Raw genomic sequence first — 51,615 nt, 5'->3', positions numbered from 1 at the left:
TCGGTTTTGCCTTCATCTTTGCTTTGGGAGAGTTCGGGGTGGGGCCGAGCCTAGCCGCTCACGCGGCTGGGCGCCTAGCCGCGCCTTGTCGAGGGCCCTTGAGTTCACAGGGAAGCCCATGGCGCTGGATCCGCACGACCTGCAAACCGAGACCCCGGCCGGAGTCAGTCGCCCGCTGCTGGTGGGCGGCGTGGCGATCGCTTGCCTGCTGGGCGTAGGGCTCGGACTGTGGGCCCGCCCGTCGCAGAGCGAGCGGCGCTTCTCCCCGCCCGTCGCCGTTCAGCCGAAAGTCGCCGCCCCGCCGCGCAGCCTGGAGATCGTGGTCGACGACGGACCTGCTCCGATCGGCAAGCCGCTGGAGGTGCTGGCCGCCTCGGAAGCGCCCGAGCTTGCTGCGGAAGCCGCCGTCGACCCGCCCGAAGCGCCGCTGATCGCGCCTCGCCGTGAGCCAGAAGGGCTGGTGAAGGTTCAAGCCATCTCGCCGGCGCCGCCCGAGCCCACGGAGATCGCGCCGCCCGTCCTGCCGCCGGTCCGCCAGAAGGTGGAAACGCCCGCAACTCGAACCGCCAAGCCGGCCGCGAAAGCGGAGAAGTCGCCGGTCACCAACGCCAAGGCTGAAGTGAAGGCAAAGCCTGCTGAGGCGAAGCCCAAGGCGCTGGTGAAGACCAAGGCCGAAGCGCCCAAAGCCACTCCGAGCCGAGCGGTGAAGGCCGGAAAAGTAGTGAAGGCGAAGGCCAAGGCGGCCGAAGCCAAGATCGTTCGCAGCGAAGAGGCCGCAAAGCCGAAGATCGCCAAGCTGGTCCGGGTGGTCAGCAAGGCCGTTCCGCACCGCTCGAAGAAGACGGAGGCCCGCGAAGCCCCCGAGCGGCCGGCCAAGGCGACCACGCCCCAGAAGGTCGGCAAGCCCGCGCCCAAGAAGCCGGCGACGGACCCCAAACTGCAGAAGGCCGCCCTGCCGAAAACCGCGCCGGCCAAGGCCGACAAACCGGTGAAGGTGGCGCAGGTGAAAAAGGCCCCTGCCAAGCCCTCGCGCTGCGCCTCCGCCGATCCCGGCGCGGCCCTGGTCTGCTCGACGCCGGCGCTCGGCGCTGCGGACCGGGAGATGGCCCGCGCCTATCGTGAGGCGCAGGCCGCTGGCGTGCCCGCCTGGCGGCTCGAACAACAGCAGCAACGGTGGCTCAACGCCCGGGCCAACGCGGCGCGCGAGGCGCCCTGGGCGGTGCGTGACGTCTACGCCGCGCGCATCGCCGAACTGCGCGACATGAGCCGCTCCCGCCAGCAGGACTTCTGACCGCGGCGGAGCTAAGCCTTTGCAACTGCAGAGTCTCTCGAGGATTTAGGCGCCTGAGGGATGTCGAAGTTGCGAAGAGGCGATTGCCTATGCCTGCGGGCCAGACCCGAGATCCCTGGTCGGGAACCACCTACAACGGATTTTCGGGCGCCGCTCCGCCGCCGGGAGGCTCTGCGAGAGCCGCGACGAGGCGCCGGCGCGCTTCCACCCGCACCCTTCTGCTTGGCGGCGTCGCGGGCGCTCTCGGCCTCGGGTTGGTCTTCGGTCTTCTGGCTCGCCCGGAGCTCGGGTCCCCCGCCACGTCCAGGCCAGCTCCCGTGGCTGCAGCCCCGGCGCCCACGGCGGAGGATCTTCCCCTGATGAGCGACCAGCAGCTCGCTGTGGAAGTGGGGCCGCCGCCCGCCGCCGCACCCGAGCAGCTGCCCGATGCCGGGCCAATCGCGGTCCTGCCGCCCCAGACGCGCGCCGCTCCGCCCACGCCCTCCCGCGCGGCGCCAGCACCGGCGCCTCGAGCTGTGCAGCCGCCGCCAACAATCCGCCCCTTGGAGCCGCAGGCGCCCCTGACCAGCACGCCCGCCCCCGCACCCATTCCCGCGCCGGCGCCGCGCATCGCTGAGCAGGACGTGGTTCGGCCGAGCTTCAACTGCCGCTACGCTCGCAACCGGTCGGAGCGGATGGTCTGTTCGGACGACCAGCTCGCCGCCGCAGACCGCCGCCTGGCGCGAGCTTTCGACCGGGCCGTCGCGGCGGGCGTCCCCCGGCGTGAGCTGCGCGCCGACCAAGACGACTGGCTGGCGATCCGCGAGGACGCGGCGCGCTACGGCCGCGGCGCGGTGTCCAATGTCTACGAACAGCGCATCCAGGAGCTCGAGGACATGGCGGGCGGCTAAGACGCGCGCGCAGAGAAAAGGGCCGGCAGCTCGCGCCGCCGGCCCTCTTTGTCTCGGGATGTGTCCGCCCTTAGGCGAGCATGTCCTTGATGGTGTCGCGCTCACCGACGAGCTCGTCGTTGGTGATCTTGATCTTCGACTTGGCGAAGTCGTCCATCTCGTAGCTGGTGACCACTTCGTAGGAGCCCGGTGTGGTGGTCCGCACCGGCATGCCGGCCCAGACGCCGTCGGCGAAGCCGTAGCGGCCTTCCGAGTTCACGGCCACCGAGTGCACGGCGCCCGGCGTGACCAGGTCTCGCACGTGGTCGATCAGGGCGTTGGCCGCCGAAGCCGCCGAGCTCTGGCCGCGGGCGTCGATGATCGCCGCGCCGCGCTTGCCGACCGTCGGCAGGTACTCGTTCTCGAGCCAGGCTTGGTCGCCGATGACCTCGGCCGCCGACTTGCCGCCGATCTTGGCGTGAGTGAAGTCGGCGAACATCGTCGGGCTGTGGTTGCCGTAGATGAACAGCTCGGACACGTCGTTGATGGACACGCCGGCCTTCTTCGCGAGCTGGGCCCGGCCGCGGTTTTCGTCCAGGCGCACCATGGCGGTGAAGCGGTCGGCGGTCAGGCGCTTGGCCTGGCTGGCGGCGATCATGCAGTTGGTGTTGCAGGGGTTGCCGACGACCGCGATGCGGGCGTCGTCGGCGGCCACTTCGTCGATGGCCTTGCCCTGGGCGATGAAGATCTTGCCGTTATCTTTCAGGAGGTCGGCGCGTTCCATGCCCGGACCGCGCGGCTTGGAGCCGACCAGCAGGCACCAGTTGGCGTCGCGGAACGCCTCGTTCGGATCGCCCGTCAGGACCATGTCCTGCAATAGCGGGAAGGCGCAGTCTTCCAGCTCCATGGCGACGCCCTTCAGCGCCTTCTGCGGGCCTTCAACCGGAATTTCGAGCAGCTGGAGGATCACCGGCTGGTCCGGACCCAGCATGGCCCCGGAGGCGATGCGGAAGAGAAGGGCGTAACCAATGTTGCCGGCGGCGCCGGTGACGGCCACGCGGATGGGCGGCTTAGCCATGAGGACTGCTCCAAAGGACGGTTATGGCATGCGGCGGCCCGCCGCAGTCGGCCGGTCCCGTACCGCGTCAGCGTGCATGCTGCAATGCCAACAGACGTCGGTCGCAGCCTCTGGCGCGCCGGTCGGCGGCATGCTCAACCTCCGGTCATGTTCGAGCTCGATCCAGCCTTCGTCGCAACCTCCGAGAGCCTCGGGGAGCTGCCGCTCTGCCATGCGCGGCTGCAGGCTGACGCGCGCTATGCCTGGATCGTGCTGATCCCCCGACTGGCGAGCGTGGTGGAGCTGGAGGATCTGTCGCCAGACGACCGCGCCCGGCTGCTGGATGAGATCCTGTTGGCTGGCCAGGCTGTGCGAGCGGTGGGCGAGGCGCTGGCCCGGCCCGTGCAGAAGCTGAACGTCGGGCAGTTGGGCAACGTGACCCGCCAGCTGCACGTGCATGTTCTCGGGCGGCGAGACGACGATCCGGCTTGGCCGGGACCGGTTTGGGGCCACAGCCCTGCGCAGGCGTTCGACCGGCAAGCGCTTGCGGCGGCCACCCTCGCGGCGCGCCGGACGCTAGGCGTCTAGGGAGTCGGCGCCCGGCGCAGGCTGACCTGCCGGCGCTCGCCGCCGGTCTCCAGGTTGCCGGACCAGCCCACGGCTGCGGGCTCCAGCGTCAGGGTCGCAGGCGCACCGCCCATGTCCGTGAACCGCAGCACCACATCCGCGCTGGTGCGCTCGGCCGAGTCCACAAAGCCGGATCCATTCAACGCACCTTTCCGGCGCAGGTCGCGCCAGGCGCCTTCCACCACGCCGTCGCCGCGGTCCACCAGCTTCAGGGCATAGAGGTCGCCCTCGCCTTGCGCGCTAAGCGTCCATGCGCCGTCCAAGGCGCCCTGGAAGCTCTGGGCCGAGGCGAAAGAGGCGCGGATCCGGGAATCGTAAGCTAGGCTCTCCACCGTCGGGGGACGATCCGGCGTGCGGCCCGTCTCCTCGATAAAGACGGGTCTGGTCGCCTGCGGCGGCCCGGTCGGTCGTTGCGGCGGTGCGGCGACAATCGGCGCTGGGGTTGGTTCCGGCGGTGCGGCCGCGGTGTCCGGCTCTTCCGGGGCGATGGTGCTGCGAGGCGGCGCGTCCAGAATGGCGCCGATCGCATCACTCTGGACCGGCGCCTGCTGCGCTCCAGCCGAGGCGGCCCCAAGAACCCCAAGCACGAGGGCTCCCATTGCGATGGCGCGTCTCATTCCGGCGATCCCTCCCGCACTGCGATGGCGTCTGAGAGAGCGATCAAGCGCTGCGCCTGTTCCAGGTGAAGGCGCTCCACCATCTTGCCATCTACCTTGATAACGCCCCGGCCGGCGCTTTCCGGCGCATCGAACGCCCTCACCACCTGGCGAGCCCAGGCCAGGGCTTCAGGATCGGGCGAGAAGGCAGCGTTGGCCGCCGCAATTTGCGCGGGATGGATCAGGCTCTTGCCGTCGAAGCCGAAGGCGACGCCTTGTGCGCACTCGCGGGCTAGCCCTTCGGCGTCGCTGAAGTCGTTGTAGACCGCATCCAGCACGAACAGCCCGTGGGCGCGAGCCGCCGTCACCGCCAGGCTCATGGCGGCCTGCAGCGGCGCCCGGTCCGCGCCCGGCCGGCAGCCCATCTCCATTGCGAGGTCGTTTAGGCCCAGGATCCAGCCTTCCATGCGGTTGGCCGCCGCCGCCGCGCCCAGAGCGTCGAGCCGGAGCACGGCCTTGCAGGTCTCGATCATGCCCCAGAGCCGCGTCTTGCCGCCGAGCGCGGCGGCATAGGCCGGCAGATCCTCGGGGTCGGACAGCTTCGGGACCAGCAGGGCGTCCGGCTGGGCGCCCGCCACCGCGCCCAGATCGGCCGCGCCCCACGGAGTATCCAGGGCGTTGATCCGCACCACCAGTTCGCGAGCGCCAAAGCCGCCGGCCCGCACGGCTTCGCAAGCGGCCAGCCTGGCTTCGGCCTTCGCCTCGGGGGCGATCGAGTCCTCCAGGTCCAGGACCACTACGTCACAGGACAGAGTGCGGGCCTTTTCCAGCGCTCGAGCGTTGGTCGCCGGCAGGTAGAGCGCGCTGCGCCGGGGGCGGACGAGCATGGTGATCTTGGGCTCCTTCGCACGTGGCGGTCGCCCTCTCTTAGCGGCTAGGATGGCTCCATGACCACACGCTACGACCCGGACGCCCGCAATGTGCTCGGCGGGGAGCTGAAGCCCTGCTCGATGGATCCGGTGACCGGCTTCTTCCGCAACGGATGCTGCGAGACCGGGCCGCACGACTACGGCATGCACACGGTGTGCGCGGTGATGACCGCCGAGTTCCTGGCCTACTCCCGCTCGGTGGGGAACGACCTGTCGACGCCGCATCCGGAGATCGGCTTTGCGGGTCTGAAGCCGGGGGACCGCTGGTGCCTGTGCGCGCCGCGCTGGAAGGAGGCGCTGGACGCTGGCGCCGCGCCGAAATTGGTGCTGGAAAGCACGCACGAGGAGACCTTGGCGATCGTTCCGCTAGGCGTTCTGAAGGACCACGCCGTCAAGGCCTGATCCCTCAGCGGAGGGGGTACTCGGCTTCCAGCCGGTAGTGCGCGCCTTCCTTGGCCAGGACGCTGGAATAAAGGCCGAAGCTCTCCACCGCCATCGGCGGCGACCTCAGCAGGTTGTTGCCCTGTATCCAGGCCGCGACCTTCGCTGGATCGGCGTGCCGCAGGTAGGCCAGAGTGACGTGGGGCCGGTAGTTCCGCTTTTCAGGCTTCAGGCCCACGCGCCGGGCGGCGCTTTCGCAAGCCTGGGCCAGGTGCTTCAAGGCCGGATTGTCGACCACCCCCGCCCAGATCGCCCGGATCTCGTCACCTTCCCCGAAGGCCCCGGCGCCCTGCAGCTCCAGTTCGAACGGGCCGCCGCCGATCGCCGACAGCTCGCCATCGAGGTCACGGGCTACATCCTCCCTCACCTCTCCGAAGAAGCGCAGGGTCACGTGGAGCTGGTCCAGGGTGCGCCAGCGCGCGCCGTCAAGCCCCGTCTGACGGCGGACCAGCGCCAGGCCGATGTCCTGCGGGATGGGAACGGCGGCGAACAGGCGGATCATGCCCAAGTCTTACGCCGTGGCGAGAGCGCGCGCCACGACCGGAGCCAGGCGGCGGGCGATCACCTGCACGCCGGCGGCGTTAGGGTGCACGCCGTCACGCTGGTTGAGCAGGGGGTTGAGCACCACGCCATTCAACATGTCCGGAATGAAGAGTACGTCCTGGCTTCGTGCAACGCTTGCGAACGCGCCGTTGAAGGCCTCCGCATAGCTGCCCTGCAGCAGGGGCGGCACTCGCAAGCCGGCCAGCACCACCGTCACGCCGCGGGCCTTAAGACGCCGGACAATGGCGTCCAGATTGCGCCGCACGACGGTAGGGTCCGCGCCCTGCAGCAGGTCGTTGCCGCCCAGCGCGACGACGCAAACGTCGGCGTCCGCCGCCGCCCGATCGACCCGGTTCAGCGCCCCGCCGGTGGTGTCGCCCACCACGCCGTACGGAACGACACGGGCCGAGGCGCCCAGGCGCACCAACTCGCCCTGCAGGATGGCGGGCAGCGCTTGGCTGGCAGGCAGGCCGTAGCCTGCGGTGATGGAGTCTCCCAGGATCGTGACCCGGCGCGCGACAGCGGCCTGCGCCGTCCCGCCCAGCCCCGGCGCGACCGCCAGGCCGGCAGCGGCGGCGACCACCGCGCGGCGTGAAAAGTTCAAATTCGTCATGGTCGAGGGGATGTAGTGCGCCGCGGCTGCAACCCAAGTCCCTGCGACAGCAGGGCAGCTACTCTCGATTTTGGCTTCGCTGTCGGAGCCAAGGTCTTGCTTCAGCCATTTGCTGCAACGATATTTATGGCTGCGTCCACCCGGGACGCGAAACTCAAGGGCAATGCCTCAAATGAGCGACTTTAACCGCGGCTACGCGCGCACGATCCCCGCCGATCGCGCCGACATGTCGGTGGACGCGGGACTTCGCAGCTTCATGCTCGGCGTCTACAACAAGGTGGCCCTGGGCCTCGTGCTGTCCGCCGCGTTGGCCTACCTGACCGGCCAGGTCGAAGCTGTCCAACAACTGCTCTATCGGACTGCCGTGTCGCCTGTGAGCGGTGCCGAAGTGCTGGTCGGCTATACCGCCCTGGGCTGGATCGTGGCATTCGGTCCGCTGGCGGTCATGCTGTTTGGCTTAGTCGGCATGCGGAACGCCACACCGCGCACCTCCGGCATCTACTACTGGACGATCGTGGCACTGATCGGCGCCAGCCTCGGCGCGATCACCCTGGTTTACACGGGGGCCTCAATCTTCAAGACCTTCCTGATCACGGCCGCAGCGTTCGGTGCACTTAGCCTGTTTGGCTACACCACAAAGAAGGACCTAACGGGCTTCGGCAGCTTCCTGCTGGTCGGCTTGGTCGGCATTCTGCTCGCTGGTCTGGTCAACGTGTTCCTGCGCAGCCCGATGATCGACTTCGTGGTCAGCGTCCTCGGCGTGCTGATCTTCGCAGGCCTCATCGCCTACGACACGCAGCGCCTGAAGATGACCTACTATGAATTGGGCGGAAACCAATCGGCTATGGGCGTTGCGACCAACTATGGCGCTCTTAGCCTGTACCTGGACTTCATCAACCTGTTCACTTTCCTGCTGCGTCTCTTCGGCGACCGCCGCTAAGCGACGAACGGATCAAGAGATCGGAGCCCCGGCGGACCCCCGCCGGGGTTTTTCTTTGGGCGCTTAGTCGATGACCTTGAAGCGGCCCTTGTCGAAGAAGCGGAGCACCTGCTCCAGCTCATGACCGCGGCGCAGGATCATGCCGCCCTCGCCGATCACCGCCCACGCCCCCTGCTTGCGGGCCAGAGCCGGGCGCTTCTCGATCTTATAGAGGGGCGCTTCTGACGTACGGCGAAAGACGGAGAACACCGCCGCGTCAGACAGGCCGTCCATGGCGTAGTCGCGCCACTCGCCCGCCGCCACCATACGTCCGTACAGCCGCAAAAGCCGTTCCAGCTCGCGCCGCTCGAAGAACACGCCTGCCGAGCGCGGCGCGACGTAGGACGGATCAAATGCCATCGCGAAAAGCCTAAACCCAAACCAGCTTGGAAAGCGAGGGGCGCAGATGGGGGTTCCGGCTCAGATGGCAAGGCGCGATCAACCGTCACCAGCCGCCGCGAAATGACCTTATTTCCGACCCCTGAGCGCCAGATGCGGCCCGTTTATAGGGTGTGTCGGTTGGACAGGCTCGGTAGGCCCCGGATCCTGAACAGCCCCCCCAGCCCCCCTGGGTCGGTCGAACTGGCCAACCGACACACGAGATACCCCTCCCCCAAAACGTCAGCCCGCGTGGACTCTCCAGCCGCGCGGGCTTTCGTTTATCTGGCTTGGGGCTCAGGTCCGCGGCTGATGGGCCGCCAGGATGCGGCCGCCGCGCGGGAGCTGCACGAGCACGAGGGTGCGAAGACCGTCATCGGGCGGAGCTGGCAGGCGATAGGCGGTCGGCCGGCCCCGCCAGGCGCCCAGCCGCTCGATCTCACGCACCACGTTCTTCTGAATCACAGTCTGGCCGCGGTTCTCGCCGCCGCGGACGGCGATCTCCTGCTCGCGGGGATCGTAACGGATCATCCAGACTTCAGCGCCGCCCTTGGGCGGACGGCCGGAGCCGACATCCACGCGGCGCGGCCCAATGAACCGCACATCCGGCGGGTTGTGCGGCGCGCGTGCAGCGTCACGGATCAGGCGCTCCACCTGCTCGGTGCGCAGACCCGGCGCCTGTGTGTGGCCGTCAATGATCACCTGCGGCGTGTAGGGCTCGCGCAGCGAAAGCTTGGTCACATAGGCGCGCTGCCGCTCGGAGAACTCCGGTTTGGCGAAGGTGTCGGTCCAGCCGAGGTAATCCCAGTAGTCCACCGGGAAGGTCAGGGCGAGCACGCCCGACCGGTCGGCCAGCTTGGCCACAAAGGCGTTCGCCTCGCGGCACGAGCCGCAGCCTTGCGCGGTGTAGAGCTCCACCACGACCGGAGGCTTCGGGGCCGCTGCAGCTGGCAGGGCGAACAGAAGAAGACTGAGAAGCGCGGCTTTCCGCATCGCGGCGCACTTAATCGAAGTTTCGGGAGGTTTGGCTTTCACTAAGCCGTGAGCAGGGGCGGGCGGCCCGAGTTTCATCGCGCCGCCCGCCCGCCGCCTTAGGAGGCTTGCCGCGCGAGGTTGCGCAGCACGTAGTTCAAGACGCCGCCGTTCTTGAAGTACTCAAGCTCAGTGGGCGTATCGATCCGGCAACGGACCGGGAAGCGCGCGATGCGGCCGTCCGTCGGGCGGTAGAGCTCGACGATCAGCTGCTTGCGCGGCGCAAGCTCGGTCAGGCCGCGGATGGTGACGATCTCCTCGCCCGTCAGGCCGAGCTTCTGCCAACCTTCCTGCAGAAACTGCAGCGGCAGCACGCCCATGCCCACCAGGTTCGAGCGGTGGATCCGCTCGAAGCTTTCGGCGATCACCGCGCGAACGCCCAGGAGCTTGGTGCCTTTGGCCGCCCAGTCGCGGGACGAGCCCGTGCCGTACTCCTTGCCGGCGAACACCACCAGCGGCCGGCCTTCGGCCTGGTAGCGCATGGCCGCGTCGTAGATCGACATGGTCTCGGCCGACGGGAAGTGCTTGGTCACCCCGCCTTCGATATCCGGCGTGATCTTGTTGCGGATGCGGATGTTGGCGAAGGTGCCGCGCATCATCACTTCGTGGTTGCCGCGACGCGCGCCGTAGGAGTTGAACTCCGACTGCGGCACCTGATGATCACGCAGGTAGACCCCGGCCGGCGACGTCGCCTTGATCGAACCGGCCGGCGAGATGTGGTCGGTGGTGATGGAGTCGCCGAAGACGCCCAGAACCCGGGCCTCCACGATGTCCTTCACCGCTTCCGGCTCCATCTTCATGTCCTGGAAGTAGGGCGGGTTGGCCACGTAGGTGCTGCCCGTGTCCCAGGCGTAGGTCTGGCCGCCGGCGACCTTGATGCCCTGCCAGTTCTTGTCGCCCTTGAAGACGTCCGAGTAGCGCTGCCCGAACATCTTGGATGTCACGTGCTTGCGCTGCAGGGCGCTGATCTCTTCCGAGGTCGGCCAGATGTCCTTCAGGTACACCGGCTGGCCGTCCTTGCCCTCACCGAGCGGCTCGTTGGCCAGGTCGATCTGCATGGAGCCGGCCAGGGCGTAGGCCACCACCAGCGGCGGCGAGGCCAGGTAGTTGGCGCGCACGTCCGGGTTCACGCGGCCTTCGAAGTTCCGGTTGCCCGAGAGCACCGAGACGGCGACCAGGTCGTTCTTGCTGATCGTCTCGGAGATGGCTTCGGGCAGCGGGCCGGAGTTGCCGATGCAGGTCGTGCAGCCGTAGCCGACGAGGTTGAAGCCCAGGGTGTCCAGGTACTTCGTCAGGCCGGCGGCCTTGAGGTAGTCGGTGACCACCTGCGAGCCGGGCGCCAGCGAGGTCTTCACCCACGGCTTCACCTGCAGGCCCTTCTCCACCGCCTTCTTGGCCAGAAGGCCGGCGCCGATCAGGACGCTGGGGTTGGAGGTGTTGGTGCAGGAGGTGATCGCGGCGATGACAACGTCGCCGTTGCCGATGTCGAAGTTCTCACCCGCGACGTTGAAGCGCTCGGCCATGGCGTCCGCCTTGCCGAAGTCGTTGGCCAGGGCGGTCTTGAACTCCGACGCGGCGCCGGTCAGCAGCACGCGGTCCTGCGGACGCTTCGGGCCGGCCAGCGAGGGAACCACCGTGCCGAGATCGAGCTCGAGCGTGTCGGTGAACACCGGATCCGGATCTTCCGCATCGCGCCACATGCCCTGTTCCTTGGCATAGGCCTCGACGAGGGCCACGCGGTCGGGGTCACGGCCAGTCGCGGTGAGGTAATCCAGGGTCGCCGTGGTGATCGGGAAGAAGCCGCAGGTCGCGCCGTATTCCGGAGCCATGTTGGCGATGGTCGCCTGGTCTTCCAGCGTCATGCTGGCGAGGCCCGGGCCGTAGAACTCGACGAACTTGCCGACCACGCCCTTCTTGCGGAGCATCTGGGTGACGGTGAGCACGAGGTCGGTGGCGGTGGCGCCTTCCGGAAGCTGGCCGTCCAGGCGGAAGCCGATGACTTCCGGGATCAGCATCGGGATCGGCTGGCCCAGCATGGCCGCTTCGGCCTCAATGCCGCCCACGCCCCAGCCCAGAACGGCCAGGCCGTTGACCATGGTGGTGTGGCTGTCGGTGCCGACCAGCGTGTCCGGATAGGCGACGACCGCACCGTCTTCCTCGTTCGTCCAGACGGTCTGGGCGAGGTACTCGAGGTTCACCTGGTGGCAGATGCCGGTGCCCGGGGGCACCACCCGGAAGTTGTTGAAGGCGGAGGAGCCCCAGCGCAGGAAGCGGTAACGCTCCATGTTGCGCTCGTACTCGCGCTCGACGTTCTCGCCGAAGGCCTTGCTGGTGCCGAAGTAGTCGACCATCACCGAGTGGTCGATGACCAGGTCGACCGGGTTCAGCGGGTTGATCTTCTCAGGATCGGCGCCGAGCTGGGTCATGGCGTCGCGCATGGCGGCCAGGTCCACAACCGCCGGAACGCCGGTGAAGTCCTGCATCAGCACCCGCGCCGGGCGGTAGCTGATCTCGTGCTCGACGGCGCCCTTGTTCTCCAGCCAGGCGGCCAGCGCCTTCAGGTCGTCGGGGCCGACGGACTGGCCGTCTTCGTGGCGCAGCAGGTTTTCCAGCAGCACCTTCATGGAGACGGGCAGGCGCGAAATGCCGGAAAGACCGGCTTCCTCTGCGGCGCGGAGGCTGTAGTAAGCGTAGGTCTTGTCGCCCACCACGAGTTCGCGGCGGGTCTTGAGGCTGTCGACTGACGCCATGTTGGGGGATCCTCTCTCTGTTCCCAGCCGCCCGGACACCGCTTTGCGGATCGCGCGCTTTTAGAGGCGGACACACAGCGTCCGTCCCCGCGCGGCGTACGTCCCTCAAAGCGACGGCGGCTGCGGGCTACATAGACCCCCAGCCGGGGCGCGTCCATGCAGGCGAACAGTCGAGCTTCGCCTTCCGCGAGGTCGGCGCGTGATTCGCACACTTCGGTTGAGCGATGTCGCGATCCAGCGCGGCGGCCGCTTGCTGTTCGAAGGCCTGTCGCTTGAGCTGGCCGCAGGTCAGGCCTGTGCGCTGACCGGCGCCAACGGGGCGGGCAAGACCAGCCTGCTGCGCGCCGTAGCGGGACTCGTCGACCTGGCGACGGGCCAGATCACCTTCGGCGACCTTGATCCAGCCGACGCACGCGGCGGCGGTCTTCACTTCGTGGGTCACCAGGATGGGCTCAAGCCGGCCCGCACGGCGAGGGAGGAGCTGGCGTTCTGGACCCGCTGGTTCGGGGGCACGGACGCCTCTGCCGCCGACGCGGCGCAGGCGCTCGCCCTTGAACCGCTGCTCGACCTGGAAGTGCGGCGGCTTTCGGCCGGCCAACGCCGCCGCCTGGCTCTGGTGCGTGCGCTCGCTGCTCCCCGTCCGCTCTGGCTTCTGGACGAGCCCTTAAGCCCGCTGGACGCCTCCTGGCGCCTGCGCTTCGGCGAGATCATGCAGTCGCACTTAGCGGGCGGCGGCATGATCCTGGCCGCGGTGCATGATCCCCTCCCGATCCCCGCCCGCAGCCTGGAGATCGTGGCATGAGCCGCCTGGGCGTCCTGCTGGGCCGAGAAATCACCTTGGCCTGGGGCCGCGGCGGCGGCCCGCTGGTCAGCGTTGGGTTCTACGCCGGCGTCGCGACCCTGCTGCCCCTGGCCATCGGACCGGAAGCCGATCGACTGGCCGGCGTGGCGCTGGGCGCGGCCTGGGTGGCGCTGGCGCTCGCATCTCTGCTCTCCCTCGAGCGCCTTTTCGAACGCGACTACGAAGACGGCGCCTTGGATCTCCTGACCTTCGCGCCCACCCCGCTGGAGCTGACCTGCGCCGCCAAGTGCCTGGGCCAATGGATCGCCACCGGCGCGCCGCTCGCCTTGGCCGCGCCCATCGCCGCCATCGGACTGGGCGCCCCCGTGCACCTGGCGCCTCTGATCTTCGCCTGCGCCTTGATCGGCGGTCTGGCCTTCGCCTTTGTCGGCGGCATCGGGGCGGCGCTTAGCCTGGGCGCCCGCCGCGGCGGTCTGCTGACGGCGGTGATCGTCCTGCCGCTGTTCGTGCCGCCGGTGATCTTCGGCGGCGGGGCGCTGAGCGCCTTTGCCGGCGGGCTGCCCTGGACTGCGGGCTTCGCCCTGATGTGCGCCTACACCGCCGCGGCGGTGGCGCTGGGTCCCATCGCCATGGCGGCCGCCTGCCGCAACGCCCTGTCCTGACGAATTTGTCATCGACGGAGTTCGCTTCGCGCCTCGTGGAAACGGGCAAGGGACGACGAACACGAGAGATCCGACGATGAAGACGACCTCTATGGCCCTGGCGGCGGCGCTGACGGTCAGCCTGGGTGGAACCGCCATGGCGCAGGCCCCCCAGCCCGGTCCCGCCCCACGCGGCGAGGCTGGCGATTGGCGCCGACCTGATCCGGCTCAGATGGCCGAGCGTCGCGCCCAGCGCCTGCGTGACACCCTGCAGCTGCGCGCCGACCAGGAGCCCGCCCTGCGCGCGTTCGTGGCCGACTCCACGCCCCAGCGTCAGCGCGGCCGGATGCGGCAGGATCGTGGGGAGATGCGCAACCTGACCACGCCGCAGCGCCTGGATCGCATGCAGGCCCGAATGGTCGAGCGCCAGCAGCGCTTCGCCCAGCACGCGGCGGCGGTGAAGCGCTTCTACGCCCAGCTGAGCCCGGCTCAGCAGAAGGCGTTCGACGCCCAGCATCAGTCTCGCGGCAAGCAGCACCGCGGCCCGGGTCTGCGCGGTGGCGGCCCACGCGGCGGCCACATGGGGTGAGCTTAGCCGGCGCGGCGCCTGCCTCCTCCTGCAGGCGCCGCCGCCCGGCCCTTTGCGGCAGAGCCGCGGCCCTGCGTCCGCTTGCGAGGCGGGCGTCCGGGGGCTAAGCCGCAGACATGATCCCGGCGCCCGCCTTCCTCTCCAATCCCGAGCGGTTCATGGCCTTCTCGCGCTGGGCCGCGCCGATGTTTGGGGCGATCGCGGTCGTGCTGGCGCTGGCCGGGCTTTATCTCGGCTTCGCCGCGCCTGAGGACTACCAGCAGGGCGACACGGTCCGGATCATGTTCATCCACGTGCCAGCCGCCTGGCTCAGCATGTTCGTCTACGTCTGCCTGGGCGTGTCGAGCTTCCTGGCCTTGGTGTTCCGTCACGCCCTCGCCGACGCCGCCGCCCAGGCTGCAGCGCCGCTCGGCGCCGCTTTCACCTTCCTGGCCCTGGTCACCGGCGCGCTTTGGGGCCGTCCGATGTGGGGCGCCTGGTGGGTTTGGGATGCGCGGCTGACGTCCGTCCTGGTGCTGTTCCTGTTCTACCTCGCCTACATGGCCTTGCGCGCCTCGCTGGACGACGAGGCGAAGGCTGCGCGCGCTGGCGCTATCCTCGCGCTGGTCGGGCTCGTGAACCTTCCGATCGTTCACTACAGCGTGGAATGGTGGAACACCCTCCACCAGGGCGCGTCGGTGTTCCGCGCCGACGGGCCCAGCATGTCGGCCGTTTACCTCTGGCCCCTGCTGCTGATGGGACTGGCCTACACCTCGGCCTTTGGGTCGCTGTGGCTGGTCCGCATCCGCGGCGAGGTCTGGCGCCGCCGGGCCGAGGCTGCCGCCATCCGAGCCGCGAGGGGCTGATGCTCGATTTCGACGCCGGCAAGTACGCCGCCTACCTCTGGCCAGCCTTCGCCATCACCGCGCTGGTGTTTGTGGGCCTGACCGTCTCCTCGCTGGCCTATGCCCGCCGGTGGCGTCGCGAAGCCGAGACCCGGAGCGGCAAGTGACGCGCTGGCTGGCAGCCCTGCCGCTGATCGTGCTCGTCGCGCTGGGCGCGCTGTTCGGGCTCTACGCCCTTAATCGCAACCCTCAGGTCCAGCCCCAGGCTCTGGTCGGCAAGCCCATGCCCGACCTCACCTTGCCGGACCTGGACAACGGCCGACCTGTGCGCCTCCACGAGCTGACGGCGCAGGGCCCGGTGCTGGTGAACTTCTTCGCCTCCTGGTGCGCGCCGTGCGAGATCGAGCATCCGCAGCTGGTCGCGCTCAGGAACCAGCAGGTCCGCGTCGTAGGCATCGCCTACAAAGACGCGCCGCAGAACACCCAGAGCTTCCTCACGCGCCTTGGTGATCCGTTCGCCCAACGCCTGGTGGATCGCGACGGGCGCGCCGGCGTCGAGTTCGGCGTCACGGGCGTTCCGGAAACCTATGTGGTCGGGCGTGACGGCGTGATCATCGCCAAGCACACCGGCCCTCTTGAAGAAGCCGACGCTCAGAGGCTGGTCGCTCAGATGCGGTGAGGCCCGCTCATGGTTAGCGACGCGTTAACCATGATCCGCGAGCCTGCGCTTCGTGAACACGATCCGCCCCGGTTTTCCGCAGCCTCAGCCGACGCCTCAACGCGCGGACGCCGCCCGCGTGGCCGCTCAGCGAGCCTTCTTCCAGATGGCGACCACCCAGGCCGAGGCTCCCGCCCCGCGTCCTCAGGCGGCCGCCCAGATGGCGAGCCAAGCCTCCAGCGCGTCGGCCTCACGGCCACAGCGGATGCCCGACGCCCGCGCAGAGCCGCCGAACAAGGTGCTCCGCCCGGGCTCGTTGCTCGACATCCGCATCTGACGCAGAAGTCTCAGCTTTCCAGCTTACAACTTATCACACGTTAACTGTCTTTTGCCCGGAACAGCTCGCGCGTCCGGCGAGTTTGCCCCGACATGCTGAACGGGTCGAACCGATGAACGTGCGGGACGAGCGGGTGTACGAAGAAGCCGCCGCCTTGTGGCGTGAGCTCTATGGAGAGCCGCCGCCGATCCGTGCGGACGGCGGCATGATGCTGGACGTGATCATGCGCAGCCTGCCGGAAGTGTCCTACGACCGGCTTCGCTCGCCTCACCTTAGGCCATCCAACATGGCCTGGCCGGGTCGCACGCCGAGAGGCTAGGCCGCCTTCTTCGTCTTCTTGCGCGGCTCCTTAGCGGGCTCCACTGCCTCGCTCAGGACGAGCTTGGGCGCGGGCGCGCGCTTCGCTTCCCGCTTCTCCGCCTTTCGCTGCGCTTCGCTGACCAGTTCGGCGAGCAGTCCGGCAAAGGCGTCACGGCGACCGCGGCCTGAAATCAGTTTCAGCAGTCGGGCGTCGGCGGCTGCCATCTTCGGCCGCGCCGCGTCCAGGCTTGATCGTCCAAGCTCGGTCAGGCGAACGGCGTTGGCCCGGGCGTCATGCTGCGCCCGTTCGCGTTCCAGCAAGCCCTTGCCGATCATCCGGCTGACCATGTCGGCCAGGGTGGAACGATCGATCCCCGTCACCCGCACGAGGTCTGTCTGGGTGGCGCCCTCGTTCTCCGCGGCTGCCGCGAGCACGGCATACTGGCGCTGGGTCAGCCCCCCGCCGCCGAACTCTTCAGCGAACAGGTCGAGCGCCACTTGGGTCGCCCTTTGAAGGAGATGGCTCGGCGAGCCGTCCAGCCCGTCCACACCGCTCTTCTGTACCGACTTCTGCTTGGCCATTCTCGCCGCACCTGGGGAGGTTAGGCTTCAAGCGTAGCGATGTTTTGCGTCGCTTTGGCGACAGACGCTCCGTAGGCGGTTGATCGGCTACTCGGTCGGCGGGGGCGGAAGCTGCTCGCCCTTCACATACTTCATCAGCATGGGCGCCTGGCTGATGGTGAAGGCCACCGACAACAGCAGCAGGCCAGGGAAGCGGAAGAGCACCCACACGGAGTCGCTCTGGGTGCGCCAGACGAACTCGTTCAGCACCGCCAGCGCCAGGAAGAACAACCCGTAGTTCAGCGTCAGCTTCCGCCACGCCGCTTCCGGCATTTCGAAGGCCTCGCCCAGCAGGAGCTTGAGCGGGTGCTTGCGCAGGGCCAGCCCGCCGAACAGCACGGCGGCGAAGACCAGGTTCATCACCGTCGGCTTGACCTTCAGCAGCCGCGGGTCGTGGAAGAACAGCGCCAGGCCGCCGAAAACCAGAGCCGCTCCGCCCGCAAGGGCCGGAAAGGGCGCGATACGCCGCTCCACGGCCAGCCCGACGCCAAGCGCGACGGCGGAGCCGATCACCAGCGCCCAGGTGGCCTTCTGGATGTCGCGGTCGGTCAGAAAGAACGCCGCCATGAACACCGCCAGGGCGGAGTAGTCCACGAAGCAGCGGACCCACTTGCGAGCGTTCGGGTTCATCGGATCGGCTCCTCGAGGCCCACGAGAGAACGGGCGAACGCGCGGGGATCGAAGGGCTGCAGGTCGTCGATGCCTTCGCCGACACCGATCAGCTTGATCGGGCTGTCGGAAGCCTGGGCGACAGGCACCAGGACGCCGCCGCGCGCGGTGCCGTCCAGCTTGGTCATGACGATGCCGGACACGCCGATCTGGTTGCCGAAGATGTTCTCCTGCGCCAGGGCGTTGCGGCCGACCGTGGCGTCCAGCACCAGCAGGGTCTCGTGCGGCGCTTCGGGATCGAGCTTCTTGATCACGCGGATCACCTTGAGGAGCTCGTCCATCAAGCCCTGCTTGTTCTGCAGGCGGCCGGCGGTGTCAATCAGCACCACGTCATAGGCCTCTCGTTGGGCCCGTTCGATGGCGTCGAAGGCAAGGCCCGCGGCATCGGAGCCGGTCGGACGGCTCATGAAGTCGGCGCCGGAGCGTTCGGCCCAGACCTTGAGCTGCTCCACGGCCGCGGCGCGGAAAGTGTCGCCCGCCACGATGAGCACCTTTGCGCCTTTTGACCGAAGGTCTGCGGCGATCTTGCCAAGGGTCGTCGTCTTGCCCGACCCGTTCACGCCGATGAACAACACGATGTAGGGCCGCGGGCCGGAGAGAGGATCGAAACGGCCCTGCCGGCTCGACAGCTCGTCGCCGATCGCCTCGGCGAGGCTCTCCTTGATCTCCTGCTCGTCGACGGCCTTGCCGAACTTCTCCCGCCCGAAACGCTCGGTGATGCGGGCGGCGGAGTGCGGGCCGAGGTCAGCCTCGATCAACATCTCTTCCAGCTCGTCGAGCTTGGCTTGGTCGAGGGGGGCCTTGGCGGTGAAGGCGCTGGTGATCTGCTCGCCCATCTGCTTGGACGAGCGCGACAGCCCCTGGGTCAGGCGCTGAAACCAGCCGCGTTTGGGTTCGCTCATGGTCGCCGCTTCTAGCCGCCTCCTTGCGCGCCGTCACGCGGCCTCGCAGATTGCCGCTCATGCTCAGCTTGGCGACATCGCTTCTGTGGCTCGATCTGGCCGCCGTCGCCGTATTCGGCGCGACCGGCGCCCTGGCGGCTGCCCGCCGCAAGCATGACATCGTCACCTTCGGCTTCTTCGCGGCTCTGACGGGCGTCGGGGGCGGCACCTTGCGCGACGTGCTGATCGACGCCCCCGTCTTCTGGGTCGGACGACCGACCTATTTGGTGGCGTGCGTCGTGGCCGCCATCGTGATCTGGTTCGTAGGATGGGGTCAGGGCCGCGAGCGGGTGCTGAACTGGCTCGATGCCCTCGGGATGGCCGCTTACACGGTGGTGGGCGCGCTCAAGGCGCTCAGCCTGGGAGCGCCGCCGCTTTCCGCCATCGTCATGGGGATCATGACCTCGACTTTCGGCGGCATCATCCGCGACGTGCTGGCCGAACAGCCGTCGATCCTGCTGCGGCGCGAGATCTACGTCACCGCAGCCCTTGCCGGCGCCGTCGTGTTCGTCGGGCTGCACCAGATTGGGATCGCACCCGCGATCGCGGGCTCCGCCGGATTTGCAACTGCCTTCGGCGTGCGTGCGGGGGCCATTCTGTTTCGCTGGACCTTGCCGGGCTTCCCCGGCCGCACGCCGCCGGAGCCGCCGTCCGAAACCCCTTAGGTGTCGTGGTCCGGGTGCTGGTGGGATACGACACTGGCGTAGTAGCCAACGGCGGCGTCATCCAGCTTCTGCTCACGCAGGCTCGCAAGCTCGTCAACGTAGGGCAGCTTGCCCTCGAGCCCGAGCTGCACTGTCGGCCGAATGGCTTGCGGTTGGTCGAACGCTCCGATCGCGAGGTCGAACCAGGGCGCATCCGCCTCAGTGCCCTCAAAGGTGAGCTGAGTGCCGCAAGCCGGACAGAACCCCCGGCGGACCTTGTTGCTGCTCTGGAAGTGAGCCGGCGCGCCACGCGTCCAGGTCACCTGGTGGGGCTGGACAGCCACATAGGGCCCGAAGAACGCGCCGAACGCCTTCTGGCACATGCGGCAGTGGCAGATGCTCGCCCGCCCGAGCTCGCCTTCCACCCGAAAGCGGACGGCGCCGCATTGGCATCCGCCAGAGCGGCTCACTCGGCAGCTTCCAGCACACGGAGCTGCGCCAGCACGCGCTTGCCGTCGTGACCCGTCACCTGCAGAGCGACCACGCCGCCCACCGGCGCCCCGCCGTCGAAGGCGATCTCCGTGAAGTCCTCGGCGCGCGCCACGCCGTCCCGCTCCACCAGCGCCGAGAGCGTGCGGCCGACCTGCCGGTCAAGATGCCGTTGAAGCGCCGCCTCGCCCGCCTGACGCAGGCGCGCCGCACGTTCCTTGACCACCTGCCGGGGCAGCTGCGGCATGCGTGCCGCCGGCGTTCCGGGGCGGGGGCTGAACGGAAAGACGTGCAGGAAGGCCAGGTCCGCCTCCTCCACCAGGGCGAGAGTGTTGGCGAACATCTCCTCGGTTTCTGTCGGGAAACCGGCGATCAGGTCCGCGCCAAAGGCCGTGTCGGGCCGCACGGCACGCACTTCGCGCACCAGCCGCAGCGCGTCGGCGCGGCTGTGCCGCCGCTTCATCCGCTTCAGGATCATGTCGTCGCCGGCCTGCAGGCTGAGATGCAGATAGGGCATCAGCCTCGGCTCCTCGGCCAGGCAACGCATCAGGTCCGGATCGATCTCCGCCGCGTCGATGGAGGACAGGCGCAGGCGTGGAAGTTCCGGCACGAGCTTCAAGATGCGCGACACCAACTGTCCAAGCGTCGGCTGGCCCGGCAGGTCGGCGCCCCAGCTGGTCACGTCCACGCCGGTGAGCACCACCTCCTGGTAGCCCTGCGCGGCGAGCCGGCGAACCTGCTCGACGACCTCGCCGGCGGCGGCGGAGCGGGAGTTGCCGCGGCCATATGGGATCACGCAGAAGGTGCAGCGGTGATCGCAGCCGTTCTGCACTTCCACGAACGCGCGGGCCCGGTCCTTCAAGCCATCGATCAGATGGCCGGCGGTCTCACGCACGCTCATGATGTCGTTGACCCGGACACGCACGGGCTCGGCGTCGGGCGCAAGCGGCTTGTAAGCGCCGGCCTGGCTCTTCTCGGCGTTGCCCAGCACGAGGTCGACCTCGGTCATGCCCGCGAAGGCGGCGGGGTCGATCTGCGCCGCGCAGCCCGTGACGATCAACTTGGCGCCCGGGCGTTCCCGCCGCGCCTTGCGGATCGCCTGGCGCGCCTGGCGCACGGCCTCGCCCGTCACCGCGCAGGTGTTGAAGACCACCGCATCCGTCAGCCCGTCTTCGGTGGCCCGCTTGCGGATGACCTCGCTTTCGTAAGCGTTCAGCCGGCAGCCGAAGGTGACGATATCGACGTCCGGCTTGCTCACGGAAGCTCGCCCTGGAAGTCGACGGCGGCGGGCCCCGTCATGATCACGCGGCCGTCAGCCCCCCACTCGATGAACAGCTCGCCGCCATCGAGGACCAAGGTGGCGGACCGGTCGGTTAGGCCCCGACGGGCAGCCGCGACCAGGGCGGCGCAGGCGCCAGTGCCGCAGGCCTTCGTCAGCCCTGCCCCGCGCTCGAACACCCGCAAGCGGATGCGATCACGCCCCAGGATTTGGGCGAAGCCGACGTTCACGTGCTCGGGGAACAGCGGGTGCTTCTCGACGGCCGGGCCCGCTTCGGCGACCGGCGCCTGCTCGATGTCGGGGACGAAGAAGACCACGTGCGGATTGCCCATCGACACACAGCCCGGCGGGACCATCAGGTCTGCGTGGTCGTAGAGCAGCACGTCCAGCGCGTCTGTGTCGTGCGCCTTCGCGAGCGGGATCTGCTCCCAGGCGAGCCGCGGCTCGCCCATGTCCACGCTGACCAGCCGCTCGCCGGCGCGGCGGGCGACGAGGCGGCCGGCCTCGGTTTCGATCACCACCTCGTCCTTGCCGCTCGACTGCATCAGCAGCCAGCCGGCGCATCGCGTGCCGTTGCCGCAAGCAGAGACCTCCTCGCCGTCGGCGTTCCAGAACCGCACAAAGGCGTCGGCGTTCGGCGCCGCGTCGATGGCGATCAGCTGGTCGCAGCCGACTCCGCTCGCACGATCGGCGATGGCGCGCACCTCTTCAGCGGTGGGTGTGAAGGGCGCGGAGCGGGTCTCGACCACGACGAAGTCGTTGCCGAGCCCGTTCATCTTCAGGAACGGACGGCTCATGGTCGCGGACATATAGGCGCAAACGGCGCACAAGGCACGCCGAGGCCGCTTCGACATCGCCGCAGACCGGGCAACTGGCTTGGCGGCAGGGCATTCATCGCACCATTGGAGCCGCCATGCCGAAGCCGTTCGAGATCGACGACCACGACGTCCTGGTGATCATCGACCCCCAGGTCGACTTCTGCCCGGGCGGCGCGCTGGCGGTGCCCGGCGGCGATGAGGTGATGCCGCTGATCAACCGCATCGCCCACGACTTCCGGCACGTGGTGATCACCCAGGACTGGCATCCGCTGACGCAGGTGTCCTTCGCCTCCAACCATTCGGGCGCCGCGCCGTTCAGCACCACGACCGTGGGCTACGGGGAGCAAGTCCTGTGGCCCGACCACTGCGTGCAGGGCACGCCCGGCGCCGAGTTCCATCCCGCCCTGCACGTGCCGAAAGCCGAGCTCATCATTCGCAAGGGCTACAATCCCGGCGTGGACAGCTACTCGGCCTTCTTCGAGAACGACAAGGTGACCGCCACCGGCCTGGCCGGGTACCTGCGGGAGCGGAACCTCCGGCGCTGCTGGTTCGTGGGCCTGGCGCTGGACTTCTGCGTGCGGTTCTCGGCCGAGGACGCAGTGGCCGAGGGCTTCGAGGCTCACGTCCTGCCGCAGGCCTGTCGAGCGATCGACCTGAACGGGTCCCTGGCCGCGACTTGGGAGTCGTTCCGCAACCTAGGGGTCAGCACGCTTGAACTGAGCTGAAGGCCGCGAACCGGACGAGCCGCTCGCCGTTGTGGTCCCCGCAGTTCCTCATTTGTGAGTCGCCATGACCGCGGTGTTCACCGGCCAGCCCGCCGACCCGACCGAAGCACCCGGGGCGGAGCCGCGTCCGTGGTACGCGCGGCGGCGGGTGCAGGTGGCGATCGGCGCCGCGAGCCTGCTGGTGCTGCTGCTGGTCTGGCTGAGCTGGGCGGTTCCGGTGCACCGCGCGCTGGAGCCCTTGCCGACGCCGACGCTGGTGCTGGTCACCGCGGACGGCAAGCCGTTCTCTCGCCGCGGCTCCTACAAGGAGGCGCCGGTGGACGCGACCAAGCTGCCGGCGCAGGTCACCGAGCCGTTCGTGGCGATCGAGGACCGCCGATTCTACCAGCACATGGGCCTGGACCTGCGCTCCATCTTCCGGGCCGTGGGCGCGAACCTGCGGGCCGGCGAGGTCCGGCAGGGCGGATCGACCATCACCCAGCAGCTGGCCAAGAACGCCTTCCTGTCGAACAAGCGCAGCTTCCGCCGGAAGGCGCAGGAAGCGATCATCGCCCTCTATCTCGAGCTGCGGCTGAGCAAGCCCGAGATCCTGTCGCGCTACCTGTCGACCGTCTACTTCGGCGACGGCGTGTTCGGCCTGCGGGCGGCGGCGCGGCACTACTTCGACAAGGCGCCCGAGCAGCTGACGGTCGGCGAGGCCTCCATGCTGGCCGGTCTGGTCAAGGCGCCAACGCGGCTGGCCCCGACCAACGATGAGGAGGCGGCGCGGCGGCGGATGCGGGTGGTGCTCGCCGCCCTGGTCGAGCAGGGCAAGATCACGCCGGCCCAGGCGCAGCAGGCGGCCCGCCAGGTGAAGGTCCGCGAAGGCCGCGCCAGCCTGCCGGTCGGCTCCTACTTCGCCGACTGGATCAGTCCGCAGGTGCGGCAGGCCTACAACCGCGCCTTCGGCGAGGTGACGGTCTGGACCACCCTGGACAGCCAGCTGCAGCTGCAGGCGCAGCAGGCGGTGCGGCGCGGCCTGGCGGCGGCCCGGGGCATGGGCGTGACGCAGGCCGCGCTGGTCGCCATGCGAGCCGACGGCCGGGTGGTCGCCATGGTGGGCGGCAGTGACTATCGGCAGAGCCAGTTCAACCGCGCGGTCCAGGCGGAGCGGCAGCCGGGCTCGGCCTTCAAGACCTTCGTCTACCTGGCCGCGCTGCGGTCGGGCATGACGCCGGACACCGCGGTGCTGGATGCGCCGGTGACCATCGGCGGCTGGAGCCCCGAGAACCACGAGGGCCGCTACGCCGGACGGCCGGTGCCGCTGCGCGACGCCTTTGCGCGGTCCAGCAACGTGGCCGCGGCCCGACTGATCCAGCAGGTGGGCGTCTCGCGGGTGGCAGCCGCGGCCCGGGACCTGGGGGTCACCTCGCCACTGCCGAACGACGCCACCCTGGCCCTGGGCACCGGGACCATGAGCCTGCTGGAGCTGACCAGCGCCTACGCGGCCATCGCCAACGGCGGCGGGCCGGTGGTCCCGCGCGGCATGCTGAACCAGCCGCCCGAGCGGCCCGCTCACCGGCTGAGCTCGCGCGAGCAGGAGGAGCTGAAGGTGCTTCTGCGCGAGGTGGTCGAGCGGGGCACCGGGACGGGCGCCAACCTCGGCCCGCAGGTGGTCGGCAAGACCGGCACCAGCCAGGACTACCGCGACGCCTGGTTCGTCGGCTTCGCCGGCGACATGGTAGTGGGGGTATGGGTCGGCAACGACGACAACACCCCGATGCGCAAGGTCACCGGCGGCTCGATCCCGGCGATCATCTGGCGCGATTTCATGCAGGTGGGCATGAAGCGGGCCGACCTGCGCGAGCCGGTGGAGACCGAGCAGACGTTCGAGCAGTCGCCGCTGATCGACCTGGAAGCTATCGAGCCGCTGGAGTTGCCGGACCCGAACGCGACCTTCGAAGAGGGTGAGAGCGGACCGGAGCCCCTGCCGATCGCGCCGCCGCAGCCGCTGGAGCTGCCAGCCGCGCCGCCCCCGCCGCAGATTCGGCCCGAGCCGCTGGAGACGCCAGCGGTGGACGAGCCGGCAGACCCGGAGCCGGAGCCCGCGCCAGGATTTTGACGCGCAAGAGAAAAATGAAAAGCCTCAGCCGGGTTTCCCCTTACCGCCGCTGAGGCAGGGCGGCCGGTTCGCGTTAGGATCCTGGGCCGTGCTGAGCCCATACGAACCGAGGCACACCCGATTTGTGCCGGATTCGACGGGTGCAGCAAAAGTGTCATTTGCAGCAAGCGTCACCATGACGCAGGGCGCGGGGCGGCGGGTTTTCAGCCGACGCCCTGCACGCTCTTGAGCGTTTCGGCGAGCAGCTTGCCCTCGACGCCGCGGTTGGAGCCGGCGCGCCAGGCGACCACCACTTCGCGCGCCGGGTGCTCGGCCGAGATCGGCCGCACGGTGATGGGAGCGGCTTCCGCCAAGCCCGCCTGAACGGCCATGCGCGGCAGGAAGGTCACGCCGAGGCCCGATCCCACCATCTGCACCAGGGTCGGCAGGGAGGTGGCGGCGAAGGCCTCCTCGTCGGGAGCGGTCTTCTGCGGCTTCAATCCACAGGCGGCCAGGGCGTGCTCGCGCAGGCAATGGCCGTCCTCCAGCAGGATCAGGCCTTCGGCCTCCATGTCCTCGGGACTGGCCGAGGCCTGGCTGGCCAGCCGGTGGCCGGCGGGCATGGCGGCCAAAAGCTCATCGTCAGCCACATGGGCCCAGTTAAGACCGTGCATGTCGTAGGGCCGCGCGATCAGGGCCGCGTCCAGCTGGCCGGCCTTGAGCGCCGAGATCAGCCGCTGGGTCAGGTCCTCGCGCAGGAACAGCCGCAGCTTGGGGAAGCGCTCGCGCAGGGCCGGGAGGGCGCGGGGCAGCAAAAAGGGCGCGATCGTCGGAATGACGCCCAGGCGGAAGCGGCCGGTCAGCGGCTGGCCGGCGTTCTTGGCCGCCTCCACCAGCTCCTCGGCCTCGTTGAGGATGACGGTGGCGCGGCGCAGGGCCTCCTCGCCGACGGCGGTGAGGATCACGCCCGAGCGCGCCCGATCGACCACCGCGGCGCCGAGCGTGCGCTCCAGCTCCTGGATGCCGGCCGACAGGGTGGGCTGGGTGACGTGGGCGGCCTCGGCGGCGCGGCCGAAGCTGCCGTGCTGGGCGAGGAGCTTGAGGTACTGGAGCTGTCGAAGGGTTGGGAGCATGCTGGTCCAGATATGGAGGCGATCTATCGGGACCGCAAAACCTATTGATTGAGCGGACCGCGGTCCTGAGGCGTTTTGAACGCAGAACCAAAAACAAAAGCGGAGGAAGCCATGTCCATCGAGCGTCACCCCCTGACCGACCTGGCCGAGCAGCTGCCGGCCTACGCCCGCGACCTCGCCCTGAACCTGAACAGCTTGGCGGAAGAGACCACCCTGAACGAGGTTCAGAAGTGGGGCTGCTTCGTCGCCAGCGCCCATGCCGGCGGCGTCCGGCCGGTGATCGCCGCCACGGAGGCGGCGGCGCGCAAGGCGGGGCTGTCGCAGCAGATCATCGACTGCGCCAAGTCGGCGGCGGCGATCAGCACCATGAACAACATCTACTATCGTTCGACCCAGCTGCTTTCGAACGGCGAGTACCGCACCCTGCCCTCCAAGCTGCGGATGAGCGCCCTGGCCAGCTGCAGCGCGCCCAAGGCCGACTTCGAACTGTGGAGCGCGGCGGTGTCGGCGATTCACGGCTGCGGCCTTTGCCTGGACAGCCATGAAAGCGAGCTGCGCCGGCATGGCGCGCCCGCGGCCATCCTGCAGGCAGCCCTGCGCATCGCCGCCGTGATGACGGCGGTCTCGCGCGTGGCGGTGGCGGAAGGTTGCGGCGAGCCGCAGGGCTACGGCGAAGCGCCGCTGACCCGCGTGGCCTGAAGACAAGCCGGCCAACCCGGCTCAGCCGGTGTCGCGGCGGGCTTCGAAGAAATCGTCCCAGCCCTCGTCGCAGGGGCTGGGCGGCCAGCCGCGCCGGGCGTTGATCCGCGCGTTGGGCGACAGGCCGGCGAGCGCCGGATCGTCAGCCGGCGTCCAGCCGGGCGGCGGAGCGTCAGGTGCGTTTTGCGGCGCCGGATCGTCGGACGGCGCGGCGTCACCTGAGCCTTCTTCCGCTTCCAGCTCGTCCACGCCCAGGGACTCGCGGATCTGCTCGATCAGCTCCGGCATCTGGCGGGCGAGGAAACCCTCTTCCTGGCTCAGGGCCTCGGCCGCCGCGGCGGCGGCCAGGTCCCAGTCGGGGAACTCGTCTTCGGACGGGTCGACCTCGTTCCACACGAGGCTCACGGCGGCGCGATAGACCTCGCGCCGGCGCTGCTCGCGCTTCTGGTCGGCCTGAGCCCGGTCGGCGGCTTCGCGCAGGTGGGCGTCACGGGCGAGCCTGGCTTCCAGCGCCAAGCTCTGGCGCACCGAGCGCGACACCCGCTGAAAGGCCAGGGCCGCCTCGGCGGCCTCGGCCGGGGTTTCCGCCGCCAGCGCCTCGTCGTGCAGCCGCTCGGCGAGGTTCATCCCCCACTCCGCCAGCCGCGCCAGCATGCGGCCATGCCGCTCGCCCATGTCCGTCTGCGGACCCATGAACGAAAAGAGAACACGGGATCAGCCGAAAGGCAAATTTTGGTTGCCCGCTGGGGCTTGGCTGAGGCGCGCCTGCTCACACTTGCGCCGCACCTCCGTCGATGTGCAGCTCGACGCCGGCGATGTAGCTGGCTTCGTCGCTCAGCAGAAAGACGGCCGCGGCCGCGACTTCCTCGGGGCGCGCCATTCGCTTGAGCGGGATCGTCTCGATGATCGCCGTGCGAAACGCCTCCGAGGTGGCCGCCATCATCGCCGTCTCGGTCGGGCCGGGGCTGACCACGTTGACCCGGATGCCGCGGGGCGCAAGCTCGACCGTCCACGTTCGCGCGTAGGACCGAACGGCCGCCTTCGTCGCACTGTAGGCGCCGCGCTCCGGGATACCGATCGAACCGGCGATCGAACCGATCAGCACCACCGAAGCGCCGTCGCCCATGATCGGCAGTGCGGCCTGCATCCCGAGCACTTGCCCGCGCACATTGACGGCGAAATGCCGATCGAAATGTTCCGGAGTTTCTTCGACGAGGAGCGCGGGTTCGGAAAGGCCTGCGTTCAAGACCAGCGCGTCGATGCGCCCGTGAGCTTGTTGGACAGCCCCTACGGCTGTCGCCAGATCCTCCGCGATCGCAGCATCGGCGACGAGACCGACCGCGCCCCAACCGACCTGCTGCGCCGCCTTTTCCGTCTCATCCGCATCGCGCCCGGTCAGGAAAACGCTTGCGCCCTCCGCCGCCAGCCGCTGGGCGGTGGCAAGGCCGATGCCTTTCGCGCCGCCCACCACCAGCGCCACCTTGTTCTGCATGCGAGCCATCGTAGCGTCCTCTGTTCAACGATGGCGATCTAGATATACGGGGTATATCTGCTATCAAGAACGCACTTTGAGTAGCGTAGATATGGCTGACGATACCGACCTCGCGACCTTGTCCGCCCGGGCGCTCTCCAACATGGAGGTGGTGCGCCCGGTGCTGGATAAGATCGCCGACAAGTGGACGATCCTGATCCTGACCGTCCTCTGCCCCGAGCCGGCGCGCTTCAACGAGATCAAGCGGCGGCTCGACGGGGTCACGCACAAGGCGCTGGCGGACGCGTTGAAGCGTCTGGAGCGCAACGGACTGGTGACACGGACCGTCCTGCCCACGGCGCCCATCGGCGTGGAGTACGCGATCACCCCGCTCGGACATTCCCTGCGTCAGCCCTTCGAGGCGCTTTGCTCTTGGGCGCTCGAGCACGGAGAAGCGATCGCGGCGGCCTCGTCGGCCTACGACCAGGCGAAAGAAGTCTAGCGCCTGCTTCGAGCGCCTGCCCTGGGTCGTGGAGCGTCAGCCATCGGTGGGGAGCGGCTGTTCGATAGGTCTGCTTGTCGGCGCGGTCTCAAGAGCTGCCTTCGAGCTGAGCCCCGTCCTGGTGAGAGGACGCCCCGGCGCCAGGCCCGCCGCCCCGGACCCGATCGCGGCCAACGACGACCACAAACAGCACCATCGACAGCATCGCCAGCACCGAGCCGGCGATCACCGTGACCTCGCCGCGCTTGTGGAGCTCCGATCCCGCTGGCGAGGTTAGCAGCAGCGCCAGCCCGCCAGCCATCGCCGGCGGGCCCAGGGCGCCTGCAATCGCCTGCACCCAGCGCAGCCGCCCGGACGCGCCCCGCTGGCTTCGGTGATAGAGGCCGTAGATCGCCATTGTCACCCATCCCACGAGGTTGAGGTGCGCATGCGCCGGCGCCAGCGTGAAGTCCTGCACGGCCGCCATGTAGAAGCCCATCGCCATGCCGGTCAGGGCCATCAGCGCGGCGGCGATGAGACAGGTCTTTCCCAGGTTCATGTCTCAGTCCGCCTTCGGCAGTCCACGCCCGGCGGCGAGCGATGACAGATCGGCCAGCGAGATCGGGTGCACCAGCGGATCGGCATGCCGATGGACCAGCTTCCACCCATCGCCTTGCCGCTGGAACACCTGGGTGACGCGCAGCGACCAGTCCTGGTTCGGCAGGCCATGCACCTCGCCATCGTTCCGTTCGACGTAGACCAGCACCACCATGTCCTTGCTGGCATAGGTCTGGTCGATCTCAAGCCGCGCCGTCCCATTGCGGAAGTTCTTCGCCAGCTTCGCGAGCTTCTCCTCGGTGGGGTTGAAGCCGTGGCTGGTCGCTCCGCCAAACGGCTCCATCAATGTGAAGCCGTCGCCGATGCCGACCAGCGCATTCCACTCCCGCATGCGGCCGGCGTTGAAGAGTTGCGCCTGCCGTTCGGCGCGGGCGATCAACTGCTCTACGGCGCGGTCCAACGGCTCGGCAGCCTGCGCCGTCTTGGCGCAGAACGGCAGAAGCAGCGTCATCGCCAGACTGACGCGGCGGGAGAAGCAGCGGCCGGCAGGACGTCCGGCCTGAATCGACGTGGTGTTCATCTGGAAGGTCCCTGCTCAGAGGTGAGCGGCCCAACCATCCCCTTCGCCAGCTGCTGAAGCCAGTGATACGATTTCACGCCTATGCTGAACCAAATTGATCTATCCCGTACGGACCTGAACCTGCTCGTGCTGTTCGAGGCCGTCATGCGTGAGCGCCATGTCGGCCGTGCGGCCGGGGCGCTGAACCTGACGGCTTCGGCCGTCAGCCACGGCCTCAGACGCCTCCGTCTGCTGCTGGGCGACCCCTTGTTCCTGAAGACGCCGCGCGGCGTGGTGCCGACCCAACGCGCGGAGGAGCTGGCGCCCGGCATCGCCGAGGCCTTGGCCCGTGTGCGCAGCGTGGTCGCAAGCCGCGAGCCGTTCGACCCGGCCCGCTCAACTCGCCGCTTCCGTATCGGCGCCCCCGACGCCGTCTCTTCGGTGCTGCTGCCGCCGTTGCTCGCCGAACTCGCCAGGCAGGCTCCAGGCGTCGACATCGGCCTGCGCCAGTTGTTGCCAAAGGCGGGCGAGACGACGATGGCGCTGGGGTGGAGGGACTCCCTGCTCGCGCTCGAAGCGCGCGAGATGGATGTCGCCATCCTGCCGTTCCACGAAGTCCCCGCCCGCTTTATCAGCCTCGACCTCTTCTCCGAGGATTTCGTCGTCGCCGCCCGGGTCGGCCATCCGTATCTGCGCCGACCTGATCTCGAGCACTACTGCCGCCAGCAACACCTCGTCGTCTCCCAAGGCGGCGATCCGCGGGGTTTCGTCGATGATCTGCTGGAGCGGCAGGGGCTGGCACGTCGCGTTGCGCTCACGGCGCCGAACTTCATGTCGGCGTTGGCGGTGCTGGCCGACACCGACTTGATCTCTGCGCTGCCGCGCCGCTTCGTCGACATGCACGGCGCCAGATACGGCGTGGCCAGCGTAGCCGCGCCATTCGCCTTCCCGACCTATGCCGTCAGCCTCATCGTGCCGCGCGTCGCCATGATGGACGCGGGGGTTTCCTGGCTGGCGAGCATGCTGAGCACCCTCGTCCCGAAGGGCGCGGAGGGCGATGGAGAACGGCTCTGAGCCAGAACCCGCGAGCTCGGTTGGAGCGCTCCTGGGGTCGGACTGGCGGCCGCGCGGCGCGCATGGGCGGCGAACGGGTGGCCTCGGTTCAGCTTTCATCCGAAGCTGTCAGCGCAGCGGCGCAGTAACAGGCGGCGAGGGGTTCAAGATGGACAAGAACAACGGTGTGCCCTTCGCGCTCGCAGTCTGCGGCGGCGTCATACTCGGCGCGGTGATCGACAACATGTTCGTTGGCCTGGTGCTCGGATTCCTGCTGGGCTTCGGTGTCATCGGGTGGAAGCGCCGAGGTTCCTGACCTGAGCTCGGCATGCGCCCAAGTCCGCTCGCCCAGCCTGGCTGACGCTCAGCAGGGCGACGTCTGTTGGCGCGCTTTGCAAACCAAATGGCGCGCTCCGTAAATGTGGGATTTCGCGGCGGCCCTACCCTGCATCCATCAACGCCGCCGGCCCTCGGCGGCCGGCTTGAAGATGGAGCAGGCAGCCATGAACAACCTCATCAAAGACGCCCGTCACATTCCGGTGGACGAGGCCAGAACGACGATCTCGGTCAGTCCCGTCACCCTTGAGGCGCCTGAGCGGGCGCTGCCGCTGGAACTGCGCATCACGGGACCGATAACGGGCGACGCGCTGCCGATCGTGCTGCTGTCGCACGGCCATGGTCCGTCCTTCTACATTCCGTCGAAGGACGGGTACGGGCCGCTGGTGAACTTCTATGCCGAACGCGGCTTCGTGGTGATCCAGCCGACGCATCTGAACTCGAAGGTCGCCGGCCTGCCGGCGGATGCCGAGGGCGGCCCGCTGTTCTGGCGCTCGCGTCCCCTGGACATGAGCCTGATCCTGGATCGGCTCGACGAGATCGAGGCATTGGCGCCGGCCTTCAAGGGCCGCCTCGATCGGAGCAAGGTCGCGGTGGTCGGCCACTCGATGGGCGGGCACACGGCGGGCATGCTGCTTGGCGCGCGGCTCACCGAGCCTAAGGACGACGGGGCGAAGGACGTCAACCTGCTGGACCCCCGCATCAAGGTGGGCGTGCTGCTCACCGCGCCGGGCAACGGCGGCGACAGCCTGACCGAGGAGGTGGCGGCCAAGTATGGCTTCTTCAACGCCGACTTCTCGCACATGACCACGCGGACCCTGGTGGTGGTCGGCAGCGACGACGCCTCACCCCATCTGACCGTGCGAGGGCCGGCGTGGCACGCCGACGCCTTTCACGACAGCCCCGGGGCGGACGCGCTGATGACGGTGCTGGGCGGCAAGCATGGACTTGGCGGCATTTCCAGCTACGACGCCCGGGAGACCGACGACGAGGATCCCGAGCGGCTCGAGACCGTGCTGCGCATGACGTGGGCCTATCTTCGCTCCGCCCTGGATGACGACAGCCGCGCCTGGACGGCCGCCCGCGAGGCCCTGCACACTCACGTCTCGGCCCAGGCGCGGGTGGACCTGCGCTAGCGGACCCGGAGCCCTGGCTGTCCGGAGGCGGATGGCCAGGGCCGGGCGGCCCCAAGGAGAGGGAAGACCGCACATGACGCCCGTGATCGACCGGGGCCGGTTTCCGCCGACGCTTTGGCGAGCCATGCGCGGCGCCGGCCTGGAGCCGGCCAAGGTGCTGCGCATGGCGGGCTTGCCGTCGAGCTTGCACCTGGACGCCTCGGCCTTGCTCTGCACGGCGCAACTGTTCGCGATCTGGAACGCCGCCGAGGCCATCGCGGAAGAGCCGGACCTGGCCTTGCGCATTCTCCAGGCCGCGGATCGGGCTGGCCACCAGCCGGCGTTCATCGCGGCGCTCTATGCCTCGGACTTTCGGGACGCCATCGGGCGGATCGAGCGCTTCAAGCGGATGGGGGCCTGCGAAGTCTTCCGGACCGAAGAGGCGTCGGGCCTGTGGTCGATCACCAAGGATTGGCCGTTCGCGACCGAGGCCGAGCCCGCCGTCTCGATCGACCTCAGCTTCATGTTCCTGCTGGAACTCGGGCGGCGGGGCACGGGCAGGCGCATCACCCCGGCGCGGGTGGAGTATCGTCGTCCAGGTCCCGCGAGCGCCGAGCTGGAAGACTACTACGGCGCGCCGATCGTCTGGGGCGCCTTGCGCAACGCCATGTTCTTCCACGTCAGCGACCTGGCGGCGCCGTTCCCGGGTCACAGCCCTGAGTTTCTCGAGCTCGTCACGCCGGGCCTGGCCGCGGCCTTCGCGGAGCTCCAGGAGGGCCAGGAGATAGCCGAACGCGTGAAGGCGGTGCTCAAGCGCTCGCTGGCGAGCGGCCGTCCGGAGGTCGCGCACGTCGCCCGCGACCTGGGGATGAGCGAGCGGACGCTGCAGCGGCGGATCACCGATGAAGCCACGACCTTCCGGGCGCTGCTCGCCGATGCGCGGCGCGAGCTGAGCGAGCAATTGCTCGCCGACCCGGCCATCCATATCGACGAGGTGACCTACCTGCTCGGCTACCAGGACACGACGTCCTTCTACCGCGCCTTCAAGGAGTGGGCCGGCGTCTCGCCTGGGGAATGGCGGGCGGGGATCGCGGCCGAGCCCGCCGCGCAGGCTCACATGCACTGACAACCTGGCGCTCGTTTCGGCGGGCTGTTAGCGCTAACATCGTTCTTCGGGCCTCAACAGCAGCAGCCGGTCGGAGCGATGTCGGAGCAGAGCATCAACGGTCTTGCCGTCCATCCCTTGCGCGCACGGGTGCTGGAGGAAATCCATGCGCGGCCGTTTGCGGCGATCGCTGCGCCCTGCCGGGTGCTGCATTTCGCGTTCCTGTCGGACGGCGGCGAGGACGAGCGGGAGGCCCTGGGCGCCTGGCTGGGCGCCTGGCTGGGCGCTGACGGCCCGGGGGACGAGGCGCGACATTTCCAGGCGACGGTGGGGGGGCGCACCTTCCAATGGGAGCGACACGGAGAGTTCACCGCCTACACCTTCGAGCTGGCCGCCGGGGCGCCGCCGCTCTGGCCCGCGGGCCTGCCGCAGCCGGGCCTGCTGTTGGTGGCGGTGCAGCTTGATCTTGGCGCGCCGGAGGAGCTGGCCCTGGCAGGTGGGGGCGCTCGCACGGCCTTGGCGGATGGGCGCGCCCTGGCCGCATCGAGCTTCCGACCGAACGCCGACGGGTTCGTCGAGATCGGCGTGACCGACCGGGGGCTTGTCGAGGGCGAGGCCGGACCGCTGATCCAGCGCATCCTGGAGGTCGAGACCTATCGCACCCTGGCCCTCTTAGGATTGCCGGAGGCGCAGCGCCACGGGCCGACGATCCGCCGGATCGAGACCGAACTGCCCGGCGTGATCGAGGCGATCCGCACCGGCGACCTGCAGGAAAGCCAGGCGCTGCTGGACCGGCTGTCGGAACTGTCGGCGGACCTGGAAGCGGGCAGCGCGGCGGCGGCCTATCGGTTCGGCGCGACGCGGGCCTATGCCGAGCTGATGCGCCTGCGGCTCGAGGCGCTGCACGAGAGCGCGGTCGACGGCGCGCCGACGTGGTCCGCCTTTTTCGCGCGGCGGCTGAACCCGGCCATGCGGACCTGCCTGTCGACGGAGGAGCGGCAAAGCAACTTGTCGCGCAAGCTGACACGGGCCGCACAGCTGCTGCGGACGAAAGTGGAAGTCACCCTGCAGAGCCAGAACCGCGACCTGCTGCGGGCGATGAACCGCCGCGCGCGCCTGCAGTTGCAGCTGCAGCAGACGGTCGAAGGGCTCTCGGTCGCGGCGATCAGCTACTACGTGGCGAGCCTGGCCCACCTCGGCCTGGAAGGCGCGCATGCGATCTGGCCGTGGATCGATCCGAATGTCGGGACGGCGATCGCCGTGCCCTTCATCATCGCCGCCGTCTGGCTGACCGTGGCGCGCGTTCGCAAGGCGCACAAGCCGGAGGGCTGAGCCGACCGCGCCTCTTCTTGTTCTTGGTCTAGCCAATTGCTAGCAGTGGTCAGATCACATGTTCTGCGTGATCCAGCCCGCCGCGGATTGCGGAAGACACAAGAAACGAACGCCGGCGCCTGATGAGCCGTCCGGCGGCAGGGGACGGACAAGATGATCAGGATCTCCACCGGGCTCGCCGCCCTGGCTCTGGCGATGGCGCTGAGCACGGCAGCCAGCGCCTGCGAGACGGCCGTGTCGATCTGCGAAAAGCCGATGCGCGGGTCGTTCAGCCTGGTGCGCAGCGGCGCCCCGGCGGCGGTGCTGGCCGACGCTGGCGCAGACACCGCGGTCCGGCACGTGGCCGACGCCTTCGCCGCCGACCTGCAGCGGGTGAGCGGCCGCGCCGCCGTCCGCCTGACCGATCCGGCCCAGGCCAAGGGCGAGCTGGTGATCGTCGGCGTGCTGGGCCAGAGCCCGATCATCGACGGACTGGTCGCCTCGGGGAAGCTGAAGGCGGACGACATCTCCGGCCAGTGGGAAGCGTTCCGGCAGATCGTGGTGGAGCGGCCGTTCCCCAACGTGCCGCGGGCATTGGTGGTGGTGGGCGCCGATCGCCGCGGGGCGGTGTTCGGGACCTATGACCTGTCGGAGAAGATGGGCGTCTCGCCCTGGCACTGGTTCGCCGACGCGCCGGTCGCCGCGCGCAAGAACCTTTATGTGACCGCCGGCGCACGCCGCGACCAGCCGAAGGTCAAATACCGCGGCTTCTTCATCAACGACGAGGCGCCCGCCCTGACCACCTGGGCCGAGAAGCACTTCGGCGGGGCCAATTCGAAGATGTACGCCCACGTCTTCGAGCTGCTGCTGCGGATGAAGGGCAACTATCTGTGGCCGGCGATGTGGCCGCCGCGGGCGTTCAACGATGACGATCCGCAGAACATGATCCTGGCCGACGCCATGGGCGTGGTCATGGGCACTTCGCACCACGAACCGCTGACGCGGGCGCACGACGAGTGGCACCGCAACAAGGAAGGCGGCGTCACCGGCGGCAAGTGGGACTATTCGACCAACGCCGAGAACCTGCGCACCTTCTGGCGCGGCGGCATGGAGCGGATGATGTCCAAGCCGGGCCCGGGCGGCTACGAAGCCGTGGTCACGGTGGGCATGCGCGGCGACGGCGACGAGGCCATGGCCGAGGGCACCGCCACCCAGCTGCTGGAGACCATCGTCGCCGACCAGCGCAAGATCATCGCCGAGGTCACCGGCAAGCCCGCCGACCAGACGCCGCAGATCTGGGCGCTCTACAAGGAAGTGCAGGACTACTACGACCACGGCATGAAGGTGCCGGACGACGTCACCCTGCTGTTCGCCGACGACAATTGGGGCCAGATCCGCCGCCTGCCGACGAGCGATCTCGACCGCAAGGGCGGCTACGGCGTCTACTATCACTTCGACTACGTGGGGGCGCCGCGGAACTACAAGTGGCTGAACACGGTCCAGATCGAGAAGACCTGGCAGCAGATGGACCTCGCCTACCAGCGCGGGGCCAAGGCGCTGTGGATCGTCAACGTCGGCGACATCAAGCCGGTGGAGTTCCCGCTCGAGTTCTTCATGGACCAGGCCTGGAACCCCGAGGTCATGACGCCGGAGGCGGTCACCCGCTATCCGACGCAATGGGCGGGCCAGGTGTTCGGCCAGAGCCGGGGCGCGGAAATCGGCGAGCTGATCACCCGCTACAGCAAGTATGCGGCGCGCCGTAAGCCGGAGCTGATCGACGCGGGGAGCTTCCGCCTGGGCGAGGCGGCCGGCGAGGTGCTGGACGGCGGCGAGTTCGGCCAGATGGTCGCCGAATGGGACGCGCTGGAGCGCGACATGCTGCGGGTGAAAGCGGGCCTGCCGGCGCAGTACCGGGACGCCTACCTGCAGCTGGTGGAGCACCCGGTCGCCGCCATGGCGAACCTCTACCGCCTGTACTACGCCGTGGCCTGGAACCGGCGGCTGGCGGGGTCGAAGGACCCGCGGGCCAACATCTTCGCCGACCGCGCGGAGGACGCCTTCAAGCGGGACCAGGCGCTGTCCGACGCCTACCACAGGGCCAATGGCGGCAAGTGGGACGGCATGATGACCCAGACCCACATCGGCTACACCATCTGGCAGCAGCCCGAGACCAACATCATGCCGCGGGTGGAGCGGGTGGCTGCGACGGGTCCGGCCAAGCCGATCGTGTTCGCCAAGCCCGAGGCGCACGCCCCGGCCGGGGTGATCGCCATCGAGGCGGTGGACTTCAGCCGCACGGTGGACGGCGCGGGCCTGGGCTGGCGGGCGATCCCGCACCTTGGCCGCACGGCGGGATCGGTGACGGCCCTGCCGCAGGGCCGGGCGCCCACCACCGAAAAGGACGCGGTGCGGGTGGAATACGACGTCACCACCACCCAAGGCGGCGACCTGACGGTGCAGCTCTATCTGTCGCCGACGCTGGACACCACGGGGCGCAACTCCCAACGGATCGGGGTGTCGATCGACGACCGGCCGATGGAGGTGCTGATCGACAAGCTGCTGCCGGCGCCGACCTCCACCACCCTGCAGGAGCAGCAGGCCTGGAACGAGGCGGTGCAGGACAACGCCCGGATGATCGAGACCGCCTTCGCCGACGTGAAGCCGGGCAAGCACGTGATCAAGATCTGGCGGCTGGACGACAATGTGGTGGTGCAGAAAATCGTCGCCGCCACTGCGCCGATCCCGCTGACTTACCTGGGCCCGCCGGCCCAGGCGCGGCGGTAAGGGCTACGGCCTTCTCCCCTCGCGGGAGAGGGCCGGCTCAGGCGCGCAGGATCTTGGCCATCGGCTTGCCCTTGGCCAGCTCGTCGATGAGCTTGTCGAGGTAGCGGATCTCTCGCATCAGCGGGTCGGCGACCTCCTCGACGCGGACGCCGCAGACCACGCCGGTGATCTGGGCGCGGGCCGGGTTCATCGGCGCCTGGGCGAAGAAGGTCTGGAAGTCCGTGCCCTGGTCGAGGTGCCCCTGCAGTTGCTCCGGGCTGAAGCCGGTCAGCCACAGGATGATCTCGTCCACCTCGGCCCGGGTCCGCCCCTTGCGCTCCGCCTTGGTGACATAGAGCGGATAAACGCTGGAAACGGCCGTGGCGTAGATCCGATGGGTCATGGGCGGGCGGTCCGTTCCGGGTCTGCAGCCCAGGATAGCACCGTTCTCCGGGCGGGCGCCTATATCCAGGCTGGCGGTTTTCTTCCCGCCCGATCTTGGAGGCGACAATGAAGGTCCAGGGTTTCACCATCGCAGACGCCACGTTCGAGCGCTCGCCCGGCTTCGATGGCGAGGTTTTCGCGGGCAACCTGGTGGACGAGCGGCACGGCGGAGCGATCACGGTCGGGTATGGCCGCTATGGCCCCAACGAGAGCCTTCCGGAAACCCTGGCGGTGGACGACGTGATGATCGTCCTGGAGGGGCGGCTGACGGTGACCAGCGGAGCCGGCACGGTGACGGCGGGGCCGGGCGGGATCATCTACATGCCCAGGGGCGAGCAGGTGACCATTCGCTCGCATGACGAAGGCGCGGTGACGGCCTATGTCACTCATCCGCATTGGCGTGAGGCGCGCAACTAGGCGCGCCGGACGCTCAGCGCTTCTTGCCGAGCTCGGCAGCGATGTCCTTGGTGAGGCGGCCCACCTTGCGATGGGCGGCGGTGATCTGCTCGCGCGTCACCCCCCAGCGCTTCATCCAGTACTCGACGGCCTGACGCTCGGAGAGGTCGAGGCGCTCCTTGTCGATGAAGCCGCGCTTGTCCTTGAGGCCGGCCATTACTTCTTCATCCACGGCTTGGACGCGCCGGCGGACATGCTGGCGGCAGAACGCGGGCTGAACTTGCCGGCGTCGGGCGCCTTGCGGCGCGCGTCCTGGGCGGCCTTCTTCATGCGCAGGGCGCGCTGCATGGCCGTTTCGGTCGCCGGGTCTTCGGATTGATCGCTCATGAGGCCACCCTAGCACAGGGCGGGGCGGCGATCAGCGGCGCAGACCGGCCGAGCGTAGGGCGCCGTCGATCACCTGGCGCACGTCGTCGGAAACGTGTGGGGAGACCGCGGCCAGGACGCTGTCGCCCAGGGCGGCCGAGGTGGCGTGCGGCGAGCTTGCGCTCTTGGCGGCGGCTTCGGGCGAGCCGTTCGTCCAAGCTTCCCCCGCTGCGGCGGGCGCCAAGCCCCAGAAGCGGGCGATCTCCAGGGTGGAGGACACCCCCGCCTCAAGGACGAAGGGGGCTGCGGCGCCCAGAGGGTCCTCGCCCGAGGCGGCTATAGGCGCGCCGTGCCCGAGGCCGGCCAGGAGGTTCAGCTCGACCCGCGGCTCGCCGTCCGAGCCGCACCAGGTGGAACGCGCCCAGCCGGGTCGAGCCTGGACCTGATCGGGCTGTTCGGAAAGGCCATGGACCGCCGCCCATTGGCGAGCCAGGGCGCGGCCGTTGTCGCTGGTCACGGTGGCGTCGGCCTGGCCGTGCCAGACGGTGAGCCGAGGCGTGTTGGATGTGCGAGGCGCGGCTTTGCCGACCAACTCCGCAAGCTGCGCGGCCGAAAGCGGCGTCGCTCGGTGCATCAGGCTGACGGCTTCCTGCACGTTGGATGACAGGCCGAACGGAAGACCGGCCACGACGGCACCCGCCGCGAAGGTTTCGGGATAGACCGCCAGCAGGACAGCCGCCATGGCGCCGCCCGCCGACAAGCCGGTGACGAACACCCGCGCCGGGTCGAGGCCATGGGCGCGCACCATGTGCTGGATCATGGCGTGAATGGAGGCCGCCTCGCCCTGACCGCGGGTGATGTCGCCCGGTTCGAACCAGTTGAAGCAGCGGTTGGGATTGTTGCCGGAGGCCTGCTCCGGCGCCAGGACCGCAAAGCCCAGGCGATCGGCCAAGGCCAGCCAGCCGGTGGACGCCGCAAAGGGACCGGCGCGTTGGGTGCAGCCGTGCAGCACCACCACAAGCGGCGCCCCCGCAGCCAGGTCAGTGGGCGTGTAGGCGAGCATCCGCAGGGCGCCGGGGTTGAAGCCGAAGCCCCGCACCTCGGTCATGCCGCCGTCGCCGGCCGTGTCGCCCTGGGTTCGCGTCGCCGCGCGAGCGCGAGCCAGACGCGCAATGGTTTCACCGAAAGCCGGCATGGGTACTGTCCTCGAAGGCGGCCGCAACAGGCGGCGTGCTGATAATGCTGCATTGCAGCATTCGCTGCCTAGCGGCGCAAATAAGGCAGGCGCTCAGTTGTCCTGCAGCCCGGCGAGAAATGTCGACCCATCAGCGGTGATCTCCCAACCCTCGCGCGTACGGCGGGCGAGGCCGAGTTCGGTCAGCACACGTGCGTCCGCGATGTTCACGAACGGCACGGCGTCGCCGAGCTTCTTGCGGGCAAGATTGCGCAGGGCCTGCTGCTGGTTGTCGGTCAGCTGCGGCATCGCGAGGTCAGGACTTCTTGTGAGCCGGCGCAAAGGCCGGGGCGACCGCAGGCTTGGGCTTCTCCTGCTTGGGCTTGCGGGTTTCGCGGTTGGATCGTTTCTGGCCCTTGGCCATGGCGTCTGCGGTCCTTTCGACCGGGGTGGGCCCCAGAGCGGCGCCCGAGCGGCTATTGCCCGCCGCTGAGAGGGTTGGGCGCGGCGGCCGCACGAGCGGCAGAGCGGCCATGAAGGCGTTCAACGACCTGGCGCAGGCGCTCGAGTTCGGCAGACAGGTCGACCACCTCGGTTTGAAGCTGGGCGTTGCGCTGGCGCAGGTAGGTGTTTTCGCGAGTGACGGCGTCCAGCGCCGCAGCGGTGGAGGTCACCGGCGGCTGCCCGCGAACAGGCGGAAGGCGACGGGCGCCGCGAGCGCGCCCAGCACGCAGGCGGCGGAGACTGCAAACAGCGCGGACATGTTTTCTCGGGAGATGCAGGGGCCGCATCGCACAGGATCAACCGCTTCTCGCGGCACACGTGCGACGGCGCCTAGACTTCAGGTGGGGAGCCGGCGGCGAAATAGGAAGGACCGCCCATCGGATCTCCCCGCCGCGGCGTCAGATTCTCGCTTCAGGCGCCAGGCCATAGGCGCGCTTGGCGCTCTCGGTGAGGCCGACTTCGGCCCAGGCGTTGTCGCCGTCCCATTGGTGAACCTGGCCGCACTTGCAGCGGAAGGACCGCGGCGGGAAGCGTTGGGACAGGTCGATGTCCTGGGTGCGGTGGCCAGTGGCGACCACGCCGGCGCCGGCGGGACAGTTGATCAGAATTCGAGCCATGGAAGACCAACGTGGTCCGACCATTTACGTTTCACCGGCCAGGCAATTCAGCCTCATCGGCGTGAAGATCTGACGCTGCAAACTGGATTTCAGAACAGCAGAGCCCAATCCGGGCGCTTTTACTTCCCTGTCGGGGCGGCGTTGCGGATGGCGGCGATGCGCCAGGCGCCGGAATGGCGCTGCACCACAAGGGTCGCCCACATACGGCGCACGGCCCCGTCGAGCGCGGTGACGGTGTATGGGCCGTCAGCCAGGGCGATGTCGGGCGACAGGAACCGAACGGTTTCCACCGCGATACGGCGCGTTCCGGGCTCGCGACCGGAGGAGGCCAGGGCGCCGGGAACGATGGCGTCACGGCCGCGGCGCCATTCGCCGGAGGTGGTGTGCTGGTCCGCGTCGGGCGTGAACAGGGCGCCGATAGCGGCCGGGTCCTTGAGGTCGCGGGCCTGGACGTAGCGCCCAACGAGGTCGCGGATGGCGGTCTCGTCGGCCGGGGTCTGGGCCTGCGCCGGGGCGGCGAGAAGAAGCAGGGCGGCGGCGGCGATGCGAAACACCGGAAACCTCCTGCTCCCTTCTCAGGGCCCTTAAACCCGCAGCGGCATCAGGATGTACTGGACGTCCGGATCCACCGGATCGAGCACTAGGGCGGGATCGTTCGGGCCGCCGAAGCGCATTTCGGCGGTCTCGCCGCTGATCTGGTCGGTGATGTCCAACAGGTAGCGGGCGTTGAAGGACAGCTCGAAGGGATCGCCGTCGTAGTCGATCTCCAGCTCTTCCACCGCCTGGCCGGCTTCCATGTTGCGGACGGTGAGCACCACGCGCCCGGCCTCGATGGCCATGCGCACCGAGCGGCTCTTTTCTGCCGAGATGGTCGCCACCCGGTCCACCGCCTTGGCGAACAGCTTGGCGTCCAGCATGACGATGCGGGTGTTGTCCTTGGGGATCACCCGGCTGTAGTCGGGGAAGTTGCCGTCGATGACCTTGGAGGTCAGGGCGGCGTCCCGCAGCTCGAAGCGGACCTTCTGGGGGCTGATGGCCAGGTCCACGGCTTCGCCAGCGTCGTCCAGCAGGCGGCGGGCCTCGTTCACCGTCTTGCGCGGCACGATCACGCCGGGAGCGCCCACCGCGCCTTCCGGAGCCGGCATCTCGGCGAGGGCCAAGCGCGAGCCGTCGGTGGCCACGGCGCGCAGGCGCGGGGCGCCGCCTTCGCTCTGCACCGTGTGGAGGAACAGGCCGTTGAGGTAGTAGCGGGTCTCCTCCGCCGAGATGGCGAAGCGGGTCTTGTCGATCAGGCGGATCAGGTCGGTGACGTCGACGCTCATGCGGCCGGACAGGCCCTCGGAGCTCATCACCGGGAAGTCGCCGGCCGGCAGCACCGGCAGGTTGAAGCGCGAGCGGCCCGCCTGGACGGTGAGGCGCGGATCCTCGCCCGTGAAGCTCAGGGACACGTCGGCGCCCTCGGGCAGCTTGCGCACGATCTCGTAAAGGGTGTGCGCCGGGGCGGTGATCTGGCCCGGCTGGTCGACCTGGGCGAAGGCCTGGTCGATGATTTCCATGTCGAGGTCCGTGGCCGAGAAGACCAGGCGGTCACGCTCGGCGCTGAGCAGCACGTTCGACAGGATGGGAATGGTGTTGCGGCGCTCCACCGCGCTTTGCACGTGCCCCAGCGCCTTCAGCAGCGCCGCCCGCTCGATCGTCAGCTTCATGTCTCGTCCCAGCTATCCGCGCCACGCAGCCAGCGCGGCCCACCCCGACTGAAGGGACCTGCGACATTAGACATTTTCGAGGGGGTTGGAAGAGGGGGAAACGCGTCCTCTCCCCGGCAGGTGGGGAGAGGACGCGGAGCTTACGCGCGCGTGTCGAAGGCGCCGCCTTGCGCATCATCTTCGGTCCCGGCGGAGGCGGCGTAGGGGTTGGCGGCGCCGTCGCCGGCCGGAGCGGCCTGGCCGGGCTGCTTGGCGGCGACGACCACCATGGCCGGACGCACGAGGCGGCCCAGCAGCTCGTAGCCGGGCTGCAGAACCTGGATCACCGCGCCGGGCGCCACGTCGGAGCCGGGCTGCTCCATCATGGCCTGGTGCTTGTGGGGGTCGAATTTCTCGCCCTTGGGGGGGTCGATCTTCTTGAGGCCGTTGCGCTCGAAGGCGCCCAGCAGCTCCTTTTCGGTCATCTGCACGCCGACCACGAAGTTCTTCACCACCGGATCGGCGTCGTCGGACGGGGCGGCGGCGGTGGCCCGCGCCAGGTTGTCGGCGGCGCCCAGGAGGTCGCGCGCGAACTTCTGGATGGCGTAGGCGCGGGCGTCGTTGGCCTCGCGCTCGGCGCGTCGCTTGGTGTTCTCGATCTCGGCGGCGTAGCGGAGCACCTGCTCGCGCAGGCCGGCGGCCTCGGCCCGCAGGGCCTCAAGTTGATCCGATCCGGCGTCACCGGCCGTGGTCCCGATGTTCTCGTCGGCCGGGAAGTTGTCTTCGGACATGGGTCTTTTCGAACCTTCTTAAGTGTTCATCACCTGGCCAAGCACGCGGGCGGTGTAGTCCACCAACGGAATGACCCGGGCATAGTTCAGACGGGCCGGGCCGATCACGCCGATCGCGCCCAGCACGCGCTGCGAGCCCGTCATATAGGGTGCGGCGATCACAGCGGAACCCGAAAGCGAGAACAGCCGCGTCTCCGCGCCGATGAAGATGCGCACGCCCTCGCCTTCGCGCACCCCGTCGAGGAGCTGGATCAGCTGCTCCTTCTGCTCGAGATCGTCGAACAGGGAGCGGACGCGCTCCAGGTCGGCGAGGGCCTGGGCGTCCTCCAGCAGGTTGGCCCGGCCGCGGACGATCAGGGCGCGCTCGTCGCCGTCGCCGCCGCTCCAGGCGGCCATGCCGTCCTCCACCAGGCGGGCGGCGGTCTGGTTGAGCTCGCTGCGGGCGCGCTCCAGCTCGGCGGTAAGCGCGGCGCGGGCTTCGGCCAGGGGGCGGCCGCGCAGACGGGCGTTCAGGAAGTTGGAGGCCTCCTGCAGGGCCGAAGGAGTGACGCCCGGCGGCAGGCGGATCAGCCGGTTCTCCACCGTGCCGTCGTCGAACACCATGATGGCCAGGGTCCGCTCTGCGTCGAGGCTGACGAACTCCACGTGCTTGACCCCGGCGTCGCGCACGGGGGTGACCACGACGCCCGCGCCGCCGGCCAGGCCCGACAGGATGGCGGTGGCCTCGTTGAGGGCGTCCTCGTAGTTGCGGCCGTGAGCGCGCAGGCGGGCTTCGATGGTGCGCCGCTCGTCCTCGCCGACGTCGCCCACTTCCAGCAGGCCGTCGACGAACAGGCGCAACCCCGCGTGGGTCGGCAGGCGCCCGGCGCTGACGTGGGGCGCGCCCAGCAGGCCGAGGTGCGTCAGGTCCTGCATTGTGTTGCGGATGGAGGCCGGCGACAGGGTCAGGCCGGTCTTGGACAGGGTCCGCGAGCCCACCGGCTCGCCCGTCTCAAGATAGCTCTCCACGATGCGACGGAAGATGTCGCGCGCACGTTCGTCGAGTTCGGCGAGCGAGGGCCCGCGGGCGAAAAAGGGACTGCTCACGTGCTCACGGGATGTTGGAGCCTGAGATACGCTCTTGTGTGCGCCCATGGACTGGACTTGTGCGATCTAGGATAAGCGCGGCCTTCCGTGGCGCAAGACGCCTGACTGTCCCTTGGAGTTCCCGCCCATGCGCCCGTCCGAACGCGCCCCCGACATTCTGCGCCCCGTGACGCTGGAGACCGGCGTGAACCGTTATGCCGAGGGCTCGTGCCTGGTGAGCTTCGGCCACACCAAGGTGCTGGTCACCGCCAGCGTCGAGGAAAGCGTGCCGCCGTTCCTGCGCGGCCGCGGCCAGGGCTGGGTCACCGCCGAGTACGGCATGCTGCCACGCGCCACGCACACCCGCGGCCGACGGGAAGCTGCCCAGGGCAAGCAGTCGGGGCGGACCCAGGAGATCCAGCGGCTGATCGGCCGCTCCATGCGCGCCGTGGTGGACATGAAGGCGCTGGGCGAGCGGCAGATCTCGCTGGACTGCGACGTGATCCAGGCCGACGGCGGCACCCGCACCGCGGCGATCACCGGCGCCTGGGTGGCCCTGAAGCTGGCTGCCAACTACCTGCGCGAAGAGGGCCTGCTGACGGTGGACCCGATCCTGGACCAGGTGGCGGCGGTGAGCTGCGGGGTGTTCTCCGGCACGCCGGTGCTGGACCTGGACTACGAGGAAGACTCCAACGCCGAGGCGGACAGCAACTTCGTGCTGACCGGCAAGGGCGACATCGTCGAGATCCAGGCGACGGGCGAGAAGCGCGGCTTCTCCCAGGCCGAGTTCGAGGCGCTGTTCAGCCTGGCCCGCAAGGGCATCGGCGAGCTGTGCGAGCTGCAGCGCCAGGCGACGGGCGGCTGAGGGCCGGGCGGTGGCGGAGCAGGCCTTTCTGATCCGCCTTTCCGGCGCCCGGCAACACCTGATGGACCCCGACGTGGTGCAGGCCCATGTGGCCTGGCTGCGGGCGCTGGACGAGGCCGGCCGGCTGCTGCTGGCGGGCACGCTGGAAGGCGGCGGAGCGATGGTGGCGATCTTGGCCATCGACCGGCTGGAGGCCGACAAGATCGCTGACGCCGATCCTTTCGCCCAGGCGGGGGTCTATGCCGAACGCACCGTGCTGCGGCTGTCGCTGGCGACCGCGGAGAACGAGTACCTGCTGCGGCTGGCGCAGGGCCGGCTGGCTTAAGCGGGACGCGCTATTCCTCGTCGTCGTCGCCGAGCGGCTCGTCGGAGGCGCCGGCCTCGTAGACCAGGAGATCGCCGGGCTGGCAGTCGAGCTCGCGGCACAGGGCCGACAGGGTGGTGAAGCGGATCGCGCGGGCCTTGCCGGTCTTGAGGATCGACAAGTTGGCGATGGTCACGCCCACGCGGTCGGCGAGCTCCGTCAGCGACATGCGCCGCTCCAGCAGCACGCGGTCGAGGTTCACGCAGATCGGCATGGTTGCGGCCGGGCCCTTCTCAGATCGTCAGTTCGGCTTCGCGGCGCAGGCGGGCGCCTTCGCGGAAGATCTCGGCGAGCACGAACACCACAAGGACCGAGAACCAGGCGGTGAGGCTGAAGTTGGGCTCGGAGTCCTGCGCCTCCGACAGCACCCAGCGGGTCACCGCCCAGACGAGATAGCGGCCAAGCTCCAAACCCGCGAGCATGACCCCGGCCAGGCGCAGGAGCTTGACGTTGTCCGGGTGGAAGGGATCGCCGGCGGTCAGGCTGGTGAAGATGCGGCGCAGGCAGCCGGTGATCACCAGGATGCCAGCCAGGTAGAGCGCGCCGGCGAACAGGCCGCCCGCCAGCACCGGCACCGGGTTGTCGATCGGCGCGCCTTCGGTGGAGATGTTGATGTTCTGCAGGAACTCGGGATTGAAGCTGAGCAGCAGCAACAGCACCGTCAGGATCGCGACCCCGCCGACGCCCACCCAGAGGGCCGCATAGACCACATCCAGGATGATCTTCAGGAAACTGGAAACCGAGCCTGGGCCCAGAGCGCGCATCGATATCTCCCCCACCCCATCCGATCGATAGGACGGCCCCCGGGCGCGATCAAATGAACTCGGCGCAAGGCTTGCGGGAACTTTGCCCATGCAAGGGGCCGGGGCCACGCCTATGTTCCGCGCCTGAAAACGGTCCGGAGGTTTTCCCATGCCCCTGAAGCTCGAGCCCGGCGCGAAGCTGGTGGTCGCCACGCACAATCCCGGCAAGGCGCGCGAGCTGGCCGAGATCCTGGACAACCGCTTCGAACTGGTGACGGCGGGGGAGCTTGGGCTGGGCGAGCCGGACGAGACCGAGAGCACCTTCGTCGGCAACGCGCTGCTGAAAGCGCGGGCGGCGGCGGACAAGAGCGGACTGGTGGCGATCGCCGACGACAGCGGCCTGTCGGTGGCGGCCCTGGACGGGGCGCCGGGGATCTTCTCGGCGCGCTGGGCCGGACCCACCAAGGACTTCGCCATCGCCATGCGGAAAGTCGAAGAGCGGCTGGAAGCCACCGACTCCGACGACCGCAGCGCCTGGTTCACCAGCGCCCTGGCCGTGGCCTGGCCGAACGGGCCGGCGGTGGTGGTCGAGGGACGGATCGACGGGGTGGTGACCTTTCCGCCCCGGGGCGAGCGCGGCTTCGGCTACGACCCGATCTTCGTGCCGGAGGGCTTCGATCAGACCTTCGGGGAGATGGAGCCCGCCGCCAAGGACGCCATGAGCCACCGGGCGCGGGCGTTCGCCAAGCTGAAGGCGGCGCTCTTGTGACGACGACCCCCGCGCCGCTGGGGGTCTACATCCACTGGCCCTACTGCGCGCGCATCTGCCCCTATTGCGACTTCAACGTCTTCCGCGACCGCGGGCGAACGGAGGAACAGGCGGCCCTGGTCCGCGCCATCGTGGCGGATCTGGAGGCCCAAGCGGCCCTGACCGGCCCGCGCGAGCTGGTCAGCGTGTTCTTCGGCGGCGGCACGCCATCGCTGATGCAGCCGCAATGGGCGGCTGAGATCCTGGCTGCGGCCCGGCGGCTCTGGAGGCCGGCGGCGGACCTGGAAGTCAGCCTGGAAGCCAATCCCACCGACGCGGAGGCCGGGCGGTTCGACGGGCTGGCGCAGGCGGGGATCAACCGGCTGTCGCTGGGCCTGCAGGCGCTGGACGACGAGACCCTGGCCTTCCTGGGCCGCAACCACGACGCAGGCCAGGCGATCCGGGCGGCGCAGGCGGCGACGCGCGCGTTTCCGCGCCTTTCGGTGGACCTGATCTACGCGCGGCCGGGGCAGACCCCGCAGGCGTGGGCCGAGGAGCTGCGGGCGGCGGTGGGCCTGGGGGCCGAGCACATCTCGCCCTACCAGCTGACCATCGAGGAAGGCACGGCGTTCGACCGGGCGGTGAAGCGCGGGACGATCACACCGCCGGACGCTGACCTGGGCGCCGAGCTGTTCGAAACCACCCAGGCGGTTTTGGAGGCGCAAGGCTTCGACGCCTACGAAGTCTCCAACCATGCGCGGGGCGCGGCGGCGCGCTCGCGGCACAACCTCGTCTATTGGCGGGGCTGGGACTATGTGGGCGCAGGCCCTGGGGCGCATGGGCGGCTGACGGTTGGCGGCGTGCGGCAGGCCACCGAGGCTGCGGCCCGGCCGGCGGACTACATCCGCACGGTGGGCGAGACTGGCTATGGGTTCGCGGGCCGCGAGGCGCTGAGCCCGCGCGAAACCGCCGAGGAGCGGGTGATCAGCGGCCTGCGGATCGACGACGGCGTGGCGTTCGCAGAGGTGGCGGCCCTGGGGCTGACGCCGGACAAGGTGGCCTATCTGGTGGAGCTTGGCCTGCTGGCCGACGACCGCGAGCGGCTGCGGGCGACGCGGGCGGGACGGCTGGTGCTGGACCGGCTGACCGGCGAGCTGGCGGCGTAGAGTTCCTCCCCACTGGGGGAGGTGTCGCGGAGCGACGGATGGGGTCACCCGGAGAGTTGGCTGAGAACCCTCTCCACCCCTTCGGGGTCCCCCTCCCCCAACGGGGGAGGAACTGCCGTCTCGCGGGCTTGCCTTTCCGCCGGGCTCGCGCCAAGCCTCGGCCATGGCCCGCCAGCAGATCCCTCCTCCCGCGCTCGACGAGGCGCCGTTGGCGCCGGGGCTCTATGTGGTGGCCACACCGATCGGCAACCTGCGGGACATCACCTTGCGGGCGCTGGACATCCTGGCGGCGGCGGACCTGGTGCTGGCCGAGGACACCCGGGTCGCGGCCAAGCTGCTGAACGCTTACGACCTGCACAAGAAGCTCGAGCGCTATGACGAGCATGCCGCCGAGCGGGGCGGGCGCCGCGCGCTGGAGGCTTTGGCCGAAGGGCAGCGGGTGGCCCTGGTGTCGGACGCGGGCACGCCGCTGGTGTCGGACCCCGGCTTCCGGCTGGTGAAGGAAGCGGCCGCGGCGGGGCACAAGGTGTTCCCCATCCCTGGCCCTTCGGCCTTGCTGGCCGGATTGTCCGTCAGCGGACTGCCCACCGATCGCTTCCTGTTCGCCGGCTTTCCGCCGCCCAAGAGCGCGGCGCGCCGCACTTTCCTGGAGGAGCTGGCCGGCGTGCGGGCGACCCTGGTGTTCTTCGAGGGCGGATCACGGGTGGCCGACAGCCTGGCCGACATGGCCGCCGTGCTGGGCGAGCGCGAGGCGGTGGTCTGCCGCGAGCTGACCAAGCTCTACGAGACGGTGGTGCGGGGCTCGCTGTCCGAGCTGGCCGCCGATCCGCAGTTTGAGGCGCCCAAGGGCGAGATCGTCATCCTGGTGGGCCCGGGCCGGGAAGCCGCCGCCACCCAGGCCGATGCGGACCAGGCCTTGGCCGACGCCCTGACGCGGCTGAAGCCCGCAGACGCCGCGGCGGAGGTGGCCAAGCAGCTGGGGCTGAACCGGCGCGACCTCTACAAGCGGGCCATGGACCTCAAGGCCGGTCGGTGAGCCAGATCCGTTCTGCACGCGGCAAGGCGGCGCGGGCCTCGGGGCGGCGCGGCGAGATCGCCTCGGCCGTCTGGCTAATGCTGAAGGGCTACCGGATCCTGGGCTTTCGGCTGAAGACGCCGCTGGCGGAGATCGACCTGCTTGCGATCCGTGGACGGACGCTGGCGGTGGTTGAGGTGAAACGCCGCGGGGACCTGACCACCGCCCTGGGCGCTGTGGGCTCGGACCAGCGGGAACGCCTGCGCAGAGCAGGCGCTATGCTCGCCGAACGCCGTCCGGCGCTGAAAGGTGCGTCGGTTCGCCTCGACCTGATGGCTCTCGCGCCCGGACGGCTTCCTATGCATATTCCGGACGCTTGGAAGGGCGACTGAAAGCCCGAGCTTGAGCCAGCGCGAAGGTTGATGACGCGAGAAGAGGCCGAGGATCTCCTGCTGGAAGCAGGCGCCGCAAAGGACGGCGAGTTTCCGTTGCTGGACGCGGCGATCGCCTGCGCGGTCCATGAGGATCCGACCCGCGAGCTGCAGCCCGCCCGCGACCTGGGCGCGGCGGGCGTGGAGCGCCTGACCCAACGCCTGAAGCGGGAAAGCCCCGAGGAAGCCCTGGCCGAGACCATGGCCGGCGACATGCGGCTGGCGGGCGACCTGCTGACCCACGAGCACCCGGCCAATGCGGACATCCTGTCGGTGGCCGAACGGCGCAAGGGCATCGCCGTGGCCCTGGGCATCTACTACCTGCACGTGGCGCGCCGCTGCGGCCTGTCGGTGAGCGGCGTCGATTTCCCCGGGCACTTCCTGCTGCGGATCGAGACGGAGGAAGGGCCGCTGGCGCTGGATCCGTTCAGCGAGGGGCGGGTGGTGCTGCCGTCGGAGCTGACCCGCCGGGCGCTGCACGCGGGCCTGACGCCCAACGTGGCCGACCGTCTGGACCGGCTGATGGCGCCGGTTAGCGACCGGGCCGTGCTGGTGCGCCTGCAGAACAACATATTCGCTCGCGCCTCGGCGTCACGCGACTACGCCCGGGCCGAGCGGGCGGCCCTGCGCCGGGCGCTGCTTGATCCGGGCGACCACCGCCCGTGGCTGGACGTCGCCGCGGCTCGCGAAGGCCAGGGAGCCCTGGCCGGCGCCCTTGAAGCGTTGGCCCGGGCCACCGCGCTGGACGGCGGGGCCGCGCTGGCCGCGCGAGCCCAGCGCGAGCGGGTGCGCCTGCGCCTCAACTAAGCCCGGCCCGCGGGCGAAGCGGCGGCTTGTTGAACCCACAGTTGCGCTTCGAAGCGAAGCCTAGGATGTTGCCGCCGAGCAGGCCCGCCGGGGCCAGTCCCTGAGCGCAGCGTTCGATGGTCTTCAGCTCCATCATCTTCATCTTCTATTTCCTGCCCGTCTTCCTGCTCGGCTACTACCTGAGCGGCTGGCGGACGGGCGCGCTGCTGGTCGGCAGCGCGGCGTTTTACGTTTGGGGCGAGGGCCCCTACCTGCTGCTGCTGGCGGCCCTGATCGGATTGAACTGGGCGGGGGCGCGAGCCCTTGAAGGGCGCGAGGCGGGCGCCCGGCGGGGCCTGCTGATCGGGCTGGTCGCACTCGACCTGCTGGTGCTGGGCTTCTTCAAATATGCGGGCTTCCTGGGCGGCGTGATCAACCAGGTCCTGCCCGGCGCGCCGGTCCCGGAAATCCATCTGGCCCTGCCGCTGGGGATCTCGTTCTTCACCTTCCAGCTGATCAGCTATGTGGCGGACGTGCACACGCGGGCGGTGCCGGCCGAGCGGAACCTCGCCAAGTTCGCGGCCTACATCCTGATGTTCCCGCACCTGATCGCCGGGCCGATCGTGCGCTACGCCCACATCCGCGAGGAGCTGCACGCCGACCGGCGGCGGACCGGGCGGATCGGGCTTGGGCTGCAGTACTTCATCGTCGGCCTGTCCATGAAGGTGCTGATCGCCAACACCGTCGCGCCCGTGGCCGACCTGGCGTTCGACATGAAGGCGCAGCCGGCGATCCTGACCGCCTGGCTGGGGGCGCTGGCCTACGCCCTCCAGATCTATTTCGACTTCGCCGGCTATTCGAACATGGCCATCGGCCTGGCCTTCATGCTGGGGTTCACCTTCCCCAAGAACTTCGACTACCCGTACATCTCGCGCTCGATCAGTGAGTTCTGGCGGCGTTGGCACATTTCCTTGTCGAGCTGGTTCCGGGACTACGTCTACATCCCGTTGGGCGGCAATCGCGGCGGGCGGTGGCGCACGGTGCGCAACCTGCTGGTCGTCTTTCTGCTGACCGGGTTCTGGCACGGCGCGGCCTGGAACTTCATCGCCTGGGGGCTCTTCCACGGGCTGTTCCTGCTGATCGAGCGCTTCGGCCTGGGCCGGCTGCTGGACCGGGCGCCGCGGGCGGTGGGTCACCTCTACGCCATGCTGGTGGTGCTGTTCGGCTGGGTGCTGTTCCGGGCGACGAGCCTGGGGGCGGCACGGCTCTACGTTTCGGCCATGTTCGACCCGCGCGGCTGGCGAGCGCCTGAGGCCGGGCTGCTGGTGCTGCTGAACGCCGAGACCCTC

The 51,615-nt window shown here is 69.2% G+C and carries 67 protein-coding genes (2 of these 67 cut by a window edge); 33 read left to right on the top strand and 34 right to left on the bottom strand.

Annotated features, from left to right (window positions below; genetic code table 11):
* A protein-coding gene (locus DJ018_RS05780) for a GNAT family N-acetyltransferase (RefSeq protein ID WP_111513901.1) crosses the window boundary here: on the bottom strand, position 1 shows a 1-nt sliver of it. The gene continues 545 nt to the left of window position 1, outside the view; just 1 of its 546 coding nucleotides falls inside the window; the start codon is cut by the window's left edge — 1 of its three bases falls inside, at position 1; its stop codon lies beyond the left edge, outside the window.
* Between the two features lie 117 nt (positions 2-118).
* Between DJ018_RS05780 and DJ018_RS05775 the strand changes: the two genes are divergently transcribed.
* The gene (locus DJ018_RS05775; protein WP_111513900.1) at positions 119-1,291 is read left to right on the top strand and encodes a hypothetical protein; all 1,173 of its coding nucleotides are present in this window, start codon (positions 119-121) and stop codon (positions 1,289-1,291) included.
* A gap of 359 nt (positions 1,292-1,650) precedes the next feature.
* Complete coding sequence (locus DJ018_RS05770) at positions 1,651-2,181, top strand: lysozyme inhibitor LprI family protein (protein WP_111513899.1); 531 nt, start codon at positions 1,651-1,653, stop codon at positions 2,179-2,181.
* A gap of 70 nt (positions 2,182-2,251) precedes the next feature.
* Here DJ018_RS05770 and DJ018_RS05765 read toward each other — a convergent pair whose 3' ends face one another.
* On the bottom strand, positions 2,252-3,238 hold the full coding sequence (locus tag DJ018_RS05765) for a malate dehydrogenase (protein ID WP_111513898.1): 987 nt from the start codon (positions 3,236-3,238) through the stop codon (positions 2,252-2,254).
* A gap of 147 nt (positions 3,239-3,385) precedes the next feature.
* Between DJ018_RS05765 and DJ018_RS05760 the strand changes: the two genes are divergently transcribed.
* Positions 3,386-3,805, top strand: coding sequence for an HIT domain-containing protein (locus DJ018_RS05760; RefSeq protein ID WP_111513897.1), 420 nt, complete (start codon positions 3,386-3,388; stop codon positions 3,803-3,805).
* Here DJ018_RS05760 and DJ018_RS05755 read toward each other — a convergent pair.
* Both DJ018_RS05755 and DJ018_RS05750 read right to left on the bottom strand, forming a co-directional pair.
* The gene (locus DJ018_RS05755) at positions 3,802-4,461 is read right to left on the bottom strand and encodes a hypothetical protein (protein WP_133254223.1); all 660 of its coding nucleotides are present in this window, start codon (positions 4,459-4,461) and stop codon (positions 3,802-3,804) included. The two genes, DJ018_RS05760 and DJ018_RS05755, sit on opposite strands and share 4 nt — an antisense overlap.
* Positions 4,458-5,327, bottom strand: coding sequence for an HpcH/HpaI aldolase/citrate lyase family protein (locus DJ018_RS05750; RefSeq protein WP_111513895.1), 870 nt, complete (start codon positions 5,325-5,327; stop codon positions 4,458-4,460). The genes DJ018_RS05755 and DJ018_RS05750 overlap by 4 nt, the downstream gene beginning before the upstream one ends.
* Positions 5,328-5,387: 60 nt before the next feature.
* Between DJ018_RS05750 and DJ018_RS05745 the strand changes: the two genes are divergently transcribed.
* On the top strand, positions 5,388-5,771 hold the full coding sequence (locus DJ018_RS05745; RefSeq protein ID WP_111513894.1) for a DUF2237 family protein: 384 nt from the start codon (positions 5,388-5,390) through the stop codon (positions 5,769-5,771).
* 4 nt (positions 5,772-5,775) lie between these two features.
* Here DJ018_RS05745 and thpR read toward each other — a convergent pair whose 3' ends face one another.
* Positions 5,776-6,312: an RNA 2',3'-cyclic phosphodiesterase gene (thpR, locus tag DJ018_RS05740; protein ID WP_111513893.1), complete on the bottom strand. Its 537-nt coding sequence runs from the start codon at positions 6,310-6,312 to the stop codon at positions 5,776-5,778.
* A 9-nt stretch (positions 6,313-6,321) separates the two neighbouring features.
* Positions 6,322-6,966, bottom strand: coding sequence for an arylesterase (locus tag DJ018_RS05735; RefSeq protein WP_111513892.1), 645 nt, complete (start codon positions 6,964-6,966; stop codon positions 6,322-6,324).
* Positions 6,967-7,138: 172 nt separating this feature from the next.
* Between DJ018_RS05735 and DJ018_RS05730 the strand changes: the two genes are divergently transcribed.
* Positions 7,139-7,906, top strand: coding sequence for a Bax inhibitor-1/YccA family protein (locus DJ018_RS05730; RefSeq protein ID WP_111513891.1), 768 nt, complete (start codon positions 7,139-7,141; stop codon positions 7,904-7,906).
* A 63-nt stretch (positions 7,907-7,969) separates the two neighbouring features.
* Here DJ018_RS05730 and DJ018_RS05725 read toward each other — a convergent pair whose 3' ends face one another.
* The 3 genes from DJ018_RS05725 to acnA form a co-directional block, all read right to left on the bottom strand.
* The gene (locus DJ018_RS05725) at positions 7,970-8,305 is read right to left on the bottom strand and encodes a DUF2794 domain-containing protein (RefSeq protein WP_111513890.1); all 336 of its coding nucleotides are present in this window, start codon (positions 8,303-8,305) and stop codon (positions 7,970-7,972) included.
* A gap of 315 nt (positions 8,306-8,620) precedes the next feature.
* Positions 8,621-9,316: a DUF1223 domain-containing protein gene (locus DJ018_RS05720; RefSeq protein ID WP_111513889.1), complete on the bottom strand. Its 696-nt coding sequence runs from the start codon at positions 9,314-9,316 to the stop codon at positions 8,621-8,623.
* A 98-nt stretch (positions 9,317-9,414) separates the two neighbouring features.
* Positions 9,415-12,105: an aconitate hydratase AcnA gene (acnA, locus tag DJ018_RS05715; protein ID WP_111513888.1), complete on the bottom strand. Its 2,691-nt coding sequence runs from the start codon at positions 12,103-12,105 to the stop codon at positions 9,415-9,417.
* Between the two features lie 199 nt (positions 12,106-12,304).
* Here acnA and ccmA point away from each other — a divergent pair, with 199 nt between their 5' ends.
* The 8 genes from ccmA to DJ018_RS05675 all read left to right on the top strand — a co-directional run bounded on the left by ccmA (position 12,305) and on the right by DJ018_RS05675 (position 16,275).
* Complete coding sequence (gene ccmA, locus DJ018_RS05710) at positions 12,305-12,907, top strand: heme ABC exporter ATP-binding protein CcmA (RefSeq protein ID WP_111513887.1); 603 nt, start codon at positions 12,305-12,307, stop codon at positions 12,905-12,907.
* Entirely contained in the window at positions 12,904-13,569 is a 666-nt protein-coding gene (gene ccmB / locus DJ018_RS05705) for a heme exporter protein CcmB (RefSeq protein ID WP_111513886.1), read from the top strand. The genes ccmA and ccmB overlap by 4 nt, the downstream gene beginning before the upstream one ends.
* A gap of 76 nt (positions 13,570-13,645) precedes the next feature.
* Entirely contained in the window at positions 13,646-14,137 is a 492-nt protein-coding gene (locus DJ018_RS05700; protein ID WP_111513885.1) for a Spy/CpxP family protein refolding chaperone, read from the top strand.
* Positions 14,138-14,253: 116 nt separating this feature from the next.
* Positions 14,254-14,982: a heme ABC transporter permease gene (locus tag DJ018_RS05695; RefSeq protein ID WP_111513884.1), complete on the top strand. Its 729-nt coding sequence runs from the start codon at positions 14,254-14,256 to the stop codon at positions 14,980-14,982.
* A complete protein-coding gene (gene ccmD, locus DJ018_RS05690) occupies positions 14,982-15,128 on the top strand; it encodes a heme exporter protein CcmD (protein ID WP_165842804.1) in 147 nt (48 codons plus the stop codon). The genes DJ018_RS05695 and ccmD overlap by 1 nt, the downstream gene beginning before the upstream one ends.
* Complete coding sequence (locus DJ018_RS05685; RefSeq protein WP_111513883.1) at positions 15,125-15,640, top strand: DsbE family thiol:disulfide interchange protein; 516 nt, start codon at positions 15,125-15,127, stop codon at positions 15,638-15,640. Before ccmD ends, DJ018_RS05685 begins: the two co-directional genes overlap by 4 nt.
* A 52-nt stretch (positions 15,641-15,692) precedes the next feature.
* Positions 15,693-15,956 (top strand): hypothetical protein, encoded by a 264-nt coding sequence (locus DJ018_RS05680; protein WP_111513882.1) that lies wholly within the window; start codon positions 15,693-15,695, stop codon positions 15,954-15,956.
* Positions 15,957-16,068: 112 nt separating this feature from the next.
* Positions 16,069-16,275 (top strand): hypothetical protein, encoded by a 207-nt coding sequence (locus tag DJ018_RS05675; protein ID WP_111513881.1) that lies wholly within the window; start codon positions 16,069-16,071, stop codon positions 16,273-16,275.
* Here DJ018_RS05675 and DJ018_RS05670 read toward each other — a convergent pair.
* From DJ018_RS05670 to ftsY, 3 genes are all read right to left on the bottom strand, one after another.
* Entirely contained in the window at positions 16,272-16,838 is a 567-nt protein-coding gene (locus DJ018_RS05670; RefSeq protein ID WP_111513880.1) for a MarR family winged helix-turn-helix transcriptional regulator, read from the bottom strand. The two genes, DJ018_RS05675 and DJ018_RS05670, sit on opposite strands and share 4 nt — an antisense overlap.
* A gap of 87 nt (positions 16,839-16,925) precedes the next feature.
* On the bottom strand, positions 16,926-17,507 hold the full coding sequence (locus DJ018_RS05665) for an inner membrane-spanning protein YciB (RefSeq protein WP_111513879.1): 582 nt from the start codon (positions 17,505-17,507) through the stop codon (positions 16,926-16,928).
* Positions 17,504-18,448, bottom strand: a complete 945-nt coding sequence (gene ftsY, locus DJ018_RS05660; RefSeq protein WP_111513878.1) for a signal recognition particle-docking protein FtsY — start codon at positions 18,446-18,448, stop codon at positions 17,504-17,506. Before ftsY ends, DJ018_RS05665 begins: the two co-directional genes overlap by 4 nt.
* 59 nt (positions 18,449-18,507) lie before the next feature.
* On the opposite strand from ftsY, the gene DJ018_RS05655 reads away from it, so the two are divergent.
* A complete protein-coding gene (locus DJ018_RS05655; RefSeq protein ID WP_111513877.1) occupies positions 18,508-19,152 on the top strand; it encodes a trimeric intracellular cation channel family protein in 645 nt (214 codons plus the stop codon).
* On the opposite strand, the gene DJ018_RS05650 is transcribed toward DJ018_RS05655, so the two are convergent.
* The 3 genes from DJ018_RS05650 to dapF are packed head-to-tail and all read right to left on the bottom strand — an operon-like array spanning position 19,149 to position 21,696.
* A complete protein-coding gene (locus DJ018_RS05650) occupies positions 19,149-19,601 on the bottom strand; it encodes a GFA family protein (RefSeq protein WP_205853713.1) in 453 nt (150 codons plus the stop codon). The two genes, DJ018_RS05655 and DJ018_RS05650, sit on opposite strands and share 4 nt — an antisense overlap.
* A complete protein-coding gene (gene mtaB / locus DJ018_RS05645; RefSeq protein WP_111513875.1) occupies positions 19,598-20,878 on the bottom strand; it encodes a tRNA (N(6)-L-threonylcarbamoyladenosine(37)-C(2))-methylthiotransferase MtaB in 1,281 nt (426 codons plus the stop codon). The genes DJ018_RS05650 and mtaB overlap by 4 nt, the downstream gene beginning before the upstream one ends.
* Positions 20,875-21,696 (bottom strand): diaminopimelate epimerase, encoded by an 822-nt coding sequence (dapF, locus tag DJ018_RS05640; protein ID WP_165842803.1) that lies wholly within the window; start codon positions 21,694-21,696, stop codon positions 20,875-20,877. Before dapF ends, mtaB begins: the two co-directional genes overlap by 4 nt.
* A gap of 116 nt (positions 21,697-21,812) precedes the next feature.
* Between dapF and pncA the strand changes: the two genes are divergently transcribed.
* Together pncA and DJ018_RS05630 are read left to right on the top strand one after the other, a co-directional pair.
* Positions 21,813-22,442: a bifunctional nicotinamidase/pyrazinamidase gene (pncA, locus tag DJ018_RS05635; RefSeq protein WP_111513873.1), complete on the top strand. Its 630-nt coding sequence runs from the start codon at positions 21,813-21,815 to the stop codon at positions 22,440-22,442.
* A 64-nt stretch (positions 22,443-22,506) separates the two neighbouring features.
* A complete protein-coding gene (locus tag DJ018_RS05630; RefSeq protein WP_205853712.1) occupies positions 22,507-24,543 on the top strand; it encodes a transglycosylase domain-containing protein in 2,037 nt (678 codons plus the stop codon).
* Positions 24,544-24,746: 203 nt separating this feature from the next.
* On the opposite strand, the gene DJ018_RS05625 is transcribed toward DJ018_RS05630, so the two are convergent.
* Positions 24,747-25,655, bottom strand: a complete 909-nt coding sequence (locus DJ018_RS05625) for a hydrogen peroxide-inducible genes activator (protein WP_111513872.1) — start codon at positions 25,653-25,655, stop codon at positions 24,747-24,749.
* 111 nt (positions 25,656-25,766) lie between these two features.
* Here DJ018_RS05625 and DJ018_RS05620 point away from each other — a divergent pair, with 111 nt between their 5' ends.
* Positions 25,767-26,354, top strand: a complete 588-nt coding sequence (locus tag DJ018_RS05620) for a carboxymuconolactone decarboxylase family protein (RefSeq protein WP_111513871.1) — start codon at positions 25,767-25,769, stop codon at positions 26,352-26,354.
* Positions 26,355-26,375: 21 nt separating this feature from the next.
* On the opposite strand, the gene DJ018_RS05615 is transcribed toward DJ018_RS05620, so the two are convergent.
* Positions 26,376-27,047 carry a hypothetical protein gene (locus DJ018_RS05615; protein WP_165842802.1) on the bottom strand — a complete coding sequence of 224 codons (672 nt, stop codon included), beginning with the start codon at positions 27,045-27,047 and terminating at the stop codon, positions 26,376-26,378.
* A gap of 76 nt (positions 27,048-27,123) precedes the next feature.
* Positions 27,124-27,846, bottom strand: a complete 723-nt coding sequence (locus tag DJ018_RS05610; protein WP_205853711.1) for an SDR family NAD(P)-dependent oxidoreductase — start codon at positions 27,844-27,846, stop codon at positions 27,124-27,126.
* Between the two features lie 91 nt (positions 27,847-27,937).
* Here DJ018_RS05610 and DJ018_RS05605 point away from each other — a divergent pair, with 91 nt between their 5' ends.
* Positions 27,938-28,327, top strand: coding sequence for a winged helix-turn-helix transcriptional regulator (locus tag DJ018_RS05605; RefSeq protein WP_111513868.1), 390 nt, complete (start codon positions 27,938-27,940; stop codon positions 28,325-28,327).
* Between the two features lie 88 nt (positions 28,328-28,415).
* Here the strand turns inward: DJ018_RS05605 and DJ018_RS05600 are convergent, their stop codons facing one another.
* Both DJ018_RS05600 and DJ018_RS05595 read right to left on the bottom strand, forming a co-directional pair.
* Positions 28,416-28,865 (bottom strand): hypothetical protein, encoded by a 450-nt coding sequence (locus tag DJ018_RS05600; protein WP_111513867.1) that lies wholly within the window; start codon positions 28,863-28,865, stop codon positions 28,416-28,418.
* 3 nt (positions 28,866-28,868) lie between these two features.
* Positions 28,869-29,444, bottom strand: a complete 576-nt coding sequence (locus tag DJ018_RS05595; protein ID WP_111513866.1) for a nuclear transport factor 2 family protein — start codon at positions 29,442-29,444, stop codon at positions 28,869-28,871.
* Positions 29,445-29,525: 81 nt separating this feature from the next.
* On the opposite strand from DJ018_RS05595, the gene DJ018_RS05590 reads away from it, so the two are divergent.
* The 6 genes from DJ018_RS05590 to DJ018_RS05570 all read left to right on the top strand — a co-directional run bounded on the left by DJ018_RS05590 (position 29,526) and on the right by DJ018_RS05570 (position 37,127).
* On the top strand, positions 29,526-30,497 hold the full coding sequence (locus tag DJ018_RS05590) for a LysR family transcriptional regulator (protein WP_111513865.1): 972 nt from the start codon (positions 29,526-29,528) through the stop codon (positions 30,495-30,497).
* A 148-nt stretch (positions 30,498-30,645) separates the two neighbouring features.
* Positions 30,646-30,792 (top strand): hypothetical protein, encoded by a 147-nt coding sequence (locus tag DJ018_RS19105; protein ID WP_165842801.1) that lies wholly within the window; start codon positions 30,646-30,648, stop codon positions 30,790-30,792.
* Between the two features lie 187 nt (positions 30,793-30,979).
* Positions 30,980-31,948, top strand: coding sequence for an alpha/beta hydrolase family protein (locus DJ018_RS05585; RefSeq protein ID WP_111513864.1), 969 nt, complete (start codon positions 30,980-30,982; stop codon positions 31,946-31,948).
* A 73-nt stretch (positions 31,949-32,021) separates the two neighbouring features.
* Positions 32,022-33,053 (top strand): AraC family transcriptional regulator, encoded by a 1,032-nt coding sequence (locus DJ018_RS05580; RefSeq protein ID WP_111513863.1) that lies wholly within the window; start codon positions 32,022-32,024, stop codon positions 33,051-33,053.
* Between the two features lie 78 nt (positions 33,054-33,131).
* Positions 33,132-34,364, top strand: a complete 1,233-nt coding sequence (locus DJ018_RS05575; protein ID WP_111513862.1) for a DUF3422 family protein — start codon at positions 33,132-33,134, stop codon at positions 34,362-34,364.
* 153 nt (positions 34,365-34,517) lie between these two features.
* Complete coding sequence (locus tag DJ018_RS05570) at positions 34,518-37,127, top strand: glycosyl hydrolase 115 family protein (RefSeq protein ID WP_111513861.1); 2,610 nt, start codon at positions 34,518-34,520, stop codon at positions 37,125-37,127.
* 37 nt (positions 37,128-37,164) lie between these two features.
* On the opposite strand, the gene DJ018_RS05565 is transcribed toward DJ018_RS05570, so the two are convergent.
* Entirely contained in the window at positions 37,165-37,509 is a 345-nt protein-coding gene (locus tag DJ018_RS05565) for a DUF2200 domain-containing protein (protein WP_111513860.1), read from the bottom strand.
* Between the two features lie 107 nt (positions 37,510-37,616).
* On the opposite strand from DJ018_RS05565, the gene DJ018_RS05560 reads away from it, so the two are divergent.
* On the top strand, positions 37,617-37,967 hold the full coding sequence (locus DJ018_RS05560; RefSeq protein WP_111513859.1) for an AraC family ligand binding domain-containing protein: 351 nt from the start codon (positions 37,617-37,619) through the stop codon (positions 37,965-37,967).
* A 13-nt stretch (positions 37,968-37,980) separates the two neighbouring features.
* Here the strand turns inward: DJ018_RS05560 and DJ018_RS05555 are convergent, their stop codons facing one another.
* From DJ018_RS05555 to hrcA, 11 genes are all read right to left on the bottom strand, one after another.
* Entirely contained in the window at positions 37,981-38,163 is a 183-nt protein-coding gene (locus DJ018_RS05555; protein WP_111513858.1) for a DUF3606 domain-containing protein, read from the bottom strand.
* Positions 38,163-38,333 carry a hypothetical protein gene (locus DJ018_RS19100; protein WP_165842800.1) on the bottom strand — a complete coding sequence of 57 codons (171 nt, stop codon included), beginning with the start codon at positions 38,331-38,333 and terminating at the stop codon, positions 38,163-38,165. Before DJ018_RS19100 ends, DJ018_RS05555 begins: the two co-directional genes overlap by 1 nt.
* A gap of 31 nt (positions 38,334-38,364) precedes the next feature.
* Positions 38,365-39,507, bottom strand: a complete 1,143-nt coding sequence (locus DJ018_RS05550; protein WP_111513857.1) for an extracellular catalytic domain type 1 short-chain-length polyhydroxyalkanoate depolymerase — start codon at positions 39,505-39,507, stop codon at positions 38,365-38,367.
* Positions 39,508-39,600: 93 nt separating this feature from the next.
* On the bottom strand, positions 39,601-39,795 hold the full coding sequence (locus DJ018_RS05545) for a hypothetical protein (protein WP_111513856.1): 195 nt from the start codon (positions 39,793-39,795) through the stop codon (positions 39,601-39,603).
* A gap of 7 nt (positions 39,796-39,802) precedes the next feature.
* Positions 39,803-39,910, bottom strand: coding sequence for a hypothetical protein (locus DJ018_RS19375; RefSeq protein WP_240609459.1), 108 nt, complete (start codon positions 39,908-39,910; stop codon positions 39,803-39,805).
* Between the two features lie 52 nt (positions 39,911-39,962).
* The gene (locus tag DJ018_RS05540; protein WP_111513855.1) at positions 39,963-40,160 is read right to left on the bottom strand and encodes a coiled-coil domain-containing protein; all 198 of its coding nucleotides are present in this window, start codon (positions 40,158-40,160) and stop codon (positions 39,963-39,965) included.
* Positions 40,161-40,388: 228 nt separating this feature from the next.
* Positions 40,389-40,607, bottom strand: a complete 219-nt coding sequence (locus tag DJ018_RS05535; protein WP_111513854.1) for a hypothetical protein — start codon at positions 40,605-40,607, stop codon at positions 40,389-40,391.
* Between the two features lie 119 nt (positions 40,608-40,726).
* Positions 40,727-41,161 (bottom strand): SgcJ/EcaC family oxidoreductase, encoded by a 435-nt coding sequence (locus DJ018_RS05530; RefSeq protein WP_111513853.1) that lies wholly within the window; start codon positions 41,159-41,161, stop codon positions 40,727-40,729.
* Between the two features lie 30 nt (positions 41,162-41,191).
* Positions 41,192-42,313: a DNA polymerase III subunit beta gene (gene dnaN / locus DJ018_RS05525; protein WP_111513852.1), complete on the bottom strand. Its 1,122-nt coding sequence runs from the start codon at positions 42,311-42,313 to the stop codon at positions 41,192-41,194.
* Positions 42,314-42,453: 140 nt separating this feature from the next.
* Positions 42,454-43,083 (bottom strand): nucleotide exchange factor GrpE, encoded by a 630-nt coding sequence (gene grpE / locus DJ018_RS05520; RefSeq protein ID WP_111513851.1) that lies wholly within the window; start codon positions 43,081-43,083, stop codon positions 42,454-42,456.
* A gap of 18 nt (positions 43,084-43,101) precedes the next feature.
* Entirely contained in the window at positions 43,102-44,217 is a 1,116-nt protein-coding gene (gene hrcA / locus DJ018_RS05515) for a heat-inducible transcriptional repressor HrcA (RefSeq protein ID WP_111513850.1), read from the bottom strand.
* Between the two features lie 79 nt (positions 44,218-44,296).
* Here hrcA and rph point away from each other — a divergent pair, with 79 nt between their 5' ends.
* Both rph and DJ018_RS05505 read left to right on the top strand, forming a co-directional pair.
* A complete protein-coding gene (gene rph, locus DJ018_RS05510; RefSeq protein WP_111513849.1) occupies positions 44,297-45,013 on the top strand; it encodes a ribonuclease PH in 717 nt (238 codons plus the stop codon).
* Positions 45,014-45,023: 10 nt separating this feature from the next.
* Positions 45,024-45,338 carry a YciI family protein gene (locus DJ018_RS05505; RefSeq protein ID WP_111513848.1) on the top strand — a complete coding sequence of 105 codons (315 nt, stop codon included), beginning with the start codon at positions 45,024-45,026 and terminating at the stop codon, positions 45,336-45,338.
* A gap of 10 nt (positions 45,339-45,348) precedes the next feature.
* On the opposite strand, the gene DJ018_RS05500 is transcribed toward DJ018_RS05505, so the two are convergent.
* Both DJ018_RS05500 and DJ018_RS05495 read right to left on the bottom strand, forming a co-directional pair.
* Positions 45,349-45,591 (bottom strand): helix-turn-helix domain-containing protein, encoded by a 243-nt coding sequence (locus DJ018_RS05500; RefSeq protein ID WP_111513847.1) that lies wholly within the window; start codon positions 45,589-45,591, stop codon positions 45,349-45,351.
* A 19-nt stretch (positions 45,592-45,610) separates the two neighbouring features.
* Positions 45,611-46,141, bottom strand: coding sequence for a DUF2975 domain-containing protein (locus tag DJ018_RS05495; RefSeq protein ID WP_111513846.1), 531 nt, complete (start codon positions 46,139-46,141; stop codon positions 45,611-45,613).
* 148 nt (positions 46,142-46,289) lie between these two features.
* Between DJ018_RS05495 and rdgB the strand changes: the two genes are divergently transcribed.
* From rdgB to DJ018_RS05465, 6 genes are all read left to right on the top strand, one after another.
* Positions 46,290-46,889: an RdgB/HAM1 family non-canonical purine NTP pyrophosphatase gene (rdgB, locus tag DJ018_RS05490; RefSeq protein WP_111513845.1), complete on the top strand. Its 600-nt coding sequence runs from the start codon at positions 46,290-46,292 to the stop codon at positions 46,887-46,889.
* Complete coding sequence (gene hemW / locus DJ018_RS05485; RefSeq protein WP_111513844.1) at positions 46,886-48,034, top strand: radical SAM family heme chaperone HemW; 1,149 nt, start codon at positions 46,886-46,888, stop codon at positions 48,032-48,034. The genes rdgB and hemW overlap by 4 nt, the downstream gene beginning before the upstream one ends.
* A gap of 163 nt (positions 48,035-48,197) precedes the next feature.
* Positions 48,198-49,070 carry a 16S rRNA (cytidine(1402)-2'-O)-methyltransferase gene (gene rsmI, locus DJ018_RS05480; protein ID WP_111513843.1) on the top strand — a complete coding sequence of 291 codons (873 nt, stop codon included), beginning with the start codon at positions 48,198-48,200 and terminating at the stop codon, positions 49,068-49,070.
* Positions 49,067-49,441, top strand: coding sequence for a YraN family protein (locus DJ018_RS05475; RefSeq protein WP_111513842.1), 375 nt, complete (start codon positions 49,067-49,069; stop codon positions 49,439-49,441). Before rsmI ends, DJ018_RS05475 begins: the two co-directional genes overlap by 4 nt.
* Before the next feature lie 30 nt (positions 49,442-49,471).
* Entirely contained in the window at positions 49,472-50,287 is an 816-nt protein-coding gene (locus DJ018_RS05470) for a transglutaminase family protein (RefSeq protein WP_111513841.1), read from the top strand.
* A gap of 116 nt (positions 50,288-50,403) precedes the next feature.
* On the top strand, positions 50,404-51,615 hold the 5' portion of the coding sequence (locus DJ018_RS05465; protein WP_111513840.1) for an MBOAT family O-acyltransferase. 222 nt of this gene lie beyond the right edge of the window; 1,212 of the gene's 1,434 nt are visible here — the first part of the coding sequence; the start codon lies at positions 50,404-50,406; its stop codon lies beyond the right edge, outside the window.

Source organism: Phenylobacterium deserti (genome assembly GCF_003254705.1).
GTDB classification, from domain to species: Bacteria; Pseudomonadota; Alphaproteobacteria; order Caulobacterales; family Caulobacteraceae; genus Phenylobacterium; species Phenylobacterium deserti.
The sequence above is the reverse complement of the archived record's forward strand: the minus strand, read 5'-3'. Positions and strand labels throughout refer to the sequence as shown.

Excerpts from the sequence above, each read along its gene's own strand:
- DJ018_RS05775 (WP_111513900.1), top strand. The coding sequence starts at position 119 with ATGGCGCTGGATCCGCACGACCTGCAAACCGAGACCCCGGCCGGAGTC.
- DJ018_RS05770 (WP_111513899.1), top strand. The coding sequence starts at position 1,651 with ATGAGCGACCAGCAGCTCGCTGTGGAAGTGGGGCCGCCGCCCGCCGCC.
- DJ018_RS05765 (WP_111513898.1), bottom strand. The coding sequence starts at position 3,238 with ATGGCTAAGCCGCCCATCCGCGTGGCCGTCACCGGCGCCGCCGGCAAC.
- DJ018_RS05760 (WP_111513897.1), top strand. The coding sequence starts at position 3,386 with ATGTTCGAGCTCGATCCAGCCTTCGTCGCAACCTCCGAGAGCCTCGGG.
- DJ018_RS05755 (WP_133254223.1), bottom strand. The coding sequence starts at position 4,461 with ATGAGACGCGCCATCGCAATGGGAGCCCTCGTGCTTGGGGTTCTTGGG.
- DJ018_RS05750 (WP_111513895.1), bottom strand. The coding sequence starts at position 5,327 with ATGCTCGTCCGCCCCCGGCGCAGCGCGCTCTACCTGCCGGCGACCAAC.
- DJ018_RS05745 (WP_111513894.1), top strand. The coding sequence starts at position 5,388 with ATGACCACACGCTACGACCCGGACGCCCGCAATGTGCTCGGCGGGGAG.
- thpR (WP_111513893.1), bottom strand. The coding sequence starts at position 6,312 with ATGATCCGCCTGTTCGCCGCCGTTCCCATCCCGCAGGACATCGGCCTG.
- DJ018_RS05735 (WP_111513892.1), bottom strand. The coding sequence starts at position 6,966 with ATGACGAATTTGAACTTTTCACGCCGCGCGGTGGTCGCCGCCGCTGCC.
- DJ018_RS05730 (WP_111513891.1), top strand. The coding sequence starts at position 7,139 with ATGAGCGACTTTAACCGCGGCTACGCGCGCACGATCCCCGCCGATCGC.
- DJ018_RS05725 (WP_111513890.1), bottom strand. The coding sequence starts at position 8,305 with ATGGCATTTGATCCGTCCTACGTCGCGCCGCGCTCGGCAGGCGTGTTC.
- DJ018_RS05720 (WP_111513889.1), bottom strand. The coding sequence starts at position 9,316 with ATGCGGAAAGCCGCGCTTCTCAGTCTTCTTCTGTTCGCCCTGCCAGCT.
- acnA (WP_111513888.1), bottom strand. The coding sequence starts at position 12,105 with ATGGCGTCAGTCGACAGCCTCAAGACCCGCCGCGAACTCGTGGTGGGC.
- ccmB (WP_111513886.1), top strand. The coding sequence starts at position 12,904 with ATGAGCCGCCTGGGCGTCCTGCTGGGCCGAGAAATCACCTTGGCCTGG.
- DJ018_RS05700 (WP_111513885.1), top strand. The coding sequence starts at position 13,646 with ATGAAGACGACCTCTATGGCCCTGGCGGCGGCGCTGACGGTCAGCCTG.
- DJ018_RS05695 (WP_111513884.1), top strand. The coding sequence starts at position 14,254 with ATGATCCCGGCGCCCGCCTTCCTCTCCAATCCCGAGCGGTTCATGGCC.
- ccmD (WP_165842804.1), top strand. The coding sequence starts at position 14,982 with ATGCTCGATTTCGACGCCGGCAAGTACGCCGCCTACCTCTGGCCAGCC.
- DJ018_RS05675 (WP_111513881.1), top strand. The coding sequence starts at position 16,069 with ATGAACGTGCGGGACGAGCGGGTGTACGAAGAAGCCGCCGCCTTGTGG.
- DJ018_RS05670 (WP_111513880.1), bottom strand. The coding sequence starts at position 16,838 with ATGGCCAAGCAGAAGTCGGTACAGAAGAGCGGTGTGGACGGGCTGGAC.
- DJ018_RS05665 (WP_111513879.1), bottom strand. The coding sequence starts at position 17,507 with ATGAACCCGAACGCTCGCAAGTGGGTCCGCTGCTTCGTGGACTACTCC.
- ftsY (WP_111513878.1), bottom strand. The coding sequence starts at position 18,448 with ATGAGCGAACCCAAACGCGGCTGGTTTCAGCGCCTGACCCAGGGGCTG.
- DJ018_RS05655 (WP_111513877.1), top strand. The coding sequence starts at position 18,508 with ATGCTCAGCTTGGCGACATCGCTTCTGTGGCTCGATCTGGCCGCCGTC.
- dapF (WP_165842803.1), bottom strand. The coding sequence starts at position 21,696 with ATGAGCCGTCCGTTCCTGAAGATGAACGGGCTCGGCAACGACTTCGTC.
- pncA (WP_111513873.1), top strand. The coding sequence starts at position 21,813 with ATGCCGAAGCCGTTCGAGATCGACGACCACGACGTCCTGGTGATCATC.
- DJ018_RS05630 (WP_205853712.1), top strand. The coding sequence starts at position 22,507 with ATGACCGCGGTGTTCACCGGCCAGCCCGCCGACCCGACCGAAGCACCC.
- DJ018_RS05625 (WP_111513872.1), bottom strand. The coding sequence starts at position 25,655 with ATGCTCCCAACCCTTCGACAGCTCCAGTACCTCAAGCTCCTCGCCCAG.
- DJ018_RS05620 (WP_111513871.1), top strand. The coding sequence starts at position 25,767 with ATGTCCATCGAGCGTCACCCCCTGACCGACCTGGCCGAGCAGCTGCCG.
- DJ018_RS05615 (WP_165842802.1), bottom strand. The coding sequence starts at position 27,047 with ATGGGTCCGCAGACGGACATGGGCGAGCGGCATGGCCGCATGCTGGCG.
- DJ018_RS05610 (WP_205853711.1), bottom strand. The coding sequence starts at position 27,846 with ATGCAGAACAAGGTGGCGCTGGTGGTGGGCGGCGCGAAAGGCATCGGC.
- DJ018_RS05605 (WP_111513868.1), top strand. The coding sequence starts at position 27,938 with ATGGCTGACGATACCGACCTCGCGACCTTGTCCGCCCGGGCGCTCTCC.
- DJ018_RS05600 (WP_111513867.1), bottom strand. The coding sequence starts at position 28,865 with ATGAACCTGGGAAAGACCTGTCTCATCGCCGCCGCGCTGATGGCCCTG.
- DJ018_RS05595 (WP_111513866.1), bottom strand. The coding sequence starts at position 29,444 with ATGAACACCACGTCGATTCAGGCCGGACGTCCTGCCGGCCGCTGCTTC.
- DJ018_RS05590 (WP_111513865.1), top strand. The coding sequence starts at position 29,526 with ATGCTGAACCAAATTGATCTATCCCGTACGGACCTGAACCTGCTCGTG.
- DJ018_RS19105 (WP_165842801.1), top strand. The coding sequence starts at position 30,646 with ATGGACAAGAACAACGGTGTGCCCTTCGCGCTCGCAGTCTGCGGCGGC.
- DJ018_RS05585 (WP_111513864.1), top strand. The coding sequence starts at position 30,980 with ATGAACAACCTCATCAAAGACGCCCGTCACATTCCGGTGGACGAGGCC.
- DJ018_RS05580 (WP_111513863.1), top strand. The coding sequence starts at position 32,022 with ATGACGCCCGTGATCGACCGGGGCCGGTTTCCGCCGACGCTTTGGCGA.
- DJ018_RS05575 (WP_111513862.1), top strand. The coding sequence starts at position 33,132 with ATGTCGGAGCAGAGCATCAACGGTCTTGCCGTCCATCCCTTGCGCGCA.
- DJ018_RS05570 (WP_111513861.1), top strand. The coding sequence starts at position 34,518 with ATGATCAGGATCTCCACCGGGCTCGCCGCCCTGGCTCTGGCGATGGCG.
- DJ018_RS05565 (WP_111513860.1), bottom strand. The coding sequence starts at position 37,509 with ATGACCCATCGGATCTACGCCACGGCCGTTTCCAGCGTTTATCCGCTC.
- DJ018_RS05560 (WP_111513859.1), top strand. The coding sequence starts at position 37,617 with ATGAAGGTCCAGGGTTTCACCATCGCAGACGCCACGTTCGAGCGCTCG.
- DJ018_RS05555 (WP_111513858.1), bottom strand. The coding sequence starts at position 38,163 with ATGGCCGGCCTCAAGGACAAGCGCGGCTTCATCGACAAGGAGCGCCTC.
- DJ018_RS19100 (WP_165842800.1), bottom strand. The coding sequence starts at position 38,333 with ATGAGCGATCAATCCGAAGACCCGGCGACCGAAACGGCCATGCAGCGC.
- DJ018_RS05550 (WP_111513857.1), bottom strand. The coding sequence starts at position 39,507 with ATGCCGGCTTTCGGTGAAACCATTGCGCGTCTGGCTCGCGCTCGCGCG.
- DJ018_RS05545 (WP_111513856.1), bottom strand. The coding sequence starts at position 39,795 with ATGCCGCAGCTGACCGACAACCAGCAGCAGGCCCTGCGCAATCTTGCC.
- DJ018_RS19375 (WP_240609459.1), bottom strand. The coding sequence starts at position 39,910 with ATGGCCAAGGGCCAGAAACGATCCAACCGCGAAACCCGCAAGCCCAAG.
- DJ018_RS05535 (WP_111513854.1), bottom strand. The coding sequence starts at position 40,607 with ATGGCTCGAATTCTGATCAACTGTCCCGCCGGCGCCGGCGTGGTCGCC.
- dnaN (WP_111513852.1), bottom strand. The coding sequence starts at position 42,313 with ATGAAGCTGACGATCGAGCGGGCGGCGCTGCTGAAGGCGCTGGGGCAC.
- grpE (WP_111513851.1), bottom strand. The coding sequence starts at position 43,083 with ATGTCCGAAGACAACTTCCCGGCCGACGAGAACATCGGGACCACGGCC.
- hrcA (WP_111513850.1), bottom strand. The coding sequence starts at position 44,217 with ATGGGCGCACACAAGAGCGTATCTCAGGCTCCAACATCCCGTGAGCAC.
- rph (WP_111513849.1), top strand. The coding sequence starts at position 44,297 with ATGCGCCCGTCCGAACGCGCCCCCGACATTCTGCGCCCCGTGACGCTG.
- DJ018_RS05500 (WP_111513847.1), bottom strand. The coding sequence starts at position 45,591 with ATGCCGATCTGCGTGAACCTCGACCGCGTGCTGCTGGAGCGGCGCATG.
- DJ018_RS05495 (WP_111513846.1), bottom strand. The coding sequence starts at position 46,141 with ATGCGCGCTCTGGGCCCAGGCTCGGTTTCCAGTTTCCTGAAGATCATC.
- rdgB (WP_111513845.1), top strand. The coding sequence starts at position 46,290 with ATGCCCCTGAAGCTCGAGCCCGGCGCGAAGCTGGTGGTCGCCACGCAC.
- rsmI (WP_111513843.1), top strand. The coding sequence starts at position 48,198 with ATGGCCCGCCAGCAGATCCCTCCTCCCGCGCTCGACGAGGCGCCGTTG.
- DJ018_RS05470 (WP_111513841.1), top strand. The coding sequence starts at position 49,472 with ATGACGCGAGAAGAGGCCGAGGATCTCCTGCTGGAAGCAGGCGCCGCA.